Origin of the sequence: Vibrio kasasachensis, from assembly GCF_050337565.1 — a bacterium.
Taxonomy (GTDB): Bacteria; Pseudomonadota; Gammaproteobacteria; order Enterobacterales; family Vibrionaceae; genus Vibrio; species Vibrio kasasachensis.
Window position 1 is genome coordinate 1 of sequence record NZ_JAKJTB010000013.1, and the last position, 57,671, is coordinate 57,671.

The 57,671-nt window shown below is 42.5% G+C and carries 55 protein-coding genes and 1 pseudogene (1 of these 56 running past the window's edge); 23 read left to right on the forward strand and 33 right to left on the reverse strand.

The window, feature by feature from the left end:
- Nucleotides 1-1,948 (reverse strand): retention module-containing protein (locus tag L4C38_RS10725; protein WP_428797552.1); only part of this gene is annotated, 1,948 nt, incomplete at its 3' end.
- A 349-nt stretch (nt 1,949-2,297) separates the two neighbouring features.
- Here L4C38_RS10725 and L4C38_RS10730 point away from each other — a divergent pair.
- On the forward strand, nt 2,298-3,890 hold the full coding sequence (locus tag L4C38_RS10730; RefSeq protein ID WP_428797553.1) for an EAL domain-containing protein: 1,593 nt from the start codon (nt 2,298-2,300) through the stop codon (nt 3,888-3,890).
- 42 nt (nt 3,891-3,932) lie between these two features.
- Here L4C38_RS10730 and L4C38_RS10735 read toward each other — a convergent pair whose 3' ends face one another.
- From L4C38_RS10735 to L4C38_RS10765, 7 genes are all read right to left on the reverse strand, one after another.
- Nucleotides 3,933-4,841, reverse strand: coding sequence for an aldo/keto reductase (locus L4C38_RS10735; RefSeq protein ID WP_428797554.1), 909 nt, complete (start codon nt 4,839-4,841; stop codon nt 3,933-3,935).
- A gap of 278 nt (nt 4,842-5,119) precedes the next feature.
- Nucleotides 5,120-6,175 carry a 3-deoxy-7-phosphoheptulonate synthase AroG gene (aroG, locus tag L4C38_RS10740; RefSeq protein WP_428797555.1) on the reverse strand — a complete coding sequence of 352 codons (1,056 nt, stop codon included), beginning with the start codon at nt 6,173-6,175 and terminating at the stop codon, nt 5,120-5,122.
- A gap of 409 nt (nt 6,176-6,584) precedes the next feature.
- Nucleotides 6,585-6,986: a VanZ family protein gene (locus L4C38_RS10745; RefSeq protein ID WP_428797556.1), complete on the reverse strand. Its 402-nt coding sequence runs from the start codon at nt 6,984-6,986 to the stop codon at nt 6,585-6,587.
- A 122-nt stretch (nt 6,987-7,108) separates the two neighbouring features.
- Nucleotides 7,109-8,005 (reverse strand): heme o synthase, encoded by an 897-nt coding sequence (cyoE, locus tag L4C38_RS10750; RefSeq protein WP_428797557.1) that lies wholly within the window; start codon nt 8,003-8,005, stop codon nt 7,109-7,111.
- On the reverse strand, nt 7,998-9,035 hold the full coding sequence (locus tag L4C38_RS10755) for a COX15/CtaA family protein (RefSeq protein WP_428797558.1): 1,038 nt from the start codon (nt 9,033-9,035) through the stop codon (nt 7,998-8,000). Before L4C38_RS10755 ends, cyoE begins: the two co-directional genes overlap by 8 nt.
- Before the next feature lie 9 nt (nt 9,036-9,044).
- A complete protein-coding gene (locus tag L4C38_RS10760; protein WP_428797559.1) occupies nt 9,045-9,593 on the reverse strand; it encodes a hypothetical protein in 549 nt (182 codons plus the stop codon).
- Complete coding sequence (locus tag L4C38_RS10765) at nt 9,590-10,309, reverse strand: SURF1 family protein (protein WP_428797560.1); 720 nt, start codon at nt 10,307-10,309, stop codon at nt 9,590-9,592. The genes L4C38_RS10760 and L4C38_RS10765 overlap by 4 nt, the downstream gene beginning before the upstream one ends.
- Before the next feature lie 22 nt (nt 10,310-10,331).
- On the opposite strand from L4C38_RS10765, the gene L4C38_RS10770 reads away from it, so the two are divergent.
- Nucleotides 10,332-10,571, forward strand: a complete 240-nt coding sequence (locus tag L4C38_RS10770; protein WP_428797561.1) for a DUF2909 domain-containing protein — start codon at nt 10,332-10,334, stop codon at nt 10,569-10,571.
- Nucleotides 10,572-10,577: 6 nt separating this feature from the next.
- Here L4C38_RS10770 and L4C38_RS10775 read toward each other — a convergent pair whose 3' ends face one another.
- From L4C38_RS10775 to coxB, 4 genes are read right to left on the reverse strand one after another with little or no spacing between them, the layout of a single operon-like run.
- The gene (locus L4C38_RS10775; RefSeq protein WP_428797562.1) at nt 10,578-11,462 is read right to left on the reverse strand and encodes a cytochrome c oxidase subunit 3; all 885 of its coding nucleotides are present in this window, start codon (nt 11,460-11,462) and stop codon (nt 10,578-10,580) included.
- The gene (locus L4C38_RS10780; RefSeq protein WP_428797563.1) at nt 11,459-12,079 is read right to left on the reverse strand and encodes a cytochrome c oxidase assembly protein; all 621 of its coding nucleotides are present in this window, start codon (nt 12,077-12,079) and stop codon (nt 11,459-11,461) included. Before L4C38_RS10780 ends, L4C38_RS10775 begins: the two co-directional genes overlap by 4 nt.
- A gap of 12 nt (nt 12,080-12,091) precedes the next feature.
- Nucleotides 12,092-13,732, reverse strand: a complete 1,641-nt coding sequence (ctaD, locus tag L4C38_RS10785) for a cytochrome c oxidase subunit I (protein ID WP_428797564.1) — start codon at nt 13,730-13,732, stop codon at nt 12,092-12,094.
- Nucleotides 13,729-14,868, reverse strand: a complete 1,140-nt coding sequence (gene coxB, locus L4C38_RS10790; RefSeq protein ID WP_428797759.1) for a cytochrome c oxidase subunit II — start codon at nt 14,866-14,868, stop codon at nt 13,729-13,731. The genes ctaD and coxB overlap by 4 nt, the downstream gene beginning before the upstream one ends.
- Before the next feature lie 368 nt (nt 14,869-15,236).
- Between coxB and L4C38_RS10795 the strand changes: the two genes are divergently transcribed.
- Together L4C38_RS10795 and L4C38_RS10800 are read left to right on the forward strand one after the other, a co-directional pair.
- Nucleotides 15,237-16,940, forward strand: coding sequence for a phospho-sugar mutase (locus tag L4C38_RS10795; RefSeq protein WP_428797565.1), 1,704 nt, complete (start codon nt 15,237-15,239; stop codon nt 16,938-16,940).
- A gap of 326 nt (nt 16,941-17,266) precedes the next feature.
- Entirely contained in the window at nt 17,267-17,620 is a 354-nt protein-coding gene (locus L4C38_RS10800) for a hypothetical protein (protein WP_428797566.1), read from the forward strand.
- 58 nt (nt 17,621-17,678) lie between these two features.
- Here the strand turns inward: L4C38_RS10800 and L4C38_RS10805 are convergent, their stop codons facing one another.
- Both L4C38_RS10805 and L4C38_RS10810 read right to left on the reverse strand, forming a co-directional pair.
- On the reverse strand, nt 17,679-18,098 hold the full coding sequence (locus L4C38_RS10805; protein ID WP_428797567.1) for a GNAT family N-acetyltransferase: 420 nt from the start codon (nt 18,096-18,098) through the stop codon (nt 17,679-17,681).
- Between the two features lie 82 nt (nt 18,099-18,180).
- Entirely contained in the window at nt 18,181-18,816 is a 636-nt protein-coding gene (locus tag L4C38_RS10810) for a LysE family translocator (protein WP_428797568.1), read from the reverse strand.
- 256 nt (nt 18,817-19,072) lie between these two features.
- Here L4C38_RS10810 and L4C38_RS10815 point away from each other — a divergent pair, with 256 nt between their 5' ends.
- The 3 genes from L4C38_RS10815 to L4C38_RS10825 all read left to right on the forward strand — a co-directional run bounded on the left by L4C38_RS10815 (nt 19,073) and on the right by L4C38_RS10825 (nt 21,003).
- The gene (locus L4C38_RS10815; RefSeq protein WP_428797569.1) at nt 19,073-19,906 is read left to right on the forward strand and encodes an AraC family transcriptional regulator; all 834 of its coding nucleotides are present in this window, start codon (nt 19,073-19,075) and stop codon (nt 19,904-19,906) included.
- Nucleotides 19,907-19,981: 75 nt separating this feature from the next.
- Nucleotides 19,982-20,692 carry an AzlC family ABC transporter permease gene (locus L4C38_RS10820; RefSeq protein ID WP_428797570.1) on the forward strand — a complete coding sequence of 237 codons (711 nt, stop codon included), beginning with the start codon at nt 19,982-19,984 and terminating at the stop codon, nt 20,690-20,692.
- Nucleotides 20,689-21,003, forward strand: coding sequence for an AzlD domain-containing protein (locus L4C38_RS10825; RefSeq protein ID WP_428797571.1), 315 nt, complete (start codon nt 20,689-20,691; stop codon nt 21,001-21,003). Before L4C38_RS10820 ends, L4C38_RS10825 begins: the two co-directional genes overlap by 4 nt.
- Before the next feature lie 76 nt (nt 21,004-21,079).
- Here L4C38_RS10825 and L4C38_RS10830 read toward each other — a convergent pair whose 3' ends face one another.
- The 3 genes and pseudogenes from L4C38_RS10830 to L4C38_RS10840 form a co-directional block, all read right to left on the reverse strand.
- Nucleotides 21,080-21,694 (reverse strand): fumarylacetoacetate hydrolase family protein, encoded by a 615-nt coding sequence (locus tag L4C38_RS10830; RefSeq protein ID WP_428797572.1) that lies wholly within the window; start codon nt 21,692-21,694, stop codon nt 21,080-21,082.
- A gap of 148 nt (nt 21,695-21,842) precedes the next feature.
- Nucleotides 21,843-22,832 (reverse strand): porin, encoded by a 990-nt coding sequence (locus L4C38_RS10835; protein WP_428797573.1) that lies wholly within the window; start codon nt 22,830-22,832, stop codon nt 21,843-21,845.
- A 473-nt stretch (nt 22,833-23,305) separates the two neighbouring features.
- Nucleotides 23,306-23,977 (reverse strand): annotated as a pseudogene (locus L4C38_RS10840) (pyridoxamine 5'-phosphate oxidase family protein).
- Nucleotides 23,978-24,069: 92 nt separating this feature from the next.
- Here L4C38_RS10840 and pdxR point away from each other — a divergent pair.
- Complete coding sequence (gene pdxR, locus L4C38_RS10845) at nt 24,070-25,512, forward strand: MocR-like pyridoxine biosynthesis transcription factor PdxR (RefSeq protein ID WP_428797574.1); 1,443 nt, start codon at nt 24,070-24,072, stop codon at nt 25,510-25,512.
- An 87-nt stretch (nt 25,513-25,599) separates the two neighbouring features.
- Here pdxR and L4C38_RS10850 read toward each other — a convergent pair whose 3' ends face one another.
- The 7 genes from L4C38_RS10850 to L4C38_RS10880 all read right to left on the reverse strand — a co-directional run bounded on the left by L4C38_RS10850 (nt 25,600) and on the right by L4C38_RS10880 (nt 30,956).
- Nucleotides 25,600-26,229, reverse strand: a complete 630-nt coding sequence (locus L4C38_RS10850) for a DsbA family protein (protein ID WP_428797575.1) — start codon at nt 26,227-26,229, stop codon at nt 25,600-25,602.
- 53 nt (nt 26,230-26,282) lie between these two features.
- Complete coding sequence (locus L4C38_RS10855) at nt 26,283-27,152, reverse strand: patatin-like phospholipase family protein (RefSeq protein WP_428797576.1); 870 nt, start codon at nt 27,150-27,152, stop codon at nt 26,283-26,285.
- Between the two features lie 123 nt (nt 27,153-27,275).
- Nucleotides 27,276-27,785: a GNAT family N-acetyltransferase gene (locus L4C38_RS10860; protein ID WP_428797577.1), complete on the reverse strand. Its 510-nt coding sequence runs from the start codon at nt 27,783-27,785 to the stop codon at nt 27,276-27,278.
- Nucleotides 27,786-27,807: 22 nt separating this feature from the next.
- Nucleotides 27,808-28,539, reverse strand: coding sequence for an SDR family oxidoreductase (locus tag L4C38_RS10865; RefSeq protein WP_428797578.1), 732 nt, complete (start codon nt 28,537-28,539; stop codon nt 27,808-27,810).
- Between the two features lie 156 nt (nt 28,540-28,695).
- Nucleotides 28,696-29,334 (reverse strand): pyroglutamyl-peptidase I, encoded by a 639-nt coding sequence (pcp, locus tag L4C38_RS10870; protein ID WP_428797579.1) that lies wholly within the window; start codon nt 29,332-29,334, stop codon nt 28,696-28,698.
- A gap of 8 nt (nt 29,335-29,342) precedes the next feature.
- Nucleotides 29,343-30,248 (reverse strand): DUF979 domain-containing protein, encoded by a 906-nt coding sequence (locus L4C38_RS10875; RefSeq protein WP_428797580.1) that lies wholly within the window; start codon nt 30,246-30,248, stop codon nt 29,343-29,345.
- 3 nt (nt 30,249-30,251) lie between these two features.
- Nucleotides 30,252-30,956 carry a DUF969 domain-containing protein gene (locus L4C38_RS10880; RefSeq protein ID WP_428797581.1) on the reverse strand — a complete coding sequence of 235 codons (705 nt, stop codon included), beginning with the start codon at nt 30,954-30,956 and terminating at the stop codon, nt 30,252-30,254.
- A gap of 338 nt (nt 30,957-31,294) precedes the next feature.
- Here L4C38_RS10880 and L4C38_RS10885 point away from each other — a divergent pair, with 338 nt between their 5' ends.
- A complete protein-coding gene (locus tag L4C38_RS10885; protein ID WP_428797582.1) occupies nt 31,295-32,533 on the forward strand; it encodes a DEAD/DEAH box helicase in 1,239 nt (412 codons plus the stop codon).
- A 112-nt stretch (nt 32,534-32,645) separates the two neighbouring features.
- Here L4C38_RS10885 and L4C38_RS10890 read toward each other — a convergent pair whose 3' ends face one another.
- Both L4C38_RS10890 and L4C38_RS10895 read right to left on the reverse strand, forming a co-directional pair.
- The gene (locus L4C38_RS10890) at nt 32,646-33,557 is read right to left on the reverse strand and encodes an ROK family protein (RefSeq protein WP_428797583.1); all 912 of its coding nucleotides are present in this window, start codon (nt 33,555-33,557) and stop codon (nt 32,646-32,648) included.
- 731 nt (nt 33,558-34,288) lie between these two features.
- Nucleotides 34,289-35,491 carry an aromatic amino acid transport family protein gene (locus L4C38_RS10895; RefSeq protein ID WP_428797584.1) on the reverse strand — a complete coding sequence of 401 codons (1,203 nt, stop codon included), beginning with the start codon at nt 35,489-35,491 and terminating at the stop codon, nt 34,289-34,291.
- Between the two features lie 776 nt (nt 35,492-36,267).
- Between L4C38_RS10895 and L4C38_RS10900 the strand changes: the two genes are divergently transcribed.
- The 5 genes from L4C38_RS10900 (at nt 36,268) to L4C38_RS10920 (ending at nt 41,731) form a co-directional block, all read left to right on the forward strand.
- Nucleotides 36,268-36,945 (forward strand): tRNA (adenine(22)-N(1))-methyltransferase, encoded by a 678-nt coding sequence (locus tag L4C38_RS10900; RefSeq protein WP_428797585.1) that lies wholly within the window; start codon nt 36,268-36,270, stop codon nt 36,943-36,945.
- Between the two features lie 303 nt (nt 36,946-37,248).
- Nucleotides 37,249-37,995: a winged helix-turn-helix domain-containing protein gene (locus L4C38_RS10905; protein ID WP_428797586.1), complete on the forward strand. Its 747-nt coding sequence runs from the start codon at nt 37,249-37,251 to the stop codon at nt 37,993-37,995.
- A 12-nt stretch (nt 37,996-38,007) separates the two neighbouring features.
- On the forward strand, nt 38,008-39,591 hold the full coding sequence (locus L4C38_RS10910) for an ATP-binding protein (protein ID WP_428797587.1): 1,584 nt from the start codon (nt 38,008-38,010) through the stop codon (nt 39,589-39,591).
- A 488-nt stretch (nt 39,592-40,079) separates the two neighbouring features.
- Entirely contained in the window at nt 40,080-40,757 is a 678-nt protein-coding gene (locus tag L4C38_RS10915; protein ID WP_428797588.1) for a hypothetical protein, read from the forward strand.
- A gap of 422 nt (nt 40,758-41,179) precedes the next feature.
- Nucleotides 41,180-41,731, forward strand: a complete 552-nt coding sequence (locus tag L4C38_RS10920; protein ID WP_428797589.1) for an outer membrane beta-barrel protein — start codon at nt 41,180-41,182, stop codon at nt 41,729-41,731.
- A gap of 481 nt (nt 41,732-42,212) precedes the next feature.
- Here L4C38_RS10920 and L4C38_RS10925 read toward each other — a convergent pair whose 3' ends face one another.
- The 6 genes from L4C38_RS10925 to L4C38_RS10950 form a co-directional block, all read right to left on the reverse strand.
- Complete coding sequence (locus tag L4C38_RS10925; RefSeq protein WP_428797590.1) at nt 42,213-43,829, reverse strand: BCCT family transporter; 1,617 nt, start codon at nt 43,827-43,829, stop codon at nt 42,213-42,215.
- Between the two features lie 278 nt (nt 43,830-44,107).
- Nucleotides 44,108-44,323 (reverse strand): DUF3820 family protein, encoded by a 216-nt coding sequence (locus tag L4C38_RS10930; RefSeq protein ID WP_428797591.1) that lies wholly within the window; start codon nt 44,321-44,323, stop codon nt 44,108-44,110.
- 119 nt (nt 44,324-44,442) lie between these two features.
- Nucleotides 44,443-45,102, reverse strand: coding sequence for a DUF3313 domain-containing protein (locus L4C38_RS10935; RefSeq protein ID WP_428797592.1), 660 nt, complete (start codon nt 45,100-45,102; stop codon nt 44,443-44,445).
- A 102-nt stretch (nt 45,103-45,204) separates the two neighbouring features.
- Nucleotides 45,205-45,549, reverse strand: coding sequence for a helix-turn-helix domain-containing protein (locus L4C38_RS10940; protein ID WP_428797593.1), 345 nt, complete (start codon nt 45,547-45,549; stop codon nt 45,205-45,207).
- 251 nt (nt 45,550-45,800) lie between these two features.
- Nucleotides 45,801-46,967 carry a serine hydrolase gene (locus L4C38_RS10945; RefSeq protein ID WP_428797594.1) on the reverse strand — a complete coding sequence of 389 codons (1,167 nt, stop codon included), beginning with the start codon at nt 46,965-46,967 and terminating at the stop codon, nt 45,801-45,803.
- Nucleotides 46,968-47,168: 201 nt separating this feature from the next.
- On the reverse strand, nt 47,169-47,516 hold the full coding sequence (locus L4C38_RS10950) for an NADH:ubiquinone oxidoreductase (protein WP_428797595.1): 348 nt from the start codon (nt 47,514-47,516) through the stop codon (nt 47,169-47,171).
- 927 nt (nt 47,517-48,443) lie between these two features.
- Here L4C38_RS10950 and L4C38_RS10955 point away from each other — a divergent pair.
- From L4C38_RS10955 to L4C38_RS10965, 3 genes are all read left to right on the forward strand, one after another.
- Complete coding sequence (locus L4C38_RS10955) at nt 48,444-48,653, forward strand: cold-shock protein (protein ID WP_428797596.1); 210 nt, start codon at nt 48,444-48,446, stop codon at nt 48,651-48,653.
- Nucleotides 48,654-48,724: 71 nt separating this feature from the next.
- Nucleotides 48,725-49,264, forward strand: coding sequence for a YaeQ family protein (locus tag L4C38_RS10960; protein WP_428797597.1), 540 nt, complete (start codon nt 48,725-48,727; stop codon nt 49,262-49,264).
- Entirely contained in the window at nt 49,257-49,793 is a 537-nt protein-coding gene (locus L4C38_RS10965; protein ID WP_428797598.1) for a hypothetical protein, read from the forward strand. The genes L4C38_RS10960 and L4C38_RS10965 overlap by 8 nt, the downstream gene beginning before the upstream one ends.
- 307 nt (nt 49,794-50,100) lie before the next feature.
- Here L4C38_RS10965 and hmpA read toward each other — a convergent pair whose 3' ends face one another.
- Nucleotides 50,101-51,273, reverse strand: a complete 1,173-nt coding sequence (gene hmpA, locus L4C38_RS10970; protein WP_428797599.1) for an NO-inducible flavohemoprotein — start codon at nt 51,271-51,273, stop codon at nt 50,101-50,103.
- 201 nt (nt 51,274-51,474) lie between these two features.
- On the opposite strand from hmpA, the gene norR reads away from it, so the two are divergent.
- The 6 genes from norR to L4C38_RS11000 form a co-directional block, all read left to right on the forward strand.
- Nucleotides 51,475-53,058 carry a nitric oxide reductase transcriptional regulator NorR gene (norR, locus tag L4C38_RS10975; RefSeq protein ID WP_428797600.1) on the forward strand — a complete coding sequence of 528 codons (1,584 nt, stop codon included), beginning with the start codon at nt 51,475-51,477 and terminating at the stop codon, nt 53,056-53,058.
- A gap of 85 nt (nt 53,059-53,143) precedes the next feature.
- On the forward strand, nt 53,144-53,503 hold the full coding sequence (locus tag L4C38_RS10980; protein WP_428797601.1) for a glutaredoxin family protein: 360 nt from the start codon (nt 53,144-53,146) through the stop codon (nt 53,501-53,503).
- Nucleotides 53,504-53,670: 167 nt separating this feature from the next.
- Nucleotides 53,671-54,303: an HAD family hydrolase gene (locus L4C38_RS10985; protein ID WP_428797602.1), complete on the forward strand. Its 633-nt coding sequence runs from the start codon at nt 53,671-53,673 to the stop codon at nt 54,301-54,303.
- 30 nt (nt 54,304-54,333) lie between these two features.
- Nucleotides 54,334-54,954: an NAD(P)H-dependent oxidoreductase gene (locus tag L4C38_RS10990; protein WP_428797603.1), complete on the forward strand. Its 621-nt coding sequence runs from the start codon at nt 54,334-54,336 to the stop codon at nt 54,952-54,954.
- A complete protein-coding gene (locus L4C38_RS10995; protein ID WP_428797604.1) occupies nt 54,951-56,873 on the forward strand; it encodes a monovalent cation:proton antiporter-2 (CPA2) family protein in 1,923 nt (640 codons plus the stop codon). Before L4C38_RS10990 ends, L4C38_RS10995 begins: the two co-directional genes overlap by 4 nt.
- Before the next feature lie 115 nt (nt 56,874-56,988).
- On the forward strand, nt 56,989-57,671 hold the 5' portion of the coding sequence (locus L4C38_RS11000; RefSeq protein WP_428797605.1) for an MATE family efflux transporter. It continues 646 nt past the right edge of the window; 683 of the gene's 1,329 nt are visible here — the first part of the coding sequence; the start codon lies at nt 56,989-56,991; its stop codon lies beyond the right edge, outside the window.

Sequence of the window (57,671 nt, forward strand, 5' to 3'; positions counted from 1 at the left end):
AATCATCTTCATCGACGCTTAACSGCTCAACCGACGTGATGGTTGGAATGTCATCCACCACGGTAATGGTTAAGGTTTGTGGCGCTGTGGTGTCGTTATCAAAATCTGTTGCGCTGATATTAAAGCCCAGCTCAATCTCGTTCTCACCATCCGCCAGCGCATGATCGAGCGGCTGAAGTAGGTTGAATTGGTAGCTGTTATCGGCGGTATCAAACACCATAGTAAACACTGCTTCGCCCGAGAGCGTTTGGGCAGTGTAAGTAAACTGAGTGCCGTTTTGTACTGGCGAGCCATTGCTCCACTCCAGCGCTTCGCCGCCGGAGGATAAATCAACCAATGCAGGTGAAGTGGCTTCAATTTGATAGCTCTTAATGCCATCCGCGCCCTCTTCAATCACGAAGTTGCCCGAGATTAGCGTCGGCTCTTTATCTGTATCAGAGCCCTGAGCACCACTGACGTTAAGATCATCTTCATCAACACGGGTTTGCCCTGTAAAGCCACTTAATACAGGTAAGTCATCGAGAATGGTAATAGGCAGCAGACTTTGCGTTGTGTCATTATCAAAATCCGTCGCAATAATCGGAAGATTGATTGTTGTAGTATCACTACCCGTCGCGTGATCAATCGGTTCCAACAACTGGAAAGTATAATCACCATTTGGTTCAACAAGCAGAGTAAACACATCGCCAGAGGTTGTAGAACCCGTATAACTGTAGGTTAAATCACCATTATCCACTTCATTAATGGTAACGGTTTCACCATGAGAACTGATTGCACCTTGCTGATTGAATTCACTCACATCCAAGCGATACTGTTTGATTTCATCACTACCCAGATCAGCATCGACGGCACTACCCTGAATTGTTTCGGCTTGGTTTGCATCCGTACCCGCAGGCAAATTAGAGTCACTGACAGTCACATTGGGGACATCGATGATCTGAGGGTGACTTCCATCTGCAATAGTGACACTGGCAGATATCGGCGAACGAATGGCATTACCACCACTGTCGGTGCCCGTAATATCAAATTTCACCACGACTTGATCATCGACTAAAGCAACATTGCCACCGCCAACTGAAGGCACGTGATCAATTGGTTTAGAGAGTGTGGTGGTCAACGTCAGCTCGACATTTTTTCCGACATTAGCTGTATCAATATCAATTCTAACCACTTCATCCAAACCAACACTGCCCACAATCGCATTTTCTACTGCGTCATAAACAAAGCTCACATCTTGATTCGACGCTTTAATATCTGTATTTAGCTCGCTTATTAATGCGCTAAGAGAGGCTGATTCTGGGGTAAAACTGTCAGGATTAAGTGGTAGATCGCCAGCTTCGATTATAACTGATACCGCAACCTCAATTGGATAACCATTAATCGTATCAAAGTCCCCTTCAACAAGGAGTTCTGAGATAGACTCGCCACCTGCGGCAAATACAGTCGAGCGCCCTTCTTCTTCCGGGTCTTCAATTTGATCCCGCAAAGCAGCGCTGGTTTCGAAGAACGTTTTTGCAAGCAACTCCGGGTTATTGTACGCGATGGTGATAAAGCCAGCATTTGCAGAACCCAATTCCCCACCAGCTGCCGCCGCTTCGAGAATTGCCGTAGGATCTTCCCCACTCAAAATCGCCTGCTGTATAGCCTCTAGATCCGCTAGGCTAAATTCACTATTCTGCGTAACATCAACCGAAACCAATCCATCTAAAGGTAGATTCTTGATGAGCCCCTGTTCATTACCACACGCTACGCAATTCTCCTCAACAGTAAGGACTTCTGCCTGCTCAACTAACTCAACACTTGAGTTCTTTGCCGTGATAATGATTTCATTGCCATTAAGAATATCGCCTACCTTAAGCTCTCGCGCGTTTCCTTGACCGTCAATTGCGATTACGTCTCCGGTTGTTTTGGCGACTTTCACTCCCTCTAGTACCACTTGTTGGTTCATATTATCCCCCGAAAATATAAATCTGGCTGCAATGCTTTATTGATGTTTTTATCAATCTTAATGTAACAAAATACTACAGCTTAGTGTTAAGTTTCATCAATTTAAGTGATACTTATTACATTTAGGTAAGTATAGTCACTATCAAGGCAATGTTTGGAGGTAGGAAGCAACAGCTGGTATTTTTTGAGCTTTCATAATCCTTGGCTTTAGATTATCTTCTCAGCATCAAGACATCCCATGATTTTTACGCCTCATTTATGAGACATGCGCCAAATAGTGAAGCAAAATCATCTACTTTTCGCATTATGTATTTATAGTGAATAAGTAAAAGCATTACGACTAGGTTTCAATGGAATCGCCAAGACTCAATCTGAAAAAAATACCTAACTTAGCCAGAGAAATGTTCAATCACCTGCCTAACTTACTGCCAGTGGTTGCTATATTTCTATTGGCTTTTGCATTTTCAATTTTAGGTAATTATTACCATACTCAAAAAGCCATTGAGAAAGACGGTAAAGAGATTGTCAGCTTGTTGGAGCGGTATATCGATACCGTAGCCAGTGAACTTTATATATTGAATAAGTTCGTCAGCGAAGATTGCACTCAAGATGATAAACTAACTCTTAGAGCACACGCATTTCACTCTGAGTTCATAAAGGAAGTGGGCATTTACAAAGATGGCTTTGTTGTTTGCACAAGCCATGAAGGTCCGAGTAAAATCAAGCTATTGAGCGGCGTAATGGATAGGATCAATGCATCGAAAAAGCACATCACGATATCGATTGGAGAGTCTTCAAGCCATGTTTCAACCTTCTTCGTTTATGCCTCAATCAATGAAACACTGGGTCTCAATGCTTTACTGCCGCCCGAAAGGTTTGCCAATCTTATTGCGCAGTTTTTAAAAGCTCGTGAATATCAGTATCAGCTAACCATCTTAGATTATGAACTAAACAATCAATACCAAACCAATGGTTCTTACTCTGATCACTTGGCTTTCACCTCTGAGGTGTATCCGTTTAAAATTGAGTTGTACTCAACATCTGGAACTTATCAATATCATTATTTTGCACATGTATGGAAGACCATATTGACCGCCTCTGTTTTCTCACTAATTTACCTTATTATTGGTTACCAATTACTCGCAAAGCGTTCCATCGAATTTACTCTCCTCAATGCCATTCGCAATGACCAAATTGAGTTGTATTTGCAACCTATCGTCGACCTCAACACTGACACCGTTGTTGGCAGTGAGGCACTAGTACGCTGGAATCACCCGACCCAAGGGCATATTTCTCCTGAAATATTCATTCCTCTTGCCGAAAAACTGGGAGTGATCGATTCATTAACCGAGAAAATGCTCTCAATGGTGGCACTATTTCTACAAGATAATCCGAGCTATCAAGAGTCGAAATATGTGAGCGTTAATGTAAGCCGCATCTCCCTCATTGATGATCATTTTTTAAATTACTTAAAAACGTTTTCTAAACAATACCCATACTTTGTCGACAGTATCTTGTTGGAAGTTACCGAGAATATCGACTTTGATCAGCAGCAGCTTAACCAAGCATTAAACAACCTTAAACGTATTCAGGACCTAGGGTTTAAACTTGCGATTGATGACTTTGGTACGGGTTATTCTGGGCTAAATTTCATCCGTCTTCATTCTTTCCAAGTGATGAAAATTGACCAAGTGTTTATCAAAAGCCTGCATTCCGAATCAAGCACTACCCCCGTCCTCATTTCAATGATTCAGTTAGCAAAAGAACTGAATATGAAAGTGATCGCTGAAGGGGTAGAGACAAAACAGCAAATTGAGTTATTAAGAAAGCTCGGTGTTAGCTATATCCAAGGCTATTACTATTCTTATCCAGTAAAACCCGAAGCTTTGATAACGTTGAGTGAAAAGCCTGAATACATACCATTGACTAATGCTCCAGCATAAAAAAAGCCAACCTCGCGGTTGGCTTTTTCAATCAATTGCTGTCTAAGGCACACCGTGCCCTTTAGAAGCAATCCAAACGCGATACCATTGCTCTCGCGTTAGTTCAATATTGAGAGCACTTATAGCTCCTTTAACTCGCTCAATTTTACCAGAACCAATAATCGGCAAAGGTTTAGAGGGCAACTTGCGAATCCAAGCATAAATCACTTCATCAATAGAATTGGCACCGATTTCATCACGAAGAAGCTCCAGCTCAGCCCGCACACGCTTAACTTGCTCACTTTTGCCGGTAAAGATTTCTCCGCCCGCCAAACAAGACCAAGCCATTGGACGAATACGAGTCATTTGCAATTGATCTAACGTACCATCATGGGCTACGTCAAAATTAAGTGGATTAATTTCAACTTGGTTGGTGACTAACGATTTATGAACGCGAGATTGAAGTAGTTCAAATTGGCTTGGTGAGAAATTAGATACACCAAAATGTTTAACCTTACCGACTTTGTGTAATTCGGCGAAAGCTTCGGCCACTTCATCCGCATCCATCAGCACATCAGGGCGATGAATTAAAAGAAGATCAATTTGCTCAATACCTAAACGACTCAAAGAGTTATTAACCGACTCGTAAATATGAGCGGCGCTCGTATCGTAATGGTTCACTTTTCGATGAGGGTACTTATCGTTACAAAGGTTAATATCACACTTAGTGACGATTTCAATTTGATCTCTAACCGAGCTATCCAGCTTTAACGCTTCACCAAAAAGTGTTTCGCATTCGTAGCTTCCGTAGATATCTGCATGGTCAACCGTGGAAATTCCAAGATCAATATGCTGTTTTAGAAACGTTAGACGTTGCTGAGGCGTCATACCCCACTCGACCAAGCGCCAGTAGCCTTGTACAAGTTCTGACAATTCTGGACCTTGTGGACCGATAGTCACTTTAGACACCATATTTTATCTCCTAAATAATCTAAACTTAGGCTATGCCTTATCATCCAATTGCTCAATATTAACGGTCACTAAAACGTGATGACGTTCTAGTTTTGGGTTATGCCGCACATTAAGCTTTTTTACACTCGCGCCTGTTGGTAGAACGTGCTAGGGACATATCAAACACGCATAAACGCTTTGTTTTAGTTTAGAAGATAACTAACTCGTTGTTTTAATTAATGGTAAAAATAAGACAAAAAAAGGCTCCTTTAAGGAGCCTTGAAAAAAGAGTTTAGTTGTTACTTAACCGCACGGCGCGCTTTCACTGCACTAGCTAATTGCTTCAGCACTTTCTCGGTGTCATCCCAACCGATACACGCATCTGTAATTGATTGTCCATAATTGGCAGCTTTGCCATCAATCAAGTCTTGGCGACCTTCAGTTAAGTGCGATTCAATCATGACACCAAAAATGGCATCTTCACCACCCGAGATCTGCTCCGAAACATCTTCACAAACGACCATTTGGCGCTGATATTGCTTAGAGCTATTTGCATGGCTGAAATCAATCATCACTTTTTGTGGTAGCCCCGACGCTGCAAGTTCTTGCTTAATGGTACTAACATGCTCAGCACTGTAATTTGGCTCCTTACCACCACGTAAAATCAGATGGCAGTCAGGGTTTCCGCTAGTTTCAACGATAGCAGAATGACCAAACTTAGTAACTGATAAGAAATGGTGTGCCGCGCTGGCTGAACTGATTGCGTCAGTCGCTATTTTGATGTTGCCGTCGGTACCATTTTTGAACCCTACTGGGCAAGAGATTCCTGATGAGAGTTCGCGATGTACTTGAGATTCTGTCGTACGAGCACCGATGGCTCCCCAACTGATCAAATCTGCGACATACTGTGGCGTGATCATATCAAGAAACTCGCTGGCGGTTGGCATCCCCAGATCGGTTAGATCCAACAGTAGTTTACGACCAATTCTCAGACCATCGTTAATCTTAAACGTGTCGTTTAGGTATGGGTCGTTAATGAGTCCTTTCCAACCAACAGTCGTGCGCGGCTTCTCAAAATAAACGCGCATCACGACTTCAAGCTCATCGCCTAACTCATCACGAAGAACTTTTAATTTTTTGCCATATTCCAGTGCTGCTTGTGGATCATGGATAGAACAAGGACCGACAATCACCAAAAGGCGATCATCGTTCCCCTGTAAAATATTTGAAATGGCTTCGCGCGAGCGAAAAGTAGTTGAAGAAGCGATTTCTGTCGCCGGAAACTTCTCTAAAACGGCAATTGGCGGCAATAACTCTTTTACTTTATTAACTCGTACATCATCAGTTTGAAACATCGCTACTTCTTCCTATTATGTGGGCGGCGACTTTTGGTTGAATGTTCAATATTCAACTCACTACCGTCCTATATTTTCCCTGTCACATCTAACTTATCTGCCTAAAACAAAGCTTGCAACCACTTTTTAACCCAAAAGGCAATATACACCATTTTTTACAACCATCAATCTTTGTACAAATTATTGTACGAAAAATTCCACCTTCTAAATTGCTTACTGACCTAGACATAAAAACCCTAAAAATCAATAACATATGATATAGCGCGCAATTAGCTGCTGGATTTTTTATGCGAATCAGAATTCAACCGAGATAGTAATATTAAATATTTCACTGTTATGTTATTCAGGGCAGTAAAACAAAACGTGCGCTCAGCATGGGGAGAGATCACAGAACGTGTCTATTTAAGATTTAGACACCATTCCTTTTTAAGCATATACGGTGGATGAATGCGCCGAGAAACAAACCAGAGATATTGATCATCAAGTCGAGAATAGAGAACTCACGCCTTGGAATAAAGGCTTGTAATACCTCGTCAGCAATCACAGCTAAGAGGATGATCGTCAATAATGGAGGGATACGAAAAGCGGTATTGCGAAAATAATACCTCGGCGTAGCCCAATGGGCCACAAAGCCTAAACTAATCGCAAGAATTGCATGAAGAGACCACGCTCCGCCTAATAGAGCTTCCACCTCGTACACTACACTAGAGTGATAGTTAAACGATTTAGCTAATGATGCTAAGCCGCCAAATAGTACCAATGTAAATAATACGGTGACACGGCGATTAAGAAACAAACTAAGACTATTCATGCTGAAAACTACTGTAGATAACCAACCAATCCATGGAGATTCAAAAGCATACGCGTTTTGAGCTCTCCATGAAAGGCAAGCGGGGTGTTTTTCCAACTTGGCACCAGGTACACCAAGACAAACTAGCCCCAATAATGGTCGCCTAATATAAGTAAAAACAGCAACATTAGGTGGTAGATTGAAAACTTAAATGTTTCTATCGCCGTTTTATCACTTGGGTTGTATTTAAGTTTCCATGCATAGCCAATGAAGCCCGCACTTAATAGACTAGAACCGACCCAATAAATAACACCTGACATACCAACCAGAGCGGGAAATGTACACACAGCGGCAAGAAGAATGGTGTAAAGAAGGATGGAGGTTTTGGTGTATTCCTCTCCATGTGTCACTGGTAACATCGGAATATCCGCTTTGGCGTAATCTGCCTTGCGATGTATCGCTAATGCCCAAAAATGCGGAGGCGTCCAAATAAAGATGATCATCACTAATAGCCATGCGTTGGCGTGCAACTCTCCCGTAACGGAGGTCCAACCAAGTAACGGTGGCATCGCACCGGCAATGCCCGCAATGACGATGTTTTGTGGCGTAGCACGCTTCAAATACATGGTGTAAACCACGGCATAACCAAGCAAGCTTGCAAACGTTAGCCATGCTGTAAGCCCATTAACCCCACTATAGAGAACCACAAAACCAACCACACCAATGCTAGTGGCAAATAGCGCAACTCGGCTCGGAGCAATATCGCCATTGGGTAAAGGACGACGATGAGTACGAAACATCACCGCATCTATTCTTCGATCAATCAAATGATTAAATGCAGCAGCAGAGCCGGCCATCAAACCAATGCCGATCATTCCCAGAACACTTTGCTTTACAGGCAGCGCGCCCGGCACCGCCAAACACATACCGACCAACGCTGTCAGTAGCATCAATGCCACTACTTTCGGCTTGGTAAGGGTTAAATAACTGCGCCATATCGAACGATCTTGGGTTAACTCAACGCTAATTGATTTACTCATAGAAAGCCTCCTTGCCATATGAACTTGGGGTAACGCTTTTTAAACAACGATTCGCCTGCCATATCAGATGATTGACGTACAGAGTATTCAGCAGCAATAACGCTGCAACTAAGTTGTGCGCCACCGCAACCGAAAGGGGGAGTCCAAATAAAACATTGCTGATTCCAAGACCTATCTGCACCAGCAGCAAGCACGCTAAACGTAAAGCTTGAACTCTAAATTGGCTCTGTCTTTGACGTAATAATTGGAAAATAAGCATAAGAAACACAACAAAAGTGACCATTGCTCCGATTCGATGGACAACATGAATCGTCATACGGGCACTGTAGTCAAGCGTGCCAAATTCATAAGTTTCTTTTGGGGCTTGGATCAGCTTAAATGCCGTTTCTATATCTAAGTAGTGCAGCCAATCACCCTGACAAATAGGCAGCTCTGTACACATTAATGCCGCGTAATTGGACGATGTCCAGCCCCCAAGCGCTATCTGTGCAATTACAGTGAAAAACGCGAGCATCGCCATCATACGGAGTCCCACGCCTACCTTAAATTGAGTGATTTTCAGTGGATTCTCGGCTACCCGCCAATAGAGTAAAGCCAGCAGACAAAACAGGGTAAAACCACCTAGCAAATGCCCCATAACCACGATCGGCATCAGCTTCATTGTTACCGTCCACATTCCTAACAATGCTTGGAATATCACCACCAGCGTGATGGTGATGGGAAGTAACCTTCCCGCCTTTTGTTGCACAAGTGCGAGAGCGGAAATAGCAAAGACTAATAGACCCAAACTGCCAGCGAAGTATCGATGAACCATTTCTAACCATGCTTTGTCGACCTGCACGGTAAGTTCGGGGAAGAGAACATTTGCTCTGGCTAACGACGCTTCATTGCTTGGAACGATCATTTGACCATAGCAACCCGGCCAATCAGGACAGCCCAAGCCCGCATCGGCTAAACGGGTATAAGCACCAAGAAGGATCACGCAAAACGTCATCACTAGGCTCAATTGCAGTAAGCGTTTTAACGTCATAACTGCCTCCTAACCCACTCGTGATAGTTTAAGAAGTTTTCTTAAATCAGCGAGTAAATCCTTACTCTGCGATACTAATTCATTTTCAGAGCCCACTTGCGGATAACGCATGACAAGCTGACCAAGCGGGTCAACGATGACATACTCGAAACCACTCACCACATTGGTGAATGAATCATTCACTTTAATCATCTCAATAGGTAATATCGCAATCATTGCTGGGTCGCTATTCTTGTCAACTAACACGACTGGAGCGACGCGCTGTTGATATTTACCCAGTGCAATATGGCTTTGCTGCAAATAGTGAATTTGCTGCCGGCAAAAAGAGTCACAATGTTTTGGTAACACATAACCAAGCTGCCACTTAGTCCCTTGGTGAGGGTTGATTAACCCAAGAGACTGCAAATTCCTTGCAGGTTCGATTAACTCTCCCTTGTTTGTCACCCCGGAATTATACCAATGCTTACTGAGCACTAACTTCGCCAGAAGAGCAGGTAGCGCAAACACCATAATTAGGGCTAACAGCTTTAACCGACTTCGAGTTACTGTATTACTCATAGACTCTCCTTAGTCGTATTTCTAAATGCCTTCCTAAGCCAAATAATTCCCAGCACAGCTAAGGCAATTGCCATGGAAAACCACTGAACGGCATAACCAATGTGCTTTTGCTCGCTCATAGGAACTGGGCGCCATGGCTGTGAGTATGGCCATTCCTCCTGCTGAGGTTGAAAAACAAAACCTTGTATCGATATCTGCCAAAACTCGGCTAATTGGTCAATATTCAAATTTTGTATTCGAACTGGGTCGGTTTTTTCTAACATCAAGCCATCACTGAGTGGATTATTGGAACGCTGATACAAGCGCCCTTCTCCCTTATACGGCTCTCTTAGCCACTTTACATTCGGCAGGTCTGCACGCGAGCGAGTCCCTGAAACAAATCCTCTTTCCAACAACACGTATTGACCTTGTGTTGTCTGCATAAGCTGTAGCGCAAGATACCCGACCTCTCCTTCAAACACTTGGTTATCTAGTAGTAAATACCGCTCTGCAATCGGGCTTAGTGTTGTTGTCACTTTCACCCCCGTCAGATTTCGTGTTGTGTCCGTCACGATATGGCTGAGTTCTTGCCACTGTTGCCTTTCGTTTATATCCAGTTGGCTTTGTATCAACTGTTTCTGTTCGGCACGGTTTAGTTGCCAAAGCCCTAGGTTGACCAATATCGAAATAGCAACCAAGGTTAATATCAATGCTAGCCAAAAAAACGGCTGTTTCACTACCCCACCAAAGGAAGGCATCATGGTCTTTATTTTCAAATTATTGCTGGTCTTATTGCTGCTCTTTATCATTGCTAACCTCGCCAAAGCACTGATAGAAATGGTCAAAGGACCAAATGAATCAGAAGATGAAAAAGACGATGAACAACCTTCCATGAGTGATTACCTTGGTCGCCGAGTGGTCCTTTCTGCACTCGCCGTCGTTTTGATGATTCTGGCCCTATTAAGCGGCTTTATTGACCCTAACTCACGCCCTTTTTAAATCAACTCAAAGTACATAAACAAAAACAAACAAGCATAGCCAAACCACATCAACAAAGTGCCAATACCAACTGCCAGCTTGAAAAGCGAAATGGTCTTTAGCGGTAAAATGGTCCTTCGCAATGCGACCCAACAAAACGATGAGGAAAACTGAACCTAAAAATACATGTAACCCATGAAAACCAGTCAGCATAAAAAAGGTATTGCCATAAACGCCGGACTGCAGCGTTAAATCCAAATCTTGATACGCATGGATATACTCAACACCTTGGTAATACAAAAAGAACCCCGCAAGTACTATCGTAATCTCAAGCCAAACAATCAATGCCATGCGTTTATTGCGCTCTAAGCTGACGTGGGCCATGTGCAAGGTAATAGAGGAGAGCAACAAAATAATGGTGTTACTGAGCGGAATACCCTGCCAACTCATTGCCGTTGTATTTACACCATTTGGCGTTGTCGTTAATGGCCACATCGCCTCAAAGGCAGGCCATAATACTTCGTGAGTCATCAGGTTATTGTCAGCCCCACCCAGCCACGGTACCGATATCATTCGCGCATAGAAAAGTGCGCCGAAGAATGCACCAAAGAACATGATTTCGGAAAAAATGAACCAGCTCATTCCTTGGCGAAACGAACGAGCAATTTGTTCCGAATAAAGTCCGTTCATGGACTCACTCACGACATTAGATAGCCATCCTGCAATCATGTAGAGTAGAGACAGGAACCCCGCAGCCAACACAACTTTGGAAAAGACACTCGCACTGCCGCTTTCCGCCATCGTTTGCACCGTTAGCCCTGCGCCCAATGCAACCAAAAACAGCGCGATTGCACCAACAATCGGCCAACTACTCTGCGCTGGCACATAATACGGCTGATGTTTGGAACTCATGGCGTTGCTCCTTGTGACTGGGTTGGTGTTACAACAGCTCCAATTTGAGCGGTTGTAACAGAATCGGTGACCGTTTCCGTAATATCGTAAAGGGTGTAAGAAAGCGTTAAGGTGTGAATTGAATCTGGTATATCCCGCTCGATATAGAAAATGAGCGGCATTTCAGTATGAGCTTTCCCTTCCAGCGGTTGCTTGTTAAAACAAAAGCACTCTACCTTATTGAAATAGCTTGCCCCTAAACCCGGTGAAACCGATGGTACTGCTTGCCCAATAATAGTTCGGTTGGCACGATTAAACGCTAAGTACGCGGTTTGGATTACTTCTCCGGGATGCACCGTCATTGAAGCCACTTGAGGTGAAAAATCCCAAGGCATTTGAGGATTTGGATGAGCAATAAATTCCACTCGAATGGTTCGCGAAGTGTCAGGCATCAATGCCGCGGGTCTCTCCACTGCGACGGCGTTGGTTTTGCCATTAATGCCCAATGCATCGCACATAATGTCGTAGATAGGCACTAAGGCAAAACCGAAACCGAACATCGCAATGGTTGCACCCACCAACTTAAGGGTTAATCTGCGATTGGCGCTGTTGCCGCGATTCGTATGACGGTTTTCCATAACCACCTACCTTCAATCTATTTTAGGCGGGGTAGAAAAGGTATGGTGAGGTGCAGGACTAGGTACAGTCCACTCCAAACCTTCTGCTCGATCCCACACTTTTGCATTCGCCTTCTCGCCACCTTTGATGCACTTAATCACCAACCAGAGGAAAATCAATTGGGATAAACCAAAAGCAAAACCTCCGATTGATACGATTTGGTTCACATCGGCAAATTGGATTGCATAATCAGGGATACGCCTTGGCATACCGGCTAACCCCAAAAAGTGCATAGGGAAAAACAGCACGTTAACGGAGATAATTGAACACCAGAAATGCCATAAACTTAATCTGTGGTCATACATATGCCCTGTCCACTTAGGCAGCCAATAATAAGCGGCGGCCATAATCGAGAACACCGCCCCCGATACCAGTACGTAGTGGAAATGAGCAACAACAAAATAAGTGTCATGGTATTGGAAATCAGCTGGCACTATCGCCAACATCAGACCGGAAAAACCACCAATGGTAAACAGCACAATAAAAGCGATGGCAAACAACATCGGGGTTTCAAACGTCATTGCCCCTCGCCACATGGTCGCAACCCAGTTAAAAACTTTTACCCCGGTTGGGACGGCTATCAACATGGTGCAATACATGAAAAACAGCTCGGCGAATACAGGCATACCCGTGGTAAACATGTGGTGCGCCCAAACCAAGAACGAAAGCAACGCAATACTGCAAGTGGCATATACCATCGAATGGTAACCAAATAGCTTTTTACCACTGAATGCAGGGATAATGGCGGAGATGATCCCAAATGATGGCAAGATCATGATGTACACTTCAGGATGACCAAAGAACCAGAAAATATGCTGGAACATGACTGGGTCTCCCCCACCAGCAGCATCAAAAAAGGAGGTACCAAAGTACTTATCAGTTAATACCATAGTCACGGCCCCTGCGAGCACGGGCATCACGGCTATCAACAAAAACGCGGTGATAAGCCACGTCCATACAAACATTGGCATTTTGAACCAAGTCATCCCCGGAGCGCGCATGTTCACAATGGTTACGATGACATTGATCGCCCCCATAATTGAACTGATCCCCATGATGTGAACTGAGAAGACAAACAGCGCAGTGCTGTCAGGACCATAAGTAGTCGAAAGAGGCGCGTAGAAAGTCCAGCCGAAATCAGGTCCGCCGCCTTCCGTGAATAGCGATGCGAGTAGAATAGTGAACGCAAATGGCAAGATCCAAAAACTGAGGTTATTCATCCTCGGCAATGCCATATCTGGCGCACCGATCATCATCGGAATCATCCAATTCGCGAGCCCAGTAAAGGCTGGCATGACTGCACCAAACACCATTATTAAGCCATGAACAGTGGTCATTTGATTGAAAAAGTGCGGTTCTACCAATTGCAAACCCGGTTGAAACAACTCAGCGCGAATGATCATCGCCATCGCTCCACCAGTTAGGAACATAATGAAACTGAACCACAGATACAGCGTACCGATGTCTTTATGATTGGTTGAGTATAACCAACGAGTTAACCCTTTAGGAGCGTGATGCTCTTCGTGATCTAACGCAACGGTTGAACTAGCGCGGCTAAGCTCGGCGTCAGTGACGGGTGACGATTTTTCATGATGAGGAGTGGTTGATTTCATAGTTCCTCCTTAGTGTCCTGACCTTGCATATTGAAACTGTTGATGTCAGAAGCTTGCACCACATCGCCAGTATTGTTATCAAAACCATTGCGTTGATAAGTGATCACAGCCGCGAGCTCCTGTTCAGTTAGCTGATTGGCAAAGGCTTGCATTGCGGTACCAGCACGACCGTTAACGATCGTATCTATGTGAACGTCAATATCCCCATTCGCAATTTTGCTACCTTTAATGGCAGGAAACGCTCCCGGTATCCCTTCACCGCTAACTTGGTGACAAACCGCGCAGCGCTCTACATAAATCTTTTCACCGATTTGCATCAGATCTTGCAAGCTCATTTCACTGTTTAGAGCTTCGGCCGCTTGTTGCTGTGCCAATGCTAACTGGTCTTTTTTATTGGCAAGCCATTCGTCATAGTCAATTTGCGTCATGGCGTGAACAACGATCGGCATAAAGCCATGCGCCCGACCACACAATTCAGCACATTGCCCTCGATACACTCCCGGCTGATCTATTTTGGTCCATGCCTCGTTGATAAAACCGGGTATCGTGTCTTTTTTAACCGCAAAATCAGGCACCCACCATGAATGGATCACATCATCCGATGTCATCAGAAAGCGTATTTTTTGGTTAATTGGCAACACCAGAGGGTTATCCACTTCGAGTAAGTAGTGCGCACCTTTTTCTTCGATGCCATCTATTTGATTTTGCGTTGTCGCTAGTAGGCTAAAAAATTCCACATCTTGTTCGAAATAGCTGTAATGCCACTTCCATTGAGAACCGGTGATTTTTATGGTGAGATCCGATTGAGAGGTGTCTTCCATTGCAAGGAGTGTTTTAGTGGCCGGGATGGCCATAGCAATAAGAATGATGATTGGAATAATCGTCCATACGATTTCGACTTTTGTACTTTCGTGAAAATGAGCGGCTACCGCGCCCTTCGACTTTCGATGTTGGTAGATGGAATAGAACATAGCCCCAAAGACAACGAGGGCAATAGCGCAACAGATATAAAATATCAGCATGTGAAGCTGGTACACCTCTTCGCTGATTTGGGTTACACCCTGAGTCATATTGAGTACATTGTCTTTGGCGAATGACGACGATGCCCAAGTTGCGGCAAAAACTTCCAATGTCAGCCATACCGTTGCTGGTATTCTTTTCAAAAGACCTCTCCTTGTGTCTCTGTTCTCTCAATCGAGATGGCAAAAAAACTAAGGTTTCAATCACTTTTGCGCAGAATACCCGATACCCAGTCACATCCTTTGGCGATATCGTGCAATCCCTGCGCTCGTATCCGGAATTTCCAAGCCAACTAGGTATTCCTGACTTGGATGGGCTAACCTAAAACTGACGCAAAATGTTATATTTATGTTAATTAAGGCTAGTTAGCGAATTAAAAATGTGCAAGTTGATGATATGACAAATTGATTTAGCGATTGCGCTCTCGTAAATGATAACTACTATCACCTAGTATTTATTTATAACTCCATAAGAGGGAATAAACATGACAGAACAAATGACCCAATGGCTGGCAATCGACCCCGACCCTCATACCCGTGAGGAGTTACAACGCCTCATTGATGAGCAAAAAACGGAAGAGCTTGAGGATCGTTTTCGCAGTCGTCTTGAATTTGGTACTGCTGGCTTAAGAGGAAAAGTCGGCTGTGGACCTAACAGAATGAACCGGCTAGTAATTCAACAAACCGCTATGGGTTTGGGGCAATACCTCCTTACCCAGTTCGAAGATGCAAAACAACGCGGAGTCGTTATTGGTTACGATGGCCGATCAGATTCAAAGCAGTTCTCCCTTGATACGGCTGCTGTGCTTACCGCGTTGGGAATCAAAGTTTACTTAACCCATGAGGTTGCAGCCACGCCAATCGTCGCCTTTGGGGTCAAACACCTCAATACTGTGGCGGCCGTCGTGGTAACAGCAAGCCATAACCCGCCGGAATATAATGGTTTTAAAGTGTATTGGGAAAATGGAGCTCAAATTATCCCACCGCATGACTCTGGCATTGCTCATCATATTGACGTTGCCGCAGCATCTCCTTTAGAGCTACTTAGCATTGAGGAAGCCGTTGCTCTAAACCGACTTGCATGGTTGAAAGATGATTATTATCAACTATATAGAAGCACCATGAACAGCAACCCCCTCTTAACCAATCATACCAATCCGAGTGGAATTGGCGTTGCCTACACAGCTATGCATGGTGTTGGCGCTCGTATGGCTGAAACACTTTTAGCCGATGCAGGCTTTGATAAAGTTTACAGTGTAAAAGAACAACGTGAACCTGATGGTAGCTTCCCAACCGTAACCTTTCCGAACCCCGAAGAAGCCGGCGCTATGGATATGGTTGTCGCTTTGGCGAAAAAAAATGGTGCTGACATAGCGTGCGCCAATGACCCCGATGCTGATCGCTTTGCCGCAGCAGTAAGAAAACCTGATGGCGAGTACCAAATGTTAACTGGTGACCAGGTAGGCGCGCTATTTGGCCATTATTTGCTTAGCAGAACGAACGCAAGCAAGCAGTTGGTTGGTAACACAATTGTCTCTTCTAGCTTGTTAGACAAAATTGCTAAATCTCATGGTGCCGAGTACTTCCAAACGTTGACGGGCTTTAAATGGTTAACCAATGTGGCAATGCAAAAACAAACGGAAGATCACCAATTCCTATTTGCCTATGAAGAAGCTCTTGGCTACACAGTTGGCAGCCAAGTTTGGGATAAAGATGGGCTTTCAGCGCTTGTGGCATTTGCTCAATTAACCGCTGAACTGCATAGCGAAGGCAACACGATCTGGGATCAATTAGAGAGTTTGTATCGCCAGCATGGCATGTACGTCAATGCACAACGCAGTATTGCTCTGGATCCGAATTCGCCACCTGTGGGTGACAAACTCCGGGCAAGTCCTCCAGCAGCGATTGCTGGCAGAGCGGTAGAAAGCACTGAAGATTTAAAGTTACAACAACGCACATTTTCTGATGGCACCAGCGAGCTTATTGATCTGCCCGCTAGTGACGTTTTGATTTACCACCTTTCCGGTGGTGCACGAGTAATCGTAAGACCATCCGGTACCGAACCTAAATTGAAGTGTTACTACGAAGTGGTTGAAGATTTTAGTATCAATGACGATTTTAAAACCGCACAAGATAAAGCCCAACTAGCGATGGATATGTTGATAGCTGAACATCAGCACATGATCTAATCATCTGAAATACAAGCAGGTGTGGTGCACTTCATGCCTGCTCAACTCTTTTTATTGGTACTGCCCTGCTAAGTTGTAGACCAAAAAAATCAATCACCTTAAAAAAGACAATTTAAATAATTTGGCTATGCTTCATTAAAAGGGATATATACCCAAGAAACTTGAAGGTGCAGGTAGGCGGCAAGTAAGAAAGCCCCCTGAGCATAGGTGAACTATGTGATTGGGGCGCATGAACACAGTCAACACCGCTGCAACTTCAAGTATGACGGGTATAGAAATCAAAACCGTTTCCCTTAACACAAATTAATAACCAAAGGCTTATGTTCATGATGACATGTAAATATTCGCTATCAATATTGGCTTTTTCTTTAAGTTTGGTTTTTATTTCCAACGCACACGCTTATGGGGAATCACCCAGCATCGAAGATTGCAGCGCACTTCTTCCTGAAGGGCAACAATATAATGTTTCGATAGACGTTAGGATTGATAAAACGGGCCAGCAATCCAAATTCGAAAATACATTCGCTATAGATGACAAAGTTGGAAAAGAATCGCAGATTAGTATCGCAACCTTTATTGAATGCGTTGAGCCATTAATTAAAATAGCCCAAGAGCCAATCAGTGAAGAGGAAGAACGGGCAACCTTAGAGCCACTATTTAAAGGAATAGTGTATAAATAACAATATATTATCTATTTTCTGGCTGGACTTGTACTATGCCCAATGTGTAGTATTCACATTAGCTTAACTGTTTCTGTAAAAAGATTTTGTCTACGCCGGCCATCGGAAAGCCCGAAAAACGCCCTACTTCAGCAAAGCCTAGCTTTAGATAAAAGTCTCGCGCTTGGAAGGTAAATGTATCCAAACAAATATCGGTTACGCCTAGCTGTTTAACTTCATCTTCTACTCGTTGAAATACCTGCGTTCCCAACCCTGACTTGCGTTTAGTCTCATCTAGCCAAAAGTATTCAACAAATAGCGTATTTGTATAGATTTCACCAAACAACCCTCCGCTAAATTCACCCTTTTCATCTTTAACAACGCACGCCATCGTTGTGCTCTCATCATGAGGAAAAAACTGTAGATTGTAGCGGCGCAAACCCGCCAAAATGTCGCTTTTAACTGATTCGGGGGGATTAACGAGAAATTCGATGTGCATATACCGCTCCTTGCTATGCATGTTCTAAAATGAAAATTAAAAAAAACCAGCGTAATGCTGGCTTCTTAAATTATCACGTTATCTATCCACTAAAAAAGGAACTTAGCATCCAAATCGCCAAGATTAGGAAGATAGCGCCCATAAACTTATGCTGATAATTTCGGAACTTTGCGTTTTCCAGTAGGCCTTTACCTAACGTACCCACTAGCGCAACCAATACTAGGTTGAACAGTAAGCCAAGTACGTTCAATACGAAACCAAGCGCCAACATCTGTTCACCTGAGCTCGCTTCAATATTACTCGAAACAAACTGCGGCAAGAACATAATAAAGAACACTAGCGCCTTTGGATTAAGTAGGTTGGTGACCAAAGCGCGTTGGTAAAAGGTAGTCGCCATCTTATTTTTTTGCGCTAAGCTTGGTGCTTCAGCCGCTTCCGATCGTATACAGTCCCAACCCATTTTGAGTAAGTAAGTACCACCAAGAAGGTGTAATGCTTTCAGCGCAAGCGGGCTCATTGCTATCAAGGCGGAAACACCGAGTGCAGCAAGCAAAGTTAAAATGATACCCGACGTTGCGTTACCTAAGCTGGCAAATACACCAACACGTCGCCCATAACTCATACTTGAGCTGGCGATTAGCAACATATCAGGACCAGGTAGCAGCAACAGTGCCACCACTGCCGTTAAATATAGCGGCAGAACAGACATATCGATCATGATTATAAGTTAGTAAGAACAAGACGGTGCGGATTTTATATCCCAACCAACTTTAGATCTAGGTAATTCAACTAATATTTCTGATATTTTTAGACTATATGAAATCACTGGAGATTGGCTTCATCGTCGCGTAACGAAAAGAGAAGCTAAAAAGTGTGCTAAGTTATTCCGCAATACAGCAATTTTGTACAAAAACTAAATTTGAGTTTGCTTTAACCTATTGTGGTCAGGGTATTAGCAGGGAGCGCTAAAGCATATGAGTCATAAAGAATTCAAAGAAGGTGCGACTTTTAAAACGGCTAGTGAACTTGGCGGTCTTGAATTTATCGAAGCGAAATACAAGACGCATCATTTTTCACGCCATAGCCACGAAGGCTATACTATAGGCGTTATCGAAAAAGGCGCCCAACGATTCTTTCGCAATGGCGGTAATCATGTTGCCCCTCAAGATAGCATCATTTTGGTAAACGCAGACCAAGTTCACAATGGGCATAGCGCAACAGAGGATGGCTGGGAGTATAAAGCCATGTATCCTCTGCCTGAGCAGTTCGCATCGCTCACACAGGGTCTTGGCTGCGAGTTAGGTATCCCTTATTTTCCAGAACCCGTCGTTCATGATCCCGAGATGGCGCAACAACTTCGTTTAGTCTTTGATACCCTTGAAAACTCTGACAATCGACTACTTCGTGAAACCTTAGTATACGGCACTTTGGTCAAGCTTATGAGCCGTCATGGTAGAAAGCCTCGAGAATATGAACCTAATACTCGCAGCAAACTACAACTCCTAGTCACCAAGGAATTTCTTGATGACTTTCCTCAAGCGGACGTTTCACTTGAAGAGCTTGCCAAGTTAGCCAACCTCAGCCCTTATCATTTTGCTCGGTCTTTCCAAAAAGAATTTGGTTTTCCGCCCCATGCTTATCAGGTGCAATCACGGCTTCGCTACGCGATTCGTTTAATGAGGAAAGGGCACACTTTGTCCAACATTGCGCAAGAGTCCGGTTTCCATGACCAAAGTCATCTTCATCGTCATTTTAAGCGCGCAATGGGTATTACACCCAAGCAATATGTAAAGTCACTCTGTAAATGAGTTAAGAGCAATTCTGTCCAATTAAAACCTCACGAAACGTGGCGAAATTAGCATTCTAGTTAAGGGGAATTTTTCGTGAATACACAAGTTCATAACACACTAAATCGGCGATCACTATTCATACAAGGCACAGTGGCAATGGTACCGCTTAGCGTTGCCGTTATTCCTTGGGGGTTACTCGCTGGCTCATACGCCATTGAATCTGGTCTTTCCCCGCTGGAAAGCCAAGCACTCTCAGCCATCCTTTTCGCGGGCTCTGCGCAATTAGTGGCAACAGGAATGCTTAAAGCCGGTGCGGGATTAGCGACCATGCTGCTTACCACCTTATTTATTACTTCTCGTCACTTTCTTTACAGTGTTTCGATGCGTGAGAAGATCGGTAAGTTACCACTTCGCTGGCGCTTAGCTCTGGGCTATTTGTTAACCGATGAACTGTTCGCTATCTGTGGCAATAAATCTGAGCAACGTTTCGAACCTTGGTACGCACTCGGTGCCGGGCTCAGTTTTTATCTCTGTTGGAATATTGCGACTTTGATTGGCATTGTTGCAGGAAGCTATATACCCGCCTTAAACGAACTAGGGTTAGAGTTTGCAGTTGCGGCTACTTTTATTGCCCTAGTCATACCCAACATTAAAAACACCGCTACTTTAAGCGCTGTCGTTATTGCTCTCGTTCTATCTGTGGTTCTTAATTTGGCTCAGTTGGAAGGCGCATTGATGCTCGCCAGTATCGGCGGAATGTTGGCTGGTTACCTCGTTGAAACCTGTACAAGGAGCACTAAATGATCATGTTATCTATCTTGGCGATGGCTGGGTTGGTTTTCTTTAGCCGCTATGTATTCCTTGAGCCTAAACTGCCGTTGAGATTAGCGCCTCAGTTACAAAGCATGCTGGGTTACTCTGGTCCTGCTGTGCTTACCGCCATTCTAGCTCCTATCGTTTTTGCACCCGAAGGGGAGTTGTGGATTGCCTTAGACAATCCGTACTTAATCTGTGCAGTACTTGCCAGTGCAATTATCTATAAAACCGGAAACGTGCTACTGACGACTGTATTTAGCATGTTGGTGTTTTTAGTGCTTAATAACCTCGTTTTCTAGCGCTGTATCTTACTCACAAAAAAACGCCAGCATTAAGCATAATGCTGGCGTTTTTGTTAAATCTGAACATTAAAATTTAACTCGCTAACCACTCGATCTCAATTAAAGTCTTACCAGCATGCAGTAAACGCCCTAGGAAAATATCACCTTGCTGAACTTCGCCAACCCCTTTAGGTGTGCCGGTCATTATCACATCGCCATCACATACCGTAGTGTAGCTTTTCAGTTCATTTAAAATAACTTGTGGCGTATACATCATCTGCTTAACTTCGCCGCGTTGCACTCGCACGCAATTAATGAATAATTCAATTTCCAGATCTTCAATTAATAAGCCATCAAGAGAAATAAATCGGCTGAATACCGCAGAACCATCAAAAGCTTTCGCTCTCTCCCACGGCAAGCCTTGCTGTTTTAATCGCGCTTGCAATTGACGCTTCGTCAGATCAAGTCCAATACCCACGTAAGCCAGTTGCCCGTCATTAACAACAAAACAAATCTCTCCTTCATAATGAAGCATCTCTTGCTGATAAGAGCTTAATTGGGAAGTAATCGCAGTAGAAGGCTTGTTGAACACTACCATTTGTTCAGGAATGACGTTATTAAGTTCTTTGATGTGATCTAGATAATTACGACCAACACACAATACTTTGCTCGGCTGGATTGGTTTATCTTCGACAATAATTGAGTACATGCCATCATCCCTGAAATTAAGTGAAGGCATATTTTAGCCAAAGTTTATTTCAGGCAAACATAATTTACATACTAATATGAAAAACTCAGAGCTTGCGCTCAAAAGCAAACCCTGAGTTTTTAGCTAAATACCTAAATTAAGTAACAAGTTAGAAGAAGTAACGTGCACCAGCAGTGTATTGGTCGTTTTCTTTATCACCAATATCATTGCCTAGGTCAAACTGGTATCCTGCAAACGCAACTAAGCCAGAAGCAACGGTGTATTCGACCTGAATAGCACTCTCGCTATATTGAGTCTTATCGGCCTTATCATCTTCGACCTTTTCATAGTTAAGGATGACATTTAAACCGTTATCGAGCCCGAACGCGACTACAGCTTCATATTGTGAAGTGTCTTCCAAGTCATCATAAAAGTACTCATTGCTTCCATAAACCAAGGCTGCATATAGACCTTTACCATAGTTACCAAATTTAGCAGAAACTGCGTGAGATTCGGCTTTTTCCGTCTTACCAACAAGATCGATATCACCTGCATTATAAACATAACCTAAGCCAACACCGGCAAACTCCGTACTAACCGCAATTTGACCACGACTGTGATATTTGGTTTCTTGCTTGCCCTGCCAACCGAGGCCAATGTTAAATGCGACGTCTTCCGAGACTCTTAGCGAATTTCGGTAGCTGACCATTTTCTCTGCACGAGCTGAACCTAAATCATAATGATCTGAATATAAAAAACCGTTTGCGAAAGCAATAGGTTTATCGGCAACACCCGCGACATCATAGTAAGTAGACCACTGCGTACCTACAACCAATCGACCAGCTTGGTCATGCGTAACACCAATATAACCTAATCGAGTTGAAAAAGAGGTTTCACCACCATCTAGGTATTTAATCCCCCATTCACCCTTTGCATCAACTGTCACACCACTACCAATCTCTTTCTTACCTTCCACGTTTAAACGAGGGGAAACCTGATGCACCTGAAGCTCTTCAGAATTGTATTCACCTACGCCAACATCTACGTAACCACCAACCGCGAGGGTTGTGCCATCGCCACTGTATACTTGTGCGGCAAACGCGCTAGTTGATGCAAGAAACGTGGTTGCCACTGCCATGGCTAAATTTGTCATTTTCATGTTTGTATTTCCATATTCTATTTGATAGCAAGCTGAACTAACGGAACTACGGCATATCCGTTGCTCCCAAGTAAAAACTAGTAATAGAACTGTATGTTTCAAATCGAAAATGAAATAAAATTCCGAAAATAATCCAATATTCCAAAAAAAATTATAGCTGCGCTTATTTAAGTGGTTAATATTTGGGCGGTTATTAATTGAAATATACGCCATACGTTATTATGGGACAAAGATCACATATATGAACTTTTACTAATATTGTGACATTAAGCCGAGGTCGCTTAGCAAATATTAAATTATCCACCTATGACTGGCTTGACATAAGGTTTCTCAAAAGTTCATCAACCGTTAGCTCTATCTGTCAATTTTTTTATTACCAACGTAGTAATAATAATCATCTGATTTAACTGCATGAAAAATATATTAAAAAATCTCCGCGTGAGAATAATTTAATAATTAACGCCGTGTGAAATTTAATTACTAACTTTGTTCTCAGACCAACGTTCACCATAAGCAGACGAATAGTCCGGATCACTAACCCCTTCAGCGAGAGTTACACTCGCCTTTAGAGGACCGACAACTGATTTGTATGGGATAAATCCTGCCCATGCGGGAATATCCAAATCAGCATTGTCGTCTGCTACTTCGTTGCTGCTCACTTTTACTGACGCTTCGGTTAAGGGCATCACTAACAAAGTTGTGGCATCCAGCTCTTTTTTATTACTTAAACGGATATCTGCGCACCTTCCCGGCGCTATCTGTTCAATAAAATGATTGAGAAGTCGATCCTTCTCTTCCCTTTGTTTTATTTTTTCAAACTGACCAAACACGACAGCAGAACGGTAATGAGCACTGTGATGAAAGGCGGAACGTGCCAAGACCCAACCATCAAACAAAGTAAAAGTTAAACAAGTCATATCCCCTTTACTGAGATTTCGCATTAAACGACTGTTGTTGGCACCGTGGATATACACATTGTTCCCCACCCGCCACGCTAACATTGGAATTACAACTGGTCCCAATGACTCTGTGATCGCGATATGTGCGATCAAGGATTCATCGATGATCTAATGTAGTAAATCAGTCTCTTCTCGAGCTTTATGAGCGGCTTTTTTTATTGTCGTTCTCGATGTCTTAGATAACATAAACGTCCCTATTAAACATTGCTTTAACGATAAGATACCGCCAAACTGGTCTCTTATAGAGAGCCAGTTTTAACTAATGCATGGAGCCAGTTATGACACCGCGAACAAATCCGCATATTGATGTCGGTGATCTTTACCTGAAGCAAACTAAAGGTACATTGCAGCAACAGCTATTCCATGCCATTCGTGACAAAATTGTTCGCGGACTTTGGCCACTACAAGGAAAACTGCCTTCAACAAGAAAACTGTCAATTGAACTCCGTCTGAGTCGAAATACCGTCACGGCCGCGTATGAGCAACTGACACACGAAGGGTATATAGAAAGCAAAAAAAGCAGTGGCTTCTATGTTTGCATTGAGTTACCTGAACGCTATTTACCTGATGCAAGCATTAATAGCGCTCCTAACAAAAGGGATAGCACAGAGGATCACAACCGTTCTTTTGCCCCCGGCGTACCTGACCTTGTTCTGTTTCCACTAAAGAAGTGGCAACGTTATCTTCAAAATCACGCTTCTCGCCCCGCCATACTCGGCAATGGTGATATTCAAGGAAGCTTAGAGCTGAGAATTGCATTGGCAAACTATCTCTCATCAAGCCGATCTGTTGTGTGCGAACCAAGCAGGGTTATTATTACTAGTGGCGCTCAACAAGCACTTTCAATCGCCGCTATGGCAACCCTAAACCAAAATGATACGTTGCTATTGGAATACCCCGGTTATGTCCAAATGGATAAGGTCGCGAAACTACTCAAAATCAGAAAATCGCATATTGATGTACAACCTTTTCTTGGATTAGATATTGGTAAAATATTAAACAGTCACGCGAAAGCTCTGTACGTAACACCAAGTAATCAATATCCGATGGGGACGACGATAAATTCAGAGCAACGTCTAAAGCTCATCGAATGGGCAAGCCAAAATGAAAGTTGGATTATTGAAGATGATTACGACAGCGAATTTCAATTTTCCCACCGCCCTTATACCAGTATGCAAGGGCTGGCTGCTCAGCTAGGACTTGATAGACATGTAATCTACATAGGCTCGTTGAGTAAGGTGATGTTTAACGGCTTAAGAATGGGTTATATGGTTGTCCCGCAAAAATTAGTGGAACGGTGTAACACAATTAAAGATGCACTGGGCGGTGATTCACCCGCTCATGCACAACACGCCTTGGCTGATTTCATTGCTGAAGGTGAACTGCTTCGCCATATCCGTAAAATGCGTCGCCTTTACAAAGAAAAACATCAAACAATGGTAAAAGCTATTGAGCACCATTTTGGGAGGGAAGCTGAGATCATCAGCCAACCTGGCGGATTACACGTTACTTTACGTTGGTACGGTGGTGTTGATGAAGAAACGTTACGACACAGAGCGTTGGCGAAAAACCTGATCGTTCGCTCACTAAAGTACTATCAACCCGATGGCAAACAGGGCCGAAAATGGAATGGGCTCGTGCTTGGGTTTGGTAATACACCACTTGCTGAATTAGAAACCAAAATAGCAGTGTTGGCACATTGCTTTAACCACGGTAATTGAAGCCCCCCTCCGCGAAGCATCGGATGGTTGAAGAGTAGCAACACCGGGGCTTAACTCTATGCTAAGCTGCAATGCCATGCAACATGGCTACACTGCTAAATAGCGACGGAGCAGGTTTAGGGTTTTCAGTGGATCTTGGTAATCCACTGGTAACTCTGCGATCTTACCTTGACGTTCTAGAAACAACGATGGGAAACTATTGCCGCCAATGGATCGCGCGAAACCAATTTCATTTAACAATTTTTTATTCAGATCTTCGCTTTTAATATCGTGGTGAAATTGATTGATATCAAGTTGCAATTCATCTGCCAATTGAATCAAAACCTCGTAATCACTTGGGTTGAGTGCTCGCTGGTAGTACGCTTTTTGAATCGCGTTCACCATTGTCTTTTCAGCGCCTTGCTCTCTTGCAGCAATAACCGCACGACAAGCCGGATATGTAGAGCGCCTTGGCGTATTTTTTGACCAATAATCATAGTTAAATGGAGTACCTAAATAGTCTTCAATCTTTCGCCAATAAGATAAAATTTGCTTTTGCATCTCGTCTGGCATTGGCTCATCACTATCCGGCGCTAATCCACCAACTAAATAGCAAATCTCTATAGTTGATTCAAAGTCATGGGAAAGCACTTGTTCGATGTGTTCCCAAGAAGGTTTGTAGCCCCAGCACCAAGAACACATCGGATCATGCACGTAATACAATTTAGCTTTACTCATTATCAATCCTCAATTTTCTTAATAGAGCAACCAACCTACCAATTTCCCACTCACTACAAACAGAAGTGGCAATTTTGATCATCTAACCCATGGGTTCCGTTGCGGTTGACTAAATGCTGCCATCCCGCCTCTAAACCCATCTGATAACCTTGCTCTAACACTGCTTTATTCATCGTAAGACGTTTAACATGAAATTCATCCGGCGGCGCAATAACGCGTATTGTCGCATCATTTGGCGGATGACGAATAAATTCTAATGATTGATTGTAGTTATCTGCCCGTACAAGCATCGATTCTGCAATGCTCGGATAACGAGCGAGCAATTTTTTCATTAACCATGGCGCACGAGTCGGTCTCATTTGGTAACTTAGAGGCTGTGATAACACCACGGTAATGTCACGCGCTCCGCGACGGTAAGCCTCTTTCACTGGTATGGAATCAGCTACTCCACCATCAGTATAACAACCTCCAGAAAAGCAGGGAGTTGACTTATACGCAATAGGTAACGCCGTTGTCGCTTCCAGCACACTGTCTAAATTGCATGCGCATAATTGAAAGTAATCAGCATTACCGGTTTCGATATTGGTCACTGCGGCAATCATTGGAGTTGCAAACAGCGCTTTTTTATCTAGTGGAAAGCGTCTATTCGACTCATCAATCAACCACTTAACATCCACCAGATCCCCACCACGAGCAAAGCGGGTACGATTAAAAAAGAGCTTATCTGTCGCGATCTCTGTGATCACTTTATAACTACGACCAGGAGCGTTAGAAAGATAACCAAGCAAGTTGGATGCCCCAGCAGAGACGCCAACGGCAAAATCGAATGGTTTGTATTGCTGATCCAAAAAGGCGTCCAGCACGCCGCTAGCGAATATGCCACGCATTGCTCCGCCTTCCACAACTAACGCTTTGTTTGTCATTGTTTAAACCTAATAAAAACATGATACGTTGAAATTAGGTACAGATTACCCAAAGGCGTGCTACAACTCTAATTGCTTATGTTTATCAAATTAATCAGCAACATCTATTGATAGCGAACTAAATCAAGCAAGCTGCTTATAGAAGTAGACTGTCGCATCAAATTGCCCGTTCGAACTGCGTGCAAACTCTGGAATTTCACCGGCTTCTTGATATCCTATGCGACGATAAAGTGACGATGCAACATCACCTTTACGCGTATCAAGCACCAATAAAGATAGCCCTAATGGCAGCGATACCGTTTCGATCAATGCCATCAATTGCTTACTGATGCCTTTGCCTCGTGCATAGGTCGATACCATCAATTTTTCTACCTCACCACGATGTGAACCGTTAGCTTTAGTGCACAAACTTAATTGAACAGCACCTACTACTTGGTCTTGTTCTAGGGCGATAATAAACTTACGTGAACCATCGTACAAATCCGCCTCGACGCTTTGCCAGTAGTCATCCACCTCGGCAGTTTCTATCGGCAACACAAAGCCAATTGATGAGCCGTCTTCGATACTATCAATCAACAGATCTCGTAGGTTAATTTCATATCCAGAAATAGTTGATAATTCCTTGTACTCCATATTTATCTCCTTGAATTAAGAGCTAGTTTCCGCCGGCAATATCAATAAAAGACCCCGTCACATATGACGCCTCTTCCGACAACAACCAAGTAATAGCTTGCGCGACTTCCTCCGCGGTACCACCTCTCTTTAATGGAATTTGTGACGCTAAACGATCGACTCGATCAGGTTCTCCACCATCGGCATGCATATCAGTATAAATACACCCTGGACGAACTCCGTTAACTCGTATTTGTCGCTCAGCTAATTCGAGAGACAACCCTTTTGTTAGCGCATCCATAGCTCCCTTTGATGCGGCATAGTCTATATACTCAAACGGCGCTCCTGTGCGAGATGCGGCTGATGAGACATTAACGATAGCCCCAGCACTGGTCGCCTGCTTAATAAAGGCTTTGCAACATAAAAAGCAGCTGACTACATTAGTATTTAACACCGTTTTAAAACGTTCTATCTTGATTTCATGCAATCGTGACTGAGTAAATAACACGCCAGCATTGTTGACTAGGTGGGTTACGGTTCCATAACTCTGAGCAACGGCATCAAACATGGCTTGCACTTCAGTTTCATTTGAGACGTCAGCTTTAAACGAAAAAGCATCTCCACCTCTAGCTTTGATGCTCCCCACAACCTGCTCTGCTGAATAGGCATCAACTACATAATTAACACACACTTTGTAGCCTTTTAGCGCCAATAATCTCGATGTTTCCGCGCCAATCCCTCGACCGCCACCAGTTACAATAGCCACATTTTGCATACTATGCCCTTAAATCAGTGGAACACTCTCAAATTTGATTATTAACAGGTATCACAAACAAGATTAAGTGATCAAGGTATGTGACATCATCGCTTACAGTTCCGTAAATATAAAAAAAACCCGCACAAGGCGGGCTTATCAATCGAGCATACTGGACTAGCAGATTTGACCTGCGGTAATCGCTACATCCTGCTCGTTGTCAATTGTTGCTTGCGCGACTAAGCGTAAGCCCTCAACAATAGCATCTAGTGACATAGTCGCTTGGTTGCCAGTGGTATCTTGTACTGGCAGTAGTGGAATATGTACAAAGCCATGTCCAATGTTCTTATCAGACAAATAGTGCTGAACACCGTAGAACAAATGGTTACACACGAATGTACCTGCCGTATTAGAAACCTGACATGGAATGCCGTGCTCTTGTAGTGTATGCGTGATAGCTTTGACTGGTAGCGTTGTAAAGTATGCATCAGGTCCGTCAACCACAACGGGCTCATCGATTGGCTGATTGCCACCATTGTCAGGAATACGGAAATCATCAACGTTAATCGCAACACGCTCAGGTGTAATAGACGCACGCCCCCCCGCCTGACCGACTGTGATAACAAAATCAGGCTGGTGTGCTTCTATTGCTGCAATCACAGTGTCTACCGACTCATATCGAGTTACCGGTACTTCACAAATAACAATTTCGCCGCCTTCAAGTTGAGCTTGTTCTAATTGCTTTACCGCTTCTAAGGCAGGGTTAATTGACGCGCCACCAAAAGGTTCAAAACCTGTAATTAGTACTTTTTTCATCATTATTCTCAAAAGGCAAAGCTGTACATAAGGAAGATATTAAATGTCAGGATCAACAAACCAGGAATGACCTGCATCATAATGACGTGGTGTTTGTTTTTCAGCTCTAACAGTGCCGCTGGCACTACGTTAAAGTTTGCCGCCATTGGCGTCATTAACGTACCACAATAACCAGAAAGCATACCGAGTACACCAATGATCGCCGCGTTGCCACTATGTTCAAGGATCAACAATGGAATACCAACACCTGTGGTAATCACAGCAAATGCGGCAAAAGCATTACCCATCACAATGGTAAATAGTGTCATGCCGACACAGTAAGCAATAACCTTCACCAATAGCATGTTTTCTGGGATCATCATTTTCACGATTGCCGCGACTGTATCACCCACACCCGCTTGGTTAAATAAAAAACCTAAAGCCGCAAGAAACTGAGACAAAATAGCAGCCCAACCGATCGAATCAATCAATCGACGACCTTCATTTAAACTATGCATTGGCTGGCTCTTTGTAACAACCAGCGCTACGACAATTGCCAAAATTGAACTAATACCTAAGCCAACCAACGCACCTAATGGTGTCAACTGACTGATAAGAACTGTACCTGCAGGGACAACAATCGCTGGTACAAACAGTTTATTTTTCAGAAGCGATGCACTGTGCTTACGATCTTTATCTGATGTCGTTCCATAGTTACCGATACCCATAAAGCCACCTGCGGCGAGCGCGGTAAGCAGCAATACCATTACACCCGTCACCCAGTGTGGGGTCATTGCACCGAAGATAAACGTCATGCCGTAGATAAGCCAAAATAAACCGCTGCCTATTCGCTTAGGATTTTTCTTATCTAAAAAGCTTTGTAGAGAGAATGCCAACAGCAAAAGACCTGTGGCTTGGTATACGTATTCAAGCATCGCTTAGCGCTCCTCTGTTGGTTGTGGTATTTGAACCGCCGGAGACTTTTTATCTAAGCGTGCACTAATGTAATGAGTAAAGAGACCAAATATGATGAATGACACAATCGCCGTTGGAAACGCCCACAACGCCATGGTTTCCAATTTTACGTCTAACTGATTGTCACTCATCACCCCTTTGATTAGCAACAAACCACCGGTGCCAATGAACAGTAACTGACTGAAGAAGTTACCAAAGTTTTCACTTGCCGCAGATAATGCGCGAATCGTTTGGCGTTTCTCATCCGTTAAATCTGGAGAGATTTTCTCTGCCGCAGCTTCTGACATTGGCGCAATCAAAGGACGAATCATTGAAGGATGACCACCAATGTTAAGCCCCATGCCGTTAGTTATTTTGCGCAGCAACAAGTAAGTCATCAGAATTTTGCCTACTGATGCTTTTTTCATTGAACCGATCAGATCTTCCGCACGTTGGCGCAAGCCATAACGCTCCAAAATACCAATCATTGGTAGCACCAAAATAAACAGCGACATATAACGGTTCTTGGTAAAAGATTGACCAAGAGCGGATAAAATATCCATCACCGCGATATCAGCAACTAAACCAGTCGCTACACCTGCGACTAAAATCACCAATAGAGTATTTTGCTTTAGAGCTAACCCTAATGTGATTATCACAATGCCAATTAATGGCCATAAATCGATCATAGGTTTTCCCTAAACTTTCCGTAACAATAATTTTCAATCAACACGTTAAGAAAACATGTTGATGCCGGGAGTATAGGAAACATAAAACACGTGCTTCAATCGAGGGTTTTTGTGATATCCATTAAATTAATTTTTCACAGCTGTTATTCGACTTCAAACAATCTCACACCAAAAGAGAAGGGCATTTTTTAAGCAATAAAAACCAATACTCCTATTATTCACGTGTTATTTGCTCATATCCCGAGTTTAAAGGCTTACGCATAAGAATAGGGAATATGATAAAGTTCGAGATTACTGCTTCATCTGCGCTGAATATTCTTTATTAAAGGTACAAAACCATGTCATTTTCTTCTCTCTCACTTAGTGCTGAACTGATTCAAGCACTACCAGATGACATTAAAACACCCACCGAAATTCAGTCATTGGTTATCCCCGAACTGTTGGCTAACCATAATGTATTGGCGCTAGCGAATACTGGCAGTGGTAAAACGCTGGCTTATGGCTTACCAATAGTGCAACAACTGCATGCTAGCAGCGCACGTCAACAAGGGTTGATCCTCGTACCAACTCGCGAACTTGCGACTCAGGTTAGCTGCGCGATTGATCAAATAGCTTCAACATTAGATCTGCATACCGTCTGTTTATGCGGTGGCATAGATAAGAGCATCCAACAAGAAGCCCTCTCACATAAGCCCGATATTATCGTCGCAACCACCGGCCGCTTATTGGACCTTGCCAACGATGGAACACTTGATATTGGGGCTGTAAGTTACCTTATCTTGGATGAAGCCGACCGGTTATTGGATATGGGCTTTTGGGCAGATGTACAAAGTATCGCAAATCTGACCGCTAGTAGAAGCCAAACTGCCATGTTCTCGGCTACGTTCTCTGATGACTTAAAGCACAAAGCCGCGTTATTGATGAACGCCCCAGTTCATATCGCTGCACATCAAGAAAACAGCATCAACAGCGATGTATCCGAATCGTTATATTTGGTCAATAAAGGAAGTAAAACCAAAGCGCTAATTCATTTGATTGATCGCCATAGTTGGCAACAGGTATTAGTTTTCATCGGTGCAAAAGAGAATGCAGATAACTTAACCAAAAAGCTCAATAAAGCAGGTATCTTAACCGTTTCACTCCACGGAGATAAAAGCCAAGCTGAACGTGAAGAGGCGTTAGATCATTTTAAAAACGGCAAATCCAACGTACTGATAGCCACTGATGTTTTGGCTCGTGGGATTCACATTGATCAGTTACCGATTGTGGTGAACTTTGAGCTACCTTCTCATACCGAAGTGTACGTACATCGAGTTGGGCGAACAGCAAGAGCAGGCAATCAAGGTATGGCAATTTCACTTGTATGCCATGGCGAAATGGATGCGCTAGCAGCAATCCGAAACCTCACTCAAAGAGAGCTTCCGCTTAAAGAGTTAGACGATTTTCCTGTAACAGATACGCCATCAACCGGTGAGAATAAGCGCGCACCACGAGATAAGAAGGCAAATCGTCGCAGCAACAACAAGAAAAGCATTAAGCAGTTCCAAGGCAAAGGCAATAAGCCTATAGCTCGATAATCAATAACAAGCATTACATGGTTTGTCACGACAGCCACCTACTTCTGTAGGTGGTTTAAACCGAGATTAAAAAGAAAAATACCCCTTTTCTGATGCTTGTCCCTTGCTCTACTTAGATCATACCCTTTATTACTGGTAAGTACGCCGCTCCCAATACACCACTAGAGTCGCCATGCAAGGCTTTACGTACTGGCGTAGAAACGCTTTTACTGAATGTATAACTAGCTAGCCTTTCTTGAACAAGTGGGTAAATCCCATCCTGATTCGATACACCACCGCCCAATACAATCACTTCAGGATCAATGACATTAACGATCGTACCCAAGATTCTGGCTAAACAGTCAGCATAATATTCAACATGAGCAATCGCATTTTTATCGCCCATCGCATAGGACGCAAAGATTTCTTTGGCAGACTGAGGGGGGTGCTTAATTGCCCACGTTCGCTCAAAACCAGTACCAGAGACAAAAGTCTCGTTGCAATTATAGGACCCGCAATAGCACTGAAAAGAAGGACCATCAATATCAGGATCAAAACTAGGCAACGGGTTATGCCCTATCTCACCACCTAAACCATGTTGCCCATCAACAATGTCGCCATTGATAACAATGCCGCTACCACATCCAGTACCAAGAATGACAGCCAAGCATGAGTTTGAAGCGTCTTTGGCCGCACCAGATTTAAACTCTGAGATAGCTAAGCAGTTGGCATCGTTGGTAAACGCGACCGGGATTGAATAGCTTGAACGGAGATCCGTCAAAAAATCTTCATCGTTAAGGTAAAGAAGATTTGCGCCCTGAATTTTTCCCGTGACGCGGTTTATTGAGCCACAGCAACCAACACCGATTGATCTTACTTGCTCTTTTCCCATCAATGCCGTGATTAAATTTTTTACGACTAACAAAAAATCGACGTAGTTTGTTTTGGGGGTATCAACCCGCAATCGATGTAGAACCTGACCATCATAAGAAGAAACAATAACCCCTTCGACTTTGGTCCCGCCAATATCAAGCCCAATTAGCATAAAACAGCCTCCGAACAATTGAACTCATTTGGCTCAATTTTCTAATGAATGTATTGCAGGGACGACATAAAAACTGTTTCACATTCAGTTTTATCCAATTTTGATAATGCCCAATCCTAACTGTTGACGCTCCTAGCCCTGCTAGTCTGACTCGCTTTTGATTGCAAGTCACTATGTCATATATAAGCTTTATGACATCTATACCCAAGTAACCTCAAGATGCTTAGTTCAGCGAGAGTTGTTAGGTTTGCAGGCAAGGCATCGATTTGCAAATCTAGTCGCTCTAAATTAAGAATCGATAACGTAGTCTGCGAACCTAACAAACTCGCCCTTCGTGAGCCTGTCACTGGAACCATTTTCTCGTCAAACAACTAGGAAATAGATCGCTATTCCACGTCGTTGTTTTCCTTAAACTGGAGCCAGTGACAAGGCTCTGAATCCTGCATCTTGAAGTCACTTGGGTATCGCACGCTCTGCCGATCTACATCTCGAGCTATGCACTTTCTTTGAAGCCGAAGTTTCAGAATACTATGTTCATCTCGATACGATGTTAATGACAACTATATTTATTGCTTGAAGTGTGGAATTGAAAAGTACTTGCAGGGTTATTTTATCAGTTAGCAACTCGCTTAACGATTTACTGATTTAAACTTAAACATAAAAAAAGCCGCTCACTTTCGTGAACGGCATTTAATTAGTTGCTTATTTTATTGCTTTAGCTAATCACCGAATTAAGCGATGAACTGAGCTAGGATAATTACCACACCACAAAGAGTTGCTGCACCCATTGCGATTGGACCACCTTTAACACGGTAGAAGTGAGTTTCTTTGTGTACTTTACGAGAAGCGATAGTCATAAGAACTGGTAGGAAGATAGCAATTACAACTAGAGCGATTGCTGCGTAACCTAGAGCCATGATGAAGCCTTGTGGGTAGAACAAAGCAAACGCTAGCGGTGGTAAGAAAGTAACTAATGCTACAGAGATACGGTTGCCTTTTAGCTTTTCTTTCGTTGTATCACGTAGGTAGTCAAATAGACCTAGGGAAACACCCAGGAAAGACGTCACTAGTGCCAAGTCAGCAAACAGACCAATCGCCACTGCAATGCTTTCGCTGCCTAGAGTTTCACCTAGAACACCAATCATCGCACCTAGTTCACCGTTCTCCATTAGGATGTTTTGCTCAACAACACCAAGAGTACATGCTAGCCAGAAGATGTAAACCACTAGAGGAATACAAGAACCGATTAGCATTGCTGTACGTAGGTTCTTAGTCTCACCATCGAAGTAAGTAACGATTGAAGGAATCGAACCGTGGAAACCAAACGAGGTAAAGATTACAGGAAGAGCTGCGAAGAATAGACCCCAACCTTCTGGAGAAGCCGCTAGCAACGTGCCTGAAATATTAGGGCTCAAGAAAACAAGTACACCTGCCATTGCTAACATCATAGCGCCGAACAAAACACGGTTTACTTTATCGACTACCGCTGTACCAGCTGCAACAAGTGCCGCTACGATAGTAACGAAGATTAGAGAGCTCATCCACGCAGGAATCTGAATACCAGTTAGCTGGTCTAGACGAGTCGCCATGTTGCTACCGCCACCTGCAACGTATGCTGCACATAGTGCATACAACAGCATGAACGTAGCGATTGTTGCGGCAATTTTACCTGGATTACCTAAAAATTTAGAAGAAAGAGTGTGTAGGGTTGCCGAACTATCAGCATGTTGGTGAACTTCTAGCATTAACATAGAGGTATATGTCATTAAAGCCCAGAAACCAAACAGTAGTGCTAGAGACACGCCGAAACCTAATCCTGCTGACATCAGCGGGATAGAAAGCATACCGGCACCAATTGATGTACCAGCGATAATCAAACCGCCGCCAATCACCTTGGACATGCTGTTTGTTGATGTTGTTGTAGTTATTTCCATATGTTGCCTTTTTTATTATTAAACAGTAGTAATCGACATCTATTAAATAGAGCATTGACCAATTAGGAAAGAGGTTAGCGGATAAAGGTAACTTACTTACTTGTATATAAAAAACAACAGAATAATTTAGCCAAAAGTGAGAGATCAATTCTCTTTTATTTATAAAAACAAGAGATCAATAACTAGTAAAGGACGATGAAATTTGCATCAAAGTAGATAAGTGGGATACTGCAAACACTTTTTATATATGCAACCAAACTCTGCGCGATGTAAATATATTTTTACAGGCACTTTAAATGGACACTTTGCCATGTTTTACGGCTAAAAATGAACAATGCCTATATAATTCGTTCACCAAAATATAGACAAAATAGAGTATTAATTAAAAAATAATTTACATTTATTTCACTATTAAAGTCAGTGGGAATAAATAAATGTCTCGACATAATTTGCAACCGACCCTTATTTGCACTCTAACGCGAACACTTTATGATCAATTTATAAACTTCGGCGTCAAATATCGACTTTTACGTGAACAATTAGAAAGTCTACCGATAAAATTTTTAATCGTGTGGATATCAAAAATCTGCACCTTTGATGGTGTAAAGGGGCCTTAGGGTAATGGTGCCAATTTGACCTATTAACCAGCACTTATTCGATTATGCTATATGGCGCCATGACTAACCATCTGACAAAACAGCTCGGCACATACTCACCTAGCCTATTTGCTTAAAATCATTACAATACGGCAAGTTGATAATGACGGTGAATATCTCTTGAAACTCAGTAAACGACTAAAAGAAATTGAACAACTGGTTGGCTCTGGCTATGACCATATCTGGGATTGCTGCTGTGATCACGGATTCCTAGGCACTGCCTTGTTATCTAGGCATGCCGCGCCCCACATTCATTTTGTCGATATAGTTCACGAACTGATGGTAGAGGTAGAAAACAAGCTGCAACGCTACTTCCAACACCCAATCTCCAAATGGCATGTACATTGTCTAGACGTTACCACCCTTCCTTTGCATCAGTTTGAAGGAAAACACTTGGTAATGATTGCAGGAGTTGGTGGAGACCTAGTCACCAAGTTTGTTGATGCGATACACCATCACTATCCCGATTTAGACATCGACTTCGTTTTATGCCCAGTAAATCATCAATTTAAGTTGCGCCAGAAGCTTAACCAATTGGGTTTTGGTTTGAAGGATGAGCTCCTGCTCAAAGATAACCAAAGATTCTACGAGGTAATCTATGCTTGCTCTTTGCCTGAAGAAGATAATGAACAGGTGAGTTTAGTCGGGAGTAAAATTTGGCAAGCTACGACTGATGAACAAGCAACTATTACAGCAGAATATTTGCAGAAAACGTTAAATCACTATATTCGAATTCAGCAAGGCCATAAAAAAGACGTAAAGCAGATAATTGAAGCTTATCAATCAATCACTCTCTAATTTGAAAGTTATGAATCAAGAAACGGGTGATGTTACTCTGTCAAAGTCCCCCCTCCCTCTTTTGATAATGATCCTTGAGCTTACTATGTAGTGACAAATGTTAATAATGCTCGTATTTCAAAGACTTTATGACTGAATCTAAGCCTTCGATTTTCAGCGCCAAGCATCACTGCAATCCCACAGCTAAACGAAAAAAGTAACTAAAAATAGTGACCTGATGGTTTTATCGTCACAAATTGTCACAATACTGCGTCTTCAAATGAGTTAATTTAGTGTGTAGTTTATAAGATCAAATAATTTATTATGAGTAATTTACAACCTGTCGTGCGTAAACAGATAATGTTAGTCGAAGATGATTACGAATTGGCTAACTTAATAAAAGATTTTCTTCTCAAATATGAATTTGATGTCAGCATTGTAGGTGACGGCATTGAGGCTGTTCGACGCATTATCGATGAACAACCTGCTCTGGTTATTCTTGATATAATGTTACCAGGTCAAACCGGCATGGAGGTATGCAGGCAAGTCCGTTCATCTTATTCGGGGATGATACTGATGCAAACTGCATTAGATGATGATATTGATCAAATGATGGGGCTCGAATTAGGAGCCGACGATTACGTAGTAAAACAAGTACAACCGCGTTTGTTATTGTCGCGCATTCGAGCTTTATTGCGTCGCATTAGCCATGATGCTGACAACTTAACGCGACCCCCTTCAACTGAAAGTGATCCCAACAGTTTAGATTTGGGGCGTTTGGTCATCAATATCTCTCACAGAACTGTCTATTTAGATAACAAGATCATAGATCTGAGCACCGCCGAATTTGAGTTACTGTATCTGCTGGCAAGAACCCCGGGGCAGGTCGTATCTCGTGACATCATAGTGCAGCAAATCCGTGGCTACGACTACGACGGTTTAGACAGGTCCATAGACAGACGAATTTCTAGGTTACGGAAGAAATTACTTGACGATCCCGTTCGCCCTAACTTGATTAAAACCGTCCGCGGCAAGGGTTACCAACTTTGCATACATTTTTGCGGGTACTAATGAGGTAATATTATGGTCAGAGCTTTTTCCATTCTCTGGGTGGTAATTTTTTTGCCCATCATTTTCTTATCCTTCTCTAGCGACTATAGTCCAGTGTGGTTGTTTAATCACTACGTACTAAAAACAGCTTCGATAAAGCAAGAGTCTGGTACTTTTCATTTAATTGAACAAACATTAGCAGATACGCCAACAGAGAAATGGCCGCAGAAAATCGAGCAATTGGCATTGGAGTTTGGTAATGAATTGCAACTGCTGCCTTTACCAACCGCAACAAAAAACCAGTCACTGCAACAACAATTGCAAAGGAATAAATATGTTTTCATCGAGGGCATCCCTAATCTATTGTTGCGCCGTGTAGGCGATAGCCAGTGGGTCATTTCTCTGGCTATGGGCATGTCGGAAAAGGAATATATTATCCGAGCTGCTCGTGGTTCCTTTCATCTAGCAATAAAAAAGTTTGAGAGCAGTCCTCGTGAACAATGGCCTGAGCAGTTAAAAGAGTTATCGACATATTTTCCTCATGACATCAAACTTTTAACAAAAGCCGATGTAGCGCTAGATCAAGATCAAATGGCGAAGTTAAATCAAAACGAGCCAATCTGGGAGATCAGAGACCAAATTCAGGTCGTTGTTCATGCACTTTTACCAGATCAACATACCATACTCAGAGTCATTACTGTCCCCGCTCATAACTCGCTCAATATAGCGATGGTCTCCCTTATTTTCATTGTAATCGTTTCCGTGTGCATGTTTGTTTGGGTTTATCCATTATGGCGTGATTTAAAGCGTCTTAGTATTACCGCAGATAAATTTGGATATGGTTATCTAACGGAAAGAGCTGAACTAGCAAAAACATCTGTTGTTGCCCGCTTGGGACTTTCATTTAATCAGATGGCCGACAGGATAGAAAAATTGATCCAAGGTCAAAAAGAACTGACCAATGCAATTGCCCATGATCTACGTACCCCCTTGTATCGGCTAAGATTTGCTTGTGAAATGTTGCACAGTGATGATATAAGCGAAAAAGACCGACAAAAATACCAACGCAGCATCAATACCAGCATTGATGATTTAGATCACTTGATAAACCAAACCTTAATTCTCTCCCGTTATAATCGGGCGATGGATATCAGCCATTTTTCAGAAATTAATCTAGCGAGCAAAATTGCCGTTGAAATTGATCACTATCGCTTAGAATATAAATCACTGACCGTTAATTTTGACCTCACCCCAGAGTTAGAAAATCGGCTGTTATTTATCGACAGCAGAGCCTTGTTGAGAGCACTAAATAACCTCTTGTCAAACGCAGCTCGCTATGCAAAAGAACAAGTGAAAATTGGTCTTTATCTGAATAATACTCATTGTGTGTTAACCGTTGAAGATGATGGTCCTGGTATTAATGAAGAGCATTGGCAGAGCGTATTCGAGCCTTTTGTTCAGTTACAAAATACCCACCGTGACATAGCTAACGGGCATGGTCTAGGGCTGGCCATTGTGCAACAAATAGCCCTTTGGCATAAGGGAGAGGTGAGCATAGGGCGTTCCGCTTTAGGTGGTGCCAAATTTGACATTGGCTGGCCGTTGCAATTGAGGTAATGTCAATATCATTAAGTACCTCATATTCCCCAAAGTTGAATACCATCAAGCAAGTTTGGAGTTGGCTACGACAACGCTATCTTGCCGGCCAAAGTATTGAGAACTAAAACGATATCATTTCCCAGATATGTAACGCATGGAACGGCTTTTTAGAAATATCAAAAAGGGTCACGGAAATGTACTTGGGAGATTGGGTAAACCTGCACCGTTAATTGTCCGAAATAGTATAATTCTTGTCTACTTTTCACCAACGGATTAATCCACAGGTTGTGTGTCACACACGGTCACATTCTGTCCTAATACTGCCATAGACCCAAATAATAAATCCCATTAACCTATCTCCATATTCAGAATTAATGATACGAAACAAACCGATTTCTCTAGTTTGAGCACTATCAGAGCAGGACGAAACACATTAAAAGCAAGAGATTAAGGTCTTTATTTTAAATAACAGATACACATTATAAAAAGGTTTAATGGTGTTCAATATGAATAACTTATTTAGTAAAAAGGGATTAAGACTAGTTTTGCTTACAGGATTTTCTGCAGCATTAATTGGTTGCAGTCTAGAGTCAGACGAATTAAAAGATGCCTTAACTCACGATGCAAAAATGTCTTTTGTTAATGCATTAGATTACATGGCAGATTTTCATGTTAAGAAAAGATATATAAGCTCAAGCTATAGCGGCTTGTTTGACAGCAAAAATATTTCTTCAAAAGATGTTCCTAAAAAGGCCACTGGTTCCACCTATGCTTATAGTTACAGAGCAATCCACAACATGGTCAATTTGGGTGTTAAAGACAGTAACAGTAACAGCAATAAGCAAAAGATGTACAAATCATTAAGTGATGGTGACAACCTCTGGGTAATTGCATGGGAGTCTGCAGAACAGATAGAGCTATCGGTCATCTCTAAAAAGAAAAGCAATAGAACTGGTGCATTCAATGTCAGAGTTTTTGCTGATGGAAACTACAACATTGTTGTCGATGGGACCCAAGTAGCCACCACCGAAAAGGCTAAGGTGTCTGGTTTTATTACTGTAGATACCTGTGCAGATGGATTAACTATTAATGGCGCAGCAATTGATTTATGTACAGGTGACCCTGGTCAATCTTACTTATTGGTTGTTGATAAAAATGGCAAGCGTGTTATGGCAAAAGAATAGCGAATGATCTGTTCATAAGCATCTAAGGTAACAAGACCGAAAATATTATTAAACTGTAAGTATATTTATTATATTGATATTAAAATCAATACTAAAACAAACCATTAATCAACATCCACTTAGCCAAATAATACTCATAGATATTATCCACTCTATTTTTATAGTGTATTAATCAACTCTTAATTAGGAGTTTTTGACATCATTTTTAAGAATCATGTTGATTAAATAAATATAAAAACAATGGAGGAAACTGACTATAACAATTTGTCACTAAAATCAAATTTCAATGCAGACGGCGATAATATAAATCAAGATAATTTAATTCAAAAGATAGCTCCGAAGGCGAAATATCATTCATTCCATTGGGAAACTTTCAGTATGCGTTTGGTACTGGCTTAGATAAATAGAAGTGAGAATAAAAAATGACGAAAATTTTAGTAATAATTACCGCAAGTCTTATTACCGTTAGCGTAAATGCAGCACCGTTTGAAACGAGTGTTAGCGGGTTTATTGGTACAAAAAATGTTGATGATAGTGCATGGAAACCTTTTGAAAATCAGTTTGAATATGGAGCTGTTTTTGATATCAAACCTGTCCATTGGCCTGTCAGTATTGTTGCCGGCGTATACGGCTCTTCAGATGGGCATGACGACAGCGACGGCAAAACAACCCATGGTTTTACGTCTGAATTACTTCTAGGGGTTAGAAAGACGTGGTCAATTAGCGGTACAGATCTACACCCGTATTACGGGATGGGGCTGGCTTATATATATGGAGAAATGGAAGATGCAAGCGATACCCACGATGACTCTGCGATAGGGTACTGGGCTGGTACTGGTATTTACTGGACAATCGACCAACATTTTGATGTCGGAATAGAAGGACGATATTCACAAGCAGAGATTGAGTTAGACGGCAGTGATATCGAAGCTGGTGGTGCCCACCTTGGCGTTACCTTAGGTTATCGTTGGTAGTTAAGGGTTATAGTGTTGTGGTCTAATAAAGTAGGACACCACTCTTTCGGTTGTACATGATCAGAGGTATACCGCTTTAGAAGCTCGCCACGCTGTCGATGTTGCCCAGACTATTTTAAGGCGCTGGACCGAACAGCTAAAAACGAACGTAGCGGTATAACTCATCTCTAATTTAGAAATTTATGATCTATCTCAGGTAAGGGAAATGCGCTTAGGTAGGGTAAGTGTCGAGTAAAGGTGGTGCAGCTCAGCATTACAAAATCCGAAGAAGTGCTGCATTTACTACATGGAGTGAAATTGCAGGTAATTGTTCGGTTTGTTAACCATCAAGTCTACGCGTTAAGTTAACAGTACCATTGGGAATAATGTATTCAACCTATCGATATTGGTGATCTAAATAAAAAATGGCCTCAAACATGCATTTGAGACCATTGGTATTTATTATATTAAGATTTTAAACTTAAGTTTTACCACTTAATCATTACTTATATTGAGCACGTTCAGAGTTCAAACCTTTTATCAGACCCACACACATAATTAGCATTACAAAGGTAAAGGGTAATCCAGTTGTCACAACGCCAGCTTGCAAGGCTTGCAGCGACTCGGTGCCACCAAGCCAAAGCATCGCTGCAGCAATAGCACCTTGTACTACCGCCCAGAAAATACGCTGTGGTACAGGCGCATCAATCTTACCGCCCGACGTGATACTGTCGACCACAAGCGAAGCAGAATCCGATGACGTAATAAAGAATATTAAGACTAATACAATCGACAACACGGACAATACATTACCATACGCCATCGCATCAAATACGTGGAATAATGATAACGATATATCAGTCAAACCATTCGTACCCAGTTCACCTACTTTATTAATGACTTGATCAATTGCAATACCGCCGAACGTCGCCATCCAGACCAATGTCACTAACGTTGGAACAAAGATAACAGCGCACAAGAATTCACGTACTGTACGACCTTTAGAAATACGCGCAATGAACATACCAACGAATGGGGCTAATGAAATCCACCATGCAAAGTAGAATACTGTCCAACCCTGCATCCACGCAACATCACCACGGTCATGCGGATAACTAAGAGCAACAAAACTCTCTGCATAAGCAACGAAAGTTTCTGGAATCGTTACGGCAATGACATCAAAACTTAAAATCAGCATAAAAGCTAATAGCGAAAATGCTAACATCATATTGATATTACTCAATACTTTAACACCGCCATTAATGCCTCGAATAACAGATATAATTGCAATTAAGGTAACAAAAACAATAACCATCAGCTGCAAGCCAATACCGCTTTCAATGCCAAATACGTGATTGACACCACTCGCAGCTTGCTGTGCACCAAGACCAAGTGATGTGGCGAGAGAAAATAACGTCGCAAGTACAGCCATGATATCAATGATGTGACCAGCCCAGCCCCACGTTCTATCACCAATTATTGGATAAAATACCGAGCGGATTGATAATGGCAGACCTTTGTTATAAGAGAAGAAAGCCAGAGCAAGTCCCACAATGCCGTAAACAGCCCAGCCATGGATACCCCAGTTATAAACCGTGGCCGCCAATGCTAATGATTTTGCTTCTGCCGTAAATGGCTCAACATTTAATGGGGTTCCCCACCAGTTAGTGAAGTAAGCCGTTGGTTCAGCAACCCCCCAAAAAAGTAGACCAATACCCATACCTGCAGCAAATAACATCGTTACCCAAGATAGGGTTGAGTGTTCAGTTTTTTCTTGCTTACCACCAATTCGGATTTTACCAAATGGAGATATAATCAACATCATAGTAAAAAGAACAAAGAAGTTAGTTGACCACATAAAAAACACATCGAATTCAGCCATGATGCTATTGCGAATACTAGTTAGTGTTTCGTTTGCGGTGGTAGGGTCAGCGAGGAGGAGTGCAGAGAGGAGGAGGATAATAAGGCCAGCGCTAATGCCGAACACGGGGTTATGTATATCTGCTCCCCATTTTTGAATATTATCCTGACCGACTTGGTAATCTGTGGTTCCAATACTGTATTTGTTTGTCAAACTACATGTATCTATGGGGCGGTGTTTAATTAACGTACTACTCATAACCACTGTTTAAGAATATCCTGCAATACTTTTTGAACGAAAAGTAAAAACGAAATGACCATCACATAAAAATGAGCCGGGCATAAATAAAGTGCGCAGACTAACAATAACAAGATAAAAACTCAAACAAAGCTTGCCTCTCTCCCCCCCAAGGTAAAGTCGATATGTTCACTTTCTGTTATCAATTGCTTGTTTGATTACGTTGAAAAATTTATAAACAGTTGTGCCCCTTTTAATAAAGCGTATCAAGCGGCCGAGAGTTTAGATTACCTAAGGAATTACATTCTTTTCAAAGGCTTAACGACTGAATCTAAACCTTCTATTTTCAGCGCTAAACATAACTGCAACAGTTGTCCTAACTCCCCCTCAGGAAAACCTTTCTTAGCAAACCACAGCAAGTACTCATCTGGCAGATCTATCAGCACTCGCCCAGCGTATTTACCAAAGGGCATCTTCATTCTCGCCAATTTGATCAAGTTTTCTTTTTCTAGCATTACCCAAATCCGAATAGAAATTACTGGGCTGAGAATATCACTGTTCCAACGCTTACTTAAAGCGCTATTACAAATGCCTCTTTGAGCCAATACAGACGTTCAGGCGTTGATGATTGCGACTAGTTTTCTAGAGTGGTTCCCAACCGATCGATCCAATAATTGATTGCATCCTTGGCGTCATCGAGAGAATCAATCATGGTCGACAGATCTTTATTGCCAGCTTGACGATCAATTGCAGCAAATAATGCTTGCCCAGTCTTAGCATCACTCACGAGCAATTCAATGCTCGCGCTGCCAACATTGGTATGCTCTCCCGTTGTTACCTTAGAGATAGTAGAGATTGCTAAGCCAAACGGTAGCACACTGCTCGTTACTGCCAACACAGGGTTCGGGGTTTCTACATTGCTCAACGCAATACTTAGGCGCAACGTTTTCTCGCTCGGATGGTCAACAACTTTTTTGTATGGTGCCAATTTCAGTTTGATGCGATCAATAATGTAATGAGTTAGTTCACCTACATCCTCGGCACTGATGCTGTCTTCATCGGTAATAACAAAAACTTGGTCTATCACTACCGAATCGTATTGTGCCAATTTAGCTTGCAAACGTTGAGGATCTCGAAGACCTAACTTTGCCCACACCAAATCAACGCCGCCGTCCGGTCCCTGAACAAAGTCATCGTATGAAGTAAATTTGGTGCTCTTTGAGATTGCTCCTGAGGCACAGCCAAAAAGCATACTTGCCGTAGCAAGTAGCATAATGGTTTTGATGGTCTTCATTCATTCCCTCAATCCTTTACAGTATTAGGGAATGATATACTCTATATAAGTACGCTGTCATTATAATGGTCGTAAACAAAACCAATTATATTAATTTTGAGATCAATGCGTCACACGGTGTAGGTATTCAACCACGACCTGATTGCCATCAATGTAAGCGCGTTTAATTTCACCATCCACTGTCATGCGGCTTTCTAAGTTAACTTCTTTGACATCTGGCTGAGTACGAAGAGATGGGATCACTCGATTAGACTCAAGATTAAGTAAGTGGCAAAAGCGGGAAACAAAAGGCATTGAAAGAGCACGTTCGCCCCTTAAAATGCTTGAAAACTCAAGCTGACTAATACCCAGTCTTTTGGCAAATTCCATTTGTGTTAAACGCATTTTTGATTTTTGCGACATCCAAACTTGATACAACGCTTCACTATCTTTTGCGGTAAATTCCATAAATGAGGTCCTGTTCCTACACTGCGCAGTTATACAACGTAACTGTTACTAATATTTGCTGTGCATTGTGGACAAATAAAACCTGTCATTGTCAGTGTTTGGTAAAGGCCCGTTGATATTTTTGGCAAAAATACCAAAGACGTGCCACAGCGTCATATTTAGATGAAACAAGATGTATAATTAGTATTACAAAGCAAGCAGGCGAGCATCTTTGCTCGCCTGCTGCCACTCTACTCAAATATCATTGCTGCCTATAGCCAACCTGCGATCAACATTTTAAACCAATCAAAAATACGTTTAAAAATTCCGCCTTGGTCAACAGACTCCAAAGCAGTAAGATCTGATTTCGCAACTTGATCGCCATTTACCGAATAAATCACTTCACCAAGGACCTGCCCAGCGGTGATTGGGGCAACCAAGTCACTATTATAAACAAGCTCTGCTTTTACTCTGTTTACATCCGACTTAGGCAAAGTAATGTAAATGTCTGTTTTTGTACCTACTTTAAGACTATCCGACTCCCCCATCCATAAGCGTTGCTCGCTAATTGCCTTGCCTTCTTCACTTGCTCGGACAGTATCAAAGAATCTAAAACCATAGCTAAGTAACTGCTTACTCTCTGATTCACGGGTCTTAGTGCTACTTGAACCCATCACAACCGAGATTAAGCGCATGTCACCGTTGGTTGCTGATGTAGCCAAACTATAGCCAGCACCGCTGGTATAGCCCGTTTTCATGCCATCAACGTTAAGGCTTCTATCCCTTAACAAGCCATTTCGGTTGTATTGAGTAATGCCGTTATAAGCAAATGAGGCTTCACTATATAAAGGATAAATAGTGGGTAAATCGCGAATGATCGCTTGGCTCAATAGAGCAATATCATAAGGCGTTGAATATAATCCATCGCTATCCAGTCCATGCGGATTTGTATAAGCCGTATTATCAAGCCCTAGCCGCTTTGCCCAGCTATTCATTAAGCCAACGAAAGCTCCTTCGCTTCCTGCAATGTGCTCAGCAATCGCCACGCTTGCATCATTACCCGATTGAACAATCAACCCACGATACAGGTCCATAAATGAAACGGACGTTCCTACTTCAATAAACATCTTCGAGGAATCAGGGAAATTCTTAGCCCACGCATTTTGGCTAATGGTTACTTTATCATCGAGTGAAATATTACCCGAGTTCATCTCTTGCCCTGCGACATAAGCTGTCATCAACTTAGTTAAACTTGCAGGGTTTAAAGCCTCATGCGCATTACGCTCTACCAATACTTGCCCTGTATTGTAATCCATCAATATATAGCCTTTAGCGCCAATAGCGGGAGGGTCTGGTGTAATTGAAGGTGCAGCTAATATCGCAGTTGAACTAAAGACACTGACTAACAAAGCCGATTGTATAAGACGTTTTGTTTTCATCGCACTCTACCAATTAAAAGATTCATCCCAGTATATTGAAAGCGTAGGCGGTTTCAGCCCATCTGTTACGCTTGGTTACTGTTACACAAGATTTGATGCAAAGAAATGTGAACTGGCTTATGCAACCATTATTTCAATGTATTTATGCGGGCATAAAAAAAACCAGTACAAATACTGGCTTTCAAAATTGATGGGGAGATTTTATGCTGCTTGCGGTGCTTTTGTAATGGAGTCTCGATAGCTAAACCATAAGTAAGTGACCACCAACGAGAAAAACAGATAAGAAAGCGCAAATACCAAAGGTGAGCTAATCAACTCAGCAGAAATGCCTAATGCAACACCAACTACTGTAATTGTGAGTTTGGAAAACAAACCGCAAATTAGCAAAAACAAAGCGAATTCAGGAAATCGAGTTGTCCTAAATGCAAACCAATAGCAACTTCCTACCGCCAAAGATGCAACAGATAGCCCTAACATAAAAGAATGAAGGTGATCTGCTGAAGCCGCTCCAGCAGAGAGCGATGCCATTAAAATTAGAACTAGTTTCATAGTGCCTGCCCTTAAAGTAGTTAAAAAGCATCCTTTCATTAATGAAAACTCATTTTGCGCGCATTTTCTCATCAAATATAAAAGTTTCAAGCACTAAATTGTTGCAATTTTTATCTATTTTTCACCACCCCTCACCCAAGCAACATAATGATAACAACCAACAATGGTTTTATTGTTGCTATTCCATTACTTATACTAATAAATCAGTAAGCAAGATTGTTGCGTTAACATAATTTAAACATGAAAATAAATGCTTTTCCATAGTAAATATGACGTTTAATTCAATCCGTAGGCAAGGCAACTAAAAGTTGCCAGTTTACTGAAATTCTAAGTGCAAGCTTCAACCTTCGCCGTCTTTCAAAGCCAAGTGAGCATTTAGATTATCTATGTCGTTCAACCATTCAGGGGGAAAGCAAATTAGTTTAAGCAAAAAATGAGGGCGTTAATTGTTATTAGCATTGGAATAGAAACATAAAACCGATTTTTTATCCTTTACTGATATTAGAAGGAATCATGTAGCCCATTATTTCCCATTTATTTTTACACACCAAAAGAAAGCCCTTTATTTTTATAATAAATACTAAAAAATACTTGTTATATACATCACGTTTTTTGCGCAATTTTGTAATACACCTCTTAGTCCTGTAGGCATGGAATTGTGACAAGAGTGAGTTAGACAGTATTAAATTACAGTTAAAAAGCCAAGAGTCGATATTTAGTTCAAATTATTAAACTAATTCCGCTTGAATTTTATTGACTTAGATTGGTTAAACCTTAGACTGTTGTTAGCTAGAAAACGGTTCTTGTCTAGAACGCCGTTTCGTTGGAATACATCTATTTCTTCTGTACGTCGTGCGCGATAGCAATCTCCTTTTCCACGCTATCCGTGCCGCTTAGGCGTAACTGAGAAATATATAGGAAAGACCGATGTCTGATACAGTGACTGGAACAGTGAAATGGTTCAACGAAACTAAAGGTTTTGGCTTCATCAAGCAAGAAAACGGCCCTGACGTATTTGCGCACTTTAGTGCAATTACAGGTGACGGTTTCCGCACTTTAGGTGAAGGACAGCCAGTTGAATTCACAATTACTCAAGGTCAAAAAGGTCCTCAAGCTGAGAACATTAAAGTTCTTTAATTTGTCGACAAAATCGATTTTAATAGCCAGCTAATTTAGCTGGCTATTTTCATTCTTGGTAACTCAAAAACATGGCTCTTAAACCTACAATATATAAATATCGCATTGCGCTTTCTGATACTAATCGTGACTATTATGATTCGCTTTCTTGCACAATTGCTCTTCACCCTTCAGAAACCGTCTCTCGAATGATGGCTCGTGTAATGGCATTCTGCCTAAACGCATCACCAGAGTTGGTTTTTACCAAAGGTATTTCAACCATTGAAGAGCCTGACCTATGGCAAAAGGCATTAGACGGCACCATTGACCATTGGATCGAAGTTGGCGAACCTTCCGTTGACCGAATCAAAAAAGCGACACGTCTAGCGAAAGAAGTTCAAGTTTATACTTTCAACAGCAAATCAGATGTGTGGTGGAACCAATCAAAAAGCAAATTAGCGCCTCTAAAGGCAACAATCCATCAATTTGATGAAAAAAGTATTGAGGCTCTCGCAAGCAGCGTTCAACGTGGTATGGAGCTTTCAGTAATGATCACAGGCAACAGCCTATTTGTCGACAGTAGCGAAGGCTCATACGAAGTCACATGGGAAACCCTGCAAAGCCATGATTGATTTGAAACAAGCGGTTTGTGATATCGAAGCCGATCAGCTAGATGTCATCAATCTTGATTCCCCACAATGGGAACAATTCTATCAAGCAAATAATGGGTTGTTTACCAAGGTGCAAAAGGCGAAGCCAAATCGTCTTGCCACCCATCATTTGTTGGGGCTCTTGACCAAAGCTCATATTGAAGCGCTAAGCCAAGTGGAAACGCACCACAGTTCGGTTAAAGCGATGAAGCAAGCATTTAAGCAAGAGTTAGGCGAAGAACATGCTGCCAATTTTCATTATTCCGATGGCGAGCAACTGATTTTTGTTACTCATCTTTGGCTATATCTACAAGGTTATTTGGCGATGGACTTTAGCTTAGCCAACGATCATGCAGAGCAAACCGCTACTACAATAGTAGAGCTGAATGGCGGGGATAGCCAAGCGCTTCGAACCAAATTTATGGCTAGTTTTTATCAAGCAAAAGCACTGTCAAATAATGCAAATTCGAGTAATGGGATAATCGATTGGGTGAAAAGACTATTCCACTAAGCCGCTAGAAAAAGCTCCCAACTGGGAGCTTTTTTGATTCAGGTCTAAGTATATTCGGCACCGTTCACAGATAGCGATTAGGTACTCGTGAATCAATGAATCTTCATCAGAAACATCAACATCAACAACAAGTGATAGAATCGAAATGAAATTCACATCCCTAAATGCTAATAATGTGAATTCTAGAATCGACTCTTAAAGGCTAGGCAATACCAAGAACTCTAGCATCAAATAAATAAAACCAATTTGTAACAATTTTTATTTATTCAGAACTCCAACACACTAGTTCTATTAATTGTTTTCCTAATTATAAATAAGAATGAGGACCAAAAACTTCGTAATGAATTCGATTTCGTGACACACCAAAACCATCAAGTTGTTTGACCACAAATTCCATAAACGCAACCGGACCGCATAAATAAAACTCTCCGCTTGTTAAAGGTAAGCATTCAATATTGTTTAGGTCCATATTACCGTGCTGATCTCGATACCATATTTGATGTTGCCAATCATTTTCCATCACTAACTGCTGGCTTTCATTAGCAAACGTATGCTGCAATTCTGACTCACACGCATAGTAATAACTCACGTTGTTTTTGTTCTGCACTGCCATCGTTTGTGCCATCGCTTGTATCGGAGTGGCACCGACTCCTGCTGCGATTAACACAACCGGGTTATTGGTTTGTTGCAAATAAAAGTCACCCGCTGGTGGATAAACCATTAATGAATCACCCGTCTGAAGTTCATTGTGTAGAAAATGGGACACAATCCCTTGGTAAGAACCCTCTGCATTCTGCGTACCCTCACGTTTCACTGAGATTCGGTAGTTAACGCCGTTTGATGCTTGAGAAAGTGAATATTGGCGGATCTCAACATGCTCATTATTGCGCGGCTTTACTTCAACACCTAAATATTGACCTGCTTGGAAGTCAGTAACCATCTTTCCATCCACAGGACTAAGTACAAAGCTAGTCACAAATTCAGATTCATTATTTTTCTGAGAAATAATGAATTCTCGAGCGCCACGCCAGCCGCCATTCATGTCCGCACTCTGCTGATATAAAACTTCTTCTCGGTCGATAAAGACTTGGGCTAAGAAAAGATAGGCGGCAGTCCAAGCTTCTTCCACTTCATTGGTAAAGGCATCAGGTGCTAGTTCACGCAGTGTTTCTATTAAATGATGACCAACAATTTGGTAATGCTTTGCTTGGATGTTAAAGCTGGTGTGTTTATGTGCAATGCGTTCTACTGCGAGTGTTAGTGCCGATAGGTTCTCAATATTTTTCGCGTAAGCTGCGATAGCCTCGAACAAGGCAACACTCTGGCGTCCTGTTTTTTGGTGAGTCATATTGAAGATGTTTTTTAATTCAGGGTTATGACTAAACATGCGCTGGTAAAAATGCTGTGTTAATGCCGGTCCCGCGCTTTCAAGCAATGGAATGGTACTTTTAACAACTGCAATATGATTTTCGTTGAGCATAACGATTTTCTCCTAATTATTATAATTGGCTCGTTGGAAAACGAAGCCGCAGCATTCAAGGCAGGATTGGTGCCAACTTAATAACCCCTGTATACCCAAGTGACTTCAGGCTAACAAATCAAATAATTGAGTCAAAATGACTACTTTGTTTTATGTCAAAATGACACTAGAATAGTAATCAAACTCATTCGAGGTTAGTACATGCAAGATATTTCGATTTCTACCTTGTTGGATATGACAGCAGGGTTAGCCAGTGGTCATAACGATCAAGAACGCTTTAACAAACTGCTTGATGCTATTCGCAAAGCGGTACAATGTGACTGCGTCGCACTCCTCGGGCTACAAGGCGATACATTATTACCGCTAGCAATCCAAGGCGTAACTAGAGATACCTTAGGCAGGCGTTTTAAAGTCAGCGACCACCCTCGCTTTGAACAAATATGCCAAGCTAAAAGTGTGGTTCGCTTTGATGCTGATAGCTCGTTGCCTGATCCTTTTGATGGTCTACTGCTCGATTATGATGGCGAACTACCCATGCATGCCTGTATGGGCTTGCCGTTGATTTACGCAGATCAACTTTTGGGGATCCTCACTTTTGATAGTTTGACACCAGACATTTTTCACACGATTCCCGAGCGTAGTTTAGAAGCTTTATCTGCAATTGTTGCATCGCACCTTAAAGTAGCGTTAACCGTTTCACAGCTTGAACAGCAAGCCAAACAAACCCAAGAAAAACTTGAGGAGTTGAATCAAGAAGTTTGGGAGCGCGATGGTGGTGAAATCATTGGTAATAGCACAGCGATGCAAAATTTGAATGCCGATATTTCGGTGGTGGCACCTTCCGATTTCACCATTTTAATTCACGGTGAAACTGGCGTAGGTAAAGAATTGGTCGCACGCAGTTTACATCACCAATCGCGTCGCAGCCGCCAGCCTTTGATATACGTTAACTGCGCAGCTATTGCCGAATCTCTTATTGAGAGCGAATTGTTTGGACATATTAAAGGGGCCTTTACTGGCGCGGATAAATCTCGTTTAGGTAAATTTGCACTTGCCGATGGCGGCACGATCTTTCTAGATGAAATTGGCGAGTTGAGCTTAACTGCTCAAAGCAAATTATTACGCACACTACAAAACAACGAAATTCAACCCGTTGGTCAAGACCACATACAGAGTATTGATGTGCGGGTACTCGCCGCCACAAATCGCGATCTAAAACAAGAAGTTGATCAAGGTCGATTTCGCCCTGATTTATACCACCGACTAAGTGTCTATCCTCTTACCGTCCCACCACTGCGTCATCGTGAAGAAGATGGCATTCTTCTCGCCGGTTATTTCCTTGAACAAGCGAGGAAAAAATTAGGTCTTATTCAATTAAAATTCACCAAAGACGCTTTAATGCAGTTGCCCCACTATGACTGGCCTGGCAATGTCCGCGAGCTAGAACACGTCATCAACCGTGCCGCATTGAAAGCACGTGCTCGCGGAACCCTAAATCACACCGTATCAGTCACTGCCGGTGACCTCGCTATTGAAGGTAGCCCACAAAATCACCCTGCCAACCTACCATCTGTGCAAAATTCGCAGCAGCAAGCCGCTGAGGTTCAAGATCTCCGCCAAGCCACAGACGAATACCAATCCAGATTGATCATTAATGCACTACAACAAGCAAAATTTAATTGGGCTGAAGCGGCAAGGCAGTTGAATGTTGATCGTGCGAACTTAGTCCGGTTAGCTAAACGGTTGGGCATTCAAGTAACCAAACAACACAATATTAAATATTAAATATTTATATTGTTTCTATTGTTTATGCTATGTGTCTAACTTGTTACAATGACGCTGTTTGTTATTGGAATTGAATAGGTACATCATGAAAGTCATTCGCTGGATTCTCGGTCGCATCATTCTCTTATTGAGTTTTGTATTCTCGCCACGAGGTATAAAACGCGCGGCAGAAGACCAACAAGTCGTCGATCAAAAATCAGCCCAATTAGCGCTGTATCAATTCGAGGCTTGCCCATTTTGCGTAAAAGTAAGGCGTTCCATGAAACGTCAATCTGTAGAAATTGAGCTTAGAGACGCGAAGAACGATGCTAAACATAGAGCAGAGCTCGAATCTGGCGGTGGCAGAGTGAAAGTGCCCTGCCTACGAATTGAAGAAAAAGATGGTGTTCAGTGGATGTATGAATCTTCAGACATCGTCGCTTATTTAGAAAAAGAATTTGCTTAATTCCGCCCCTGCCAACTATATTAAAATCATATAGATAACTGATACAAGCATCCCCCAGAAGGATCTAATAGTCTCTATTCTGGGGGGGATAACACAGTCAGCCATGCGGTCTCACCTCTCTCACTATTTATTATCAGTATGAGGCATTACACAAGGAATGTGATTTTATGGATAAATTCACTGGCATACCGTTTGAAGCAAATCGAATCAAAGCCATCGTATTCGACCTTGATAACACACTGGTCAGTTCCGATATGAATTTCTTCTGGCTACGAGACGAACTCGGCTGCCCTGCTGGAATCGATTTGCTTACTTTTGCCGATGATATTGCCTGTCCGAATCAACGCGCTGATGTTGCTCAACTGATTCTTGATCATGAAATGGAAGACGCTAGAAGCTCTTATCCAATGCCCGGGTGCGCATCAATATTACGCTATATCGAAACACAGGCAATGCATACCGCCATCATTACTCGTAACTGTTTTGAGGCTGCTTCAACCAAGGTTCAACACAACAATCTTAACATCAGTCGCATTATAAGCCGTGAACATTTTGCCCCAAAACCAGCGCCTGATGCACTGAATTCATTGGCTGATGAATGGCAATTGTTTCCTAATGAAATACTTTATGTTGGTGATTATTTATACGATTTACAGTCCGCTTTTAACGCCAATATGCCTTCTTGCCTAGTTACGCATGGCATTGATAAACCTTTCGAACACCAAGCTTCGATTGCTGTTCCACATCTAGATGATCTAAGGCAATTGCTGCCTAATAACAATAAGAGTAACAATAAATAGTTTATTCAATATTATGGTAGGAAGACAACGATGCCTAAAAACAAAGTGCTGGTTTTGTATGCTCACCCTTCTCAGCACCGCTCTGAAGTTAACCAACCACTATTTAGTGCTGCCGAAAATATTGAAGGGGTCACCGCTGTTGACCTTTATTACGAATACCCAAGCTATAACATCAATATTGATCATGAACAAAAGCGCTTGATAGAACATGACGTGATCATTTTTCAATTTCCTCTCTATTGGTACTCCACTCCTGCCATGCTAAAAGAATGGCAAGACTTAGTATTGGAATATGGTTTTGCTTATGGCAGCCAAGGCACAGCGCTGAAAGGAAAACGTTTTTTATGTGCCCTTTCCGCTGGGGGAAAAGCTGACGCCTATCAAACCGAAGGCTACAATCATTTCACTATTCGTGAGCTTCTCTATCCAATTGAGCAGATGGTTGCACTGACTGGCATGAAATATATGGCGCCATTGGCGCTCTTTGGTGCTCGAACCGCAAGGGAAGATGGTCGAATTAGCCAACATAGCAAAAACTGGCAGAAACTACTTACAGCCTTAGTCAACGATCAATTTGACTATAAACGGGCCTATGAAGTAGAAAAGCTTAACCCGTACCTCAATCAACTGATCCTAGGAGAAAAAGCATGACCGGTTACTTCCTTCAAGCTTTCATCTACCTAGTGGCTGCCGTTATAGCGGTACCGATTGCAAAGCGTTTAGGTTTGGGGTCGGTATTGGGCTATCTGATTGCCGGCGTTGTCATTGGACCCATCATTGGTTTAGTTGGTGAGGAAACCACCACTATTCAGCACTTTGCTGAGTTTGGCGTAGTAATGATGCTGTTTTTGGTCGGCCTAGAGCTTGAGCCAAAAATGCTTTGGAACATGCGTAATCGCTTACTCGGATTAGGCGGTTTACAAGTCGGTGGTACCACCATTGCTGTCATGGGGATAGCGCTTGCCTTTGAACAACCATGGACTATAGCACTAGCGATTGGTTTGATTTTTGCGCTCTCTTCCACCGCCATCGTACTGCAGACATTCAACGAAAAAGGATTAACGCGCACAGAAGGTGGTCAAAATGCATTCTCGGTGCTGCTGTTTCAGGATATTGCCGTCATTCCAATGCTCGCTTTTATACCACTATTAGCATTACCTCAACTGGTCGAACAGGCACAGAACGCCGCTTCTACTGCCGCCGAGCACCACGAAGAGCTAAGCCTAGTGGCTGGGCTTCCCGGCTGGGGCTACGCATTAGTTATCATCGTTTCCATTGCTGGTCTGGTTACAGGGGGGCATTACTTAAGCCGCCCATTATTCCGCTTTGTGGCAAGTTCCGGGCTAAGAGAAATTTTTACCGCGACAGCACTCATGTTAGTAGTGGGAATTTCTGCCCTTATGAGCCTAATTGGGCTATCACCTGCTCTAGGCGCTTTCCTCGCTGGTGTGGTTCTGGCAAACAGTGAGTTTCGTCATGAGTTGGAATCCAATATCGATCCATTCAAAGGCTTATTGCTCGGTCTGTTCTTCATCACGGTAGGCGCTGGCATCAACTTCGGCATTCTTTTCGATGACTTTTTCCTTATCGTCGGACTAACACTCGGTGTGATGCTGCTTAAAGCTTCTGTCCTATACATCTTGGCTTTCTGCTTTCGGATCCGTAAGAGTAACCGCTGGCTATTCACCTTAAGCTTGGCGCAAGCGGGTGAATTTGGCTTTGTGTTGTTAAGTTTTACTACGCAAAACCATGTAATTCCGCTTGATATAGCGCAAACTCTCTCGCTTGTTGTTGCACTTTCAATGTTCCTCACTCCCGGGTTATTCATACTATTCGATAAAGTCATTCTTCCGCGCTATCAGCAAGCTTCAAATCAAAATGAAGCGGATGAGATTGACGATAAAGGAACCGTGATAATTGCGGGCATCGGTCGATTTGGACAAATCATTAACCGTTTGTTGGTCGCAAATGGCATTAAAACCGTTGTTCTTGATCATCAAGCAGCTCAGGTAGATATGGTTCGTCAGTTCAATACCAACGCTTATTTTGGTGATGCCACACGCCCTGACTTGTTACATACCGCTGGGATTGAAGAAGCTGCAATGATAGTGGTTGCGATTGACAATCGAGATACTTCGCTCGAACTGGTCAAATACATTAAACACAGTTATCCGAAAGTGAAGATCCTCGTGCGAGCATTTGACCGAGGAGACAGCTACCTATTACGCCAAGCCGGTGCAGATATTATTGAGATGGAAACCTATCACTCTGCATTAGAATTAGGAGCCCACGCGTTAAGAAAACTAGGACAACACCCGTTCCATGTTGAACAGCAAAAAGCCAGCTACAAACGAGTCGAAAACAAAAAATCCGACATGCTCTACCAAGCGTGGTTAGACGACGCTTCAGGTGATCGATTTGATAACAACTATCGCCAACTATTTATCCACCTTGAAGAGCAGATTAAGCTCGCGCTTGTGACCGACAGGGCCGACAAACATAATAATGATGAACGAGGATGGACACCGCCACCAAAAGGTTACGCGGAAGATTTTGAAGATAATGTTTAAACTGTTTTCACCTCAAGCCTCTCGATTTAAGTAGACAATCGAGTAGACTAAACACTATTACCGATAGTAAGCCGAGAATTCTCTCGGCTAATTTTTTGACAGCGCGTAAATACCTATGACAACAGCTCAACCTACATCCCTTGCTCGCCAGCTATTTAACATGACATGGCCGATGCTATTTGGCGTACTTTCACTGATGAGCTTTCAATTGGTCGACAGTGCGTTTATTGGACAACTTGGAATACTGCCGCTAGCGGCACAAGGCTTTACCCTACCTATCCAAATGGTAATCATCGGTATTCAAGTCGGTCTCGGTATCGCGACCACCGCTGTCATAGCCAAAGCCATTGGCGCAAATCAAGCACGTTATGCCCAGCAACTTGGCGGGTTGGTTATTGCCATGGGTTCAATAGGCGTGGCGTTGTTTTGCTTATGTCTGTATTTGATCCGAGAGCCCATATTGATGCTGCTTAGCGCACCTGACAGTGTCTTTTTAATTATCGACAGTTATTGGGTATATTGGCTGATTAGCTCATGGACAGGCGCACTACTGTACTTTTTCTACAGTGTTTGCCGTGCCAATGGTAATACGATGCTACCCGGCACTATGATGATGGTAACAAGCCTGCTCAACCTTGCGCTTGACCCATTGTTCATTTTTACCTTTGATTTAGGCATAAACGGGGCAGCACTTGCTACGATTGTCGCCTTTAGCATCGGTATTTTGGTCGTCGCGCCTAGAGTGACAGCAAAAGAATGGATCTGTTTTGACTGGCATGATCTTGATGTGGTGAAAAG

What these genes read in the sequence shown, in the direction of transcription:
- L4C38_RS10875 (WP_428797580.1), bottom strand. Translation starts at nt 30,248, where the DNA reads ATGCTTGAATACGTATACCAAGCCACAGGTCTTTTGCTGTTGGCATTC.
- L4C38_RS10885 (WP_428797582.1), top strand. Translation starts at nt 31,295, where the DNA reads ATGTCATTTTCTTCTCTCTCACTTAGTGCTGAACTGATTCAAGCACTA.
- ctaD (WP_428797564.1), bottom strand. Translation starts at nt 13,732, where the DNA reads ATGAAATCAACCACTCCTCATCATGAAAAATCGTCACCCGTCACTGAC.
- hmpA (WP_428797599.1), bottom strand. Translation starts at nt 51,273, where the DNA reads ATGCTCAACGAAAATCATATTGCAGTTGTTAAAAGTACCATTCCATTG.
- L4C38_RS10850 (WP_428797575.1), bottom strand. Translation starts at nt 26,229, where the DNA reads ATGAGTAAAGCTAAATTGTATTACGTGCATGATCCGATGTGTTCTTGG.
- L4C38_RS10910 (WP_428797587.1), top strand. Translation starts at nt 38,008, where the DNA reads ATGGTCAGAGCTTTTTCCATTCTCTGGGTGGTAATTTTTTTGCCCATC.
- L4C38_RS10895 (WP_428797584.1), bottom strand. Translation starts at nt 35,491, where the DNA reads ATGGAAATAACTACAACAACATCAACAAACAGCATGTCCAAGGTGATT.
- L4C38_RS10940 (WP_428797593.1), bottom strand. Translation starts at nt 45,549, where the DNA reads ATGGAATTTACCGCAAAAGATAGTGAAGCGTTGTATCAAGTTTGGATG.
- L4C38_RS10930 (WP_428797591.1), bottom strand. Translation starts at nt 44,323, where the DNA reads ATGCTAGAAAAAGAAAACTTGATCAAATTGGCGAGAATGAAGATGCCC.
- L4C38_RS10855 (WP_428797576.1), bottom strand. Translation starts at nt 27,152, where the DNA reads ATGACAAACAAAGCGTTAGTTGTGGAAGGCGGAGCAATGCGTGGCATA.
- L4C38_RS10745 (WP_428797556.1), bottom strand. Translation starts at nt 6,986, where the DNA reads ATGAATAGTCTTAGTTTGTTTCTTAATCGCCGTGTCACCGTATTATTT.
- L4C38_RS10995 (WP_428797604.1), top strand. Translation starts at nt 54,951, where the DNA reads ATGACCGGTTACTTCCTTCAAGCTTTCATCTACCTAGTGGCTGCCGTT.
- L4C38_RS10990 (WP_428797603.1), top strand. Translation starts at nt 54,334, where the DNA reads ATGCCTAAAAACAAAGTGCTGGTTTTGTATGCTCACCCTTCTCAGCAC.
- L4C38_RS10795 (WP_428797565.1), top strand. Translation starts at nt 15,237, where the DNA reads ATGACAGAACAAATGACCCAATGGCTGGCAATCGACCCCGACCCTCAT.
- L4C38_RS10955 (WP_428797596.1), top strand. Translation starts at nt 48,444, where the DNA reads ATGTCTGATACAGTGACTGGAACAGTGAAATGGTTCAACGAAACTAAA.
- L4C38_RS10770 (WP_428797561.1), top strand. Translation starts at nt 10,332, where the DNA reads ATGGTCTTTATTTTCAAATTATTGCTGGTCTTATTGCTGCTCTTTATC.
- norR (WP_428797600.1), top strand. Translation starts at nt 51,475, where the DNA reads ATGCAAGATATTTCGATTTCTACCTTGTTGGATATGACAGCAGGGTTA.
- L4C38_RS10905 (WP_428797586.1), top strand. Translation starts at nt 37,249, where the DNA reads ATGAGTAATTTACAACCTGTCGTGCGTAAACAGATAATGTTAGTCGAA.
- L4C38_RS10775 (WP_428797562.1), bottom strand. Translation starts at nt 11,462, where the DNA reads ATGAGTTCCAAACATCAGCCGTATTATGTGCCAGCGCAGAGTAGTTGG.
- L4C38_RS10860 (WP_428797577.1), bottom strand. Translation starts at nt 27,785, where the DNA reads ATGGAGTACAAGGAATTATCAACTATTTCTGGATATGAAATTAACCTA.
- L4C38_RS10880 (WP_428797581.1), bottom strand. Translation starts at nt 30,956, where the DNA reads ATGATCGATTTATGGCCATTAATTGGCATTGTGATAATCACATTAGGG.
- L4C38_RS10735 (WP_428797554.1), bottom strand. Translation starts at nt 4,841, where the DNA reads ATGGTGTCTAAAGTGACTATCGGTCCACAAGGTCCAGAATTGTCAGAA.
- L4C38_RS10945 (WP_428797594.1), bottom strand. Translation starts at nt 46,967, where the DNA reads ATGAAAACAAAACGTCTTATACAATCGGCTTTGTTAGTCAGTGTCTTT.
- cyoE (WP_428797557.1), bottom strand. Translation starts at nt 8,005, where the DNA reads ATGAGTAAATCAATTAGCGTTGAGTTAACCCAAGATCGTTCGATATGG.
- L4C38_RS10865 (WP_428797578.1), bottom strand. Translation starts at nt 28,539, where the DNA reads ATGCAAAATGTGGCTATTGTAACTGGTGGCGGTCGAGGGATTGGCGCG.
- L4C38_RS10965 (WP_428797598.1), top strand. Translation starts at nt 49,257, where the DNA reads ATGATTGATTTGAAACAAGCGGTTTGTGATATCGAAGCCGATCAGCTA.
- L4C38_RS10985 (WP_428797602.1), top strand. Translation starts at nt 53,671, where the DNA reads ATGGATAAATTCACTGGCATACCGTTTGAAGCAAATCGAATCAAAGCC.
- L4C38_RS10760 (WP_428797559.1), bottom strand. Translation starts at nt 9,593, where the DNA reads ATGAGTAATACAGTAACTCGAAGTCGGTTAAAGCTGTTAGCCCTAATT.
- pcp (WP_428797579.1), bottom strand. Translation starts at nt 29,334, where the DNA reads ATGAAAAAAGTACTAATTACAGGTTTTGAACCTTTTGGTGGCGCGTCA.
- L4C38_RS10980 (WP_428797601.1), top strand. Translation starts at nt 53,144, where the DNA reads ATGAAAGTCATTCGCTGGATTCTCGGTCGCATCATTCTCTTATTGAGT.
- aroG (WP_428797555.1), bottom strand. Translation starts at nt 6,175, where the DNA reads ATGTTTCAAACTGATGATGTACGAGTTAATAAAGTAAAAGAGTTATTG.
- L4C38_RS10890 (WP_428797583.1), bottom strand. Translation starts at nt 33,557, where the DNA reads ATGCTAATTGGGCTTGATATTGGCGGGACCAAAGTCGAAGGGGTTATT.
- L4C38_RS10915 (WP_428797588.1), top strand. Translation starts at nt 40,080, where the DNA reads ATGAATAACTTATTTAGTAAAAAGGGATTAAGACTAGTTTTGCTTACA.
- L4C38_RS10925 (WP_428797590.1), bottom strand. Translation starts at nt 43,829, where the DNA reads ATGAGTAGTACGTTAATTAAACACCGCCCCATAGATACATGTAGTTTG.
- L4C38_RS10805 (WP_428797567.1), bottom strand. Translation starts at nt 18,098, where the DNA reads ATGCACATCGAATTTCTCGTTAATCCCCCCGAATCAGTTAAAAGCGAC.
- L4C38_RS10815 (WP_428797569.1), top strand. Translation starts at nt 19,073, where the DNA reads ATGAGTCATAAAGAATTCAAAGAAGGTGCGACTTTTAAAACGGCTAGT.
- L4C38_RS10830 (WP_428797572.1), bottom strand. Translation starts at nt 21,694, where the DNA reads ATGTACTCAATTATTGTCGAAGATAAACCAATCCAGCCGAGCAAAGTA.
- L4C38_RS10825 (WP_428797571.1), top strand. Translation starts at nt 20,689, where the DNA reads ATGATCATGTTATCTATCTTGGCGATGGCTGGGTTGGTTTTCTTTAGC.
- L4C38_RS10960 (WP_428797597.1), top strand. Translation starts at nt 48,725, where the DNA reads ATGGCTCTTAAACCTACAATATATAAATATCGCATTGCGCTTTCTGAT.
- L4C38_RS10755 (WP_428797558.1), bottom strand. Translation starts at nt 9,035, where the DNA reads ATGACGTTAAAACGCTTACTGCAATTGAGCCTAGTGATGACGTTTTGC.
- L4C38_RS10835 (WP_428797573.1), bottom strand. Translation starts at nt 22,832, where the DNA reads ATGAAAATGACAAATTTAGCCATGGCAGTGGCAACCACGTTTCTTGCA.
- L4C38_RS10800 (WP_428797566.1), top strand. Translation starts at nt 17,267, where the DNA reads ATGATGACATGTAAATATTCGCTATCAATATTGGCTTTTTCTTTAAGT.
- L4C38_RS10935 (WP_428797592.1), bottom strand. Translation starts at nt 45,102, where the DNA reads ATGAAGACCATCAAAACCATTATGCTACTTGCTACGGCAAGTATGCTT.
- L4C38_RS10950 (WP_428797595.1), bottom strand. Translation starts at nt 47,516, where the DNA reads ATGAAACTAGTTCTAATTTTAATGGCATCGCTCTCTGCTGGAGCGGCT.
- L4C38_RS10810 (WP_428797568.1), bottom strand. Translation starts at nt 18,816, where the DNA reads ATGATCGATATGTCTGTTCTGCCGCTATATTTAACGGCAGTGGTGGCA.
- L4C38_RS10730 (WP_428797553.1), top strand. Translation starts at nt 2,298, where the DNA reads ATGGAATCGCCAAGACTCAATCTGAAAAAAATACCTAACTTAGCCAGA.
- L4C38_RS10920 (WP_428797589.1), top strand. Translation starts at nt 41,180, where the DNA reads ATGACGAAAATTTTAGTAATAATTACCGCAAGTCTTATTACCGTTAGC.
- L4C38_RS10780 (WP_428797563.1), bottom strand. Translation starts at nt 12,079, where the DNA reads ATGGAAAACCGTCATACGAATCGCGGCAACAGCGCCAATCGCAGATTA.
- pdxR (WP_428797574.1), top strand. Translation starts at nt 24,070, where the DNA reads ATGACACCGCGAACAAATCCGCATATTGATGTCGGTGATCTTTACCTG.